Annotated in this window: 70 protein-coding genes, 2 tRNA genes and 2 pseudogenes (1 of these 74 running past the window's edge); 19 read left to right on the top strand and 55 right to left on the bottom strand. The window is 40.4% G+C overall.

From position 1 onward, the window contains the following. From ACWIW0_RS04235 to ACWIW0_RS04225, 3 genes and pseudogenes are all read right to left on the bottom strand, one after another. On the bottom strand, positions 1-989 hold the 5' portion of the coding sequence (locus ACWIW0_RS04235; RefSeq protein ID WP_454452334.1) for a pyridoxal phosphate-dependent aminotransferase. 160 nt of this gene lie to the left of the window's left edge; the window shows 989 of its 1,149 coding nt (coding positions 1-989); it begins with the start codon at positions 987-989; its stop codon lies off the left edge, out of view. A 156-nt stretch (positions 990-1,145) separates the two neighbouring features. Then, positions 1,146-1,764 (bottom strand): annotated as a pseudogene (locus ACWIW0_RS04230) (transposase). Between the two features lie 104 nt (positions 1,765-1,868). After that, on the bottom strand, positions 1,869-2,408 hold the full coding sequence (locus ACWIW0_RS04225; protein ID WP_454452333.1) for a TetR/AcrR family transcriptional regulator: 540 nt from the start codon (positions 2,406-2,408) through the stop codon (positions 1,869-1,871). Between the two features lie 155 nt (positions 2,409-2,563). Here ACWIW0_RS04225 and ACWIW0_RS04220 point away from each other — a divergent pair, with 155 nt between their 5' ends. Next, positions 2,564-3,685, top strand: coding sequence for an NADH-dependent flavin oxidoreductase (locus ACWIW0_RS04220; protein WP_454452354.1), 1,122 nt, complete (start codon positions 2,564-2,566; stop codon positions 3,683-3,685). Between the two features lie 63 nt (positions 3,686-3,748). After that, complete coding sequence (locus ACWIW0_RS04215) at positions 3,749-5,338, top strand: hypothetical protein (protein ID WP_454452332.1); 1,590 nt, start codon at positions 3,749-3,751, stop codon at positions 5,336-5,338. A gap of 92 nt (positions 5,339-5,430) precedes the next feature. On the opposite strand, the gene ACWIW0_RS04210 is transcribed toward ACWIW0_RS04215, so the two are convergent. Then, positions 5,431-5,715 carry a transposase gene (locus ACWIW0_RS04210; RefSeq protein WP_454452331.1) on the bottom strand — a complete coding sequence of 95 codons (285 nt, stop codon included), beginning with the start codon at positions 5,713-5,715 and terminating at the stop codon, positions 5,431-5,433. A 156-nt stretch (positions 5,716-5,871) separates the two neighbouring features. Beyond that, positions 5,872-6,762, bottom strand: a complete 891-nt coding sequence (locus tag ACWIW0_RS04205) for a LysR family transcriptional regulator (RefSeq protein ID WP_454446523.1) — start codon at positions 6,760-6,762, stop codon at positions 5,872-5,874. 156 nt (positions 6,763-6,918) lie between these two features. Here ACWIW0_RS04205 and topA point away from each other — a divergent pair, with 156 nt between their 5' ends. After that, on the top strand, positions 6,919-9,531 hold the full coding sequence (gene topA, locus ACWIW0_RS04200) for a type I DNA topoisomerase (protein ID WP_454452330.1): 2,613 nt from the start codon (positions 6,919-6,921) through the stop codon (positions 9,529-9,531). Between the two features lie 42 nt (positions 9,532-9,573). Here the strand turns inward: topA and ACWIW0_RS04195 are convergent, their stop codons facing one another. Genes ACWIW0_RS04195 through efeO form a run of 3 tightly spaced genes read right to left on the bottom strand, consistent with a single transcriptional unit; the run spans position 9,574 to position 13,273 of the window. After that, entirely contained in the window at positions 9,574-11,295 is a 1,722-nt protein-coding gene (locus ACWIW0_RS04195) for an FTR1 family iron permease (RefSeq protein WP_454452329.1), read from the bottom strand. Further along, the gene (gene efeB / locus ACWIW0_RS04190; RefSeq protein ID WP_454452328.1) at positions 11,252-12,451 is read right to left on the bottom strand and encodes an iron uptake transporter deferrochelatase/peroxidase subunit; all 1,200 of its coding nucleotides are present in this window, start codon (positions 12,449-12,451) and stop codon (positions 11,252-11,254) included. The genes ACWIW0_RS04195 and efeB overlap by 44 nt, the downstream gene beginning before the upstream one ends. A gap of 9 nt (positions 12,452-12,460) precedes the next feature. Beyond that, positions 12,461-13,273, bottom strand: a complete 813-nt coding sequence (gene efeO, locus ACWIW0_RS04185) for an iron uptake system protein EfeO (RefSeq protein WP_454452327.1) — start codon at positions 13,271-13,273, stop codon at positions 12,461-12,463. A 227-nt stretch (positions 13,274-13,500) separates the two neighbouring features. Here efeO and ACWIW0_RS04180 point away from each other — a divergent pair. The 3 genes from ACWIW0_RS04180 to ACWIW0_RS04170 all read left to right on the top strand — a co-directional run bounded on the left by ACWIW0_RS04180 (position 13,501) and on the right by ACWIW0_RS04170 (position 15,049). After that, a tRNA-Gly gene (locus ACWIW0_RS04180) sits at positions 13,501-13,576 on the top strand. 18 nt (positions 13,577-13,594) lie between these two features. Beyond that, positions 13,595-13,668, top strand: a tRNA-Cys gene (locus tag ACWIW0_RS04175). A 175-nt stretch (positions 13,669-13,843) separates the two neighbouring features. After that, on the top strand, positions 13,844-15,049 hold the full coding sequence (locus ACWIW0_RS04170) for a tyrosine-type recombinase/integrase (RefSeq protein WP_454452326.1): 1,206 nt from the start codon (positions 13,844-13,846) through the stop codon (positions 15,047-15,049). Positions 15,050-15,082: 33 nt separating this feature from the next. Here ACWIW0_RS04170 and ACWIW0_RS04165 read toward each other — a convergent pair whose 3' ends face one another. From ACWIW0_RS04165 to ACWIW0_RS04105, 13 genes are all read right to left on the bottom strand, one after another. Beyond that, complete coding sequence (locus ACWIW0_RS04165) at positions 15,083-15,337, bottom strand: helix-turn-helix transcriptional regulator (protein WP_454452325.1); 255 nt, start codon at positions 15,335-15,337, stop codon at positions 15,083-15,085. A gap of 8 nt (positions 15,338-15,345) precedes the next feature. Next, positions 15,346-15,600: a DUF6378 domain-containing protein gene (locus tag ACWIW0_RS04160; protein WP_454452324.1), complete on the bottom strand. Its 255-nt coding sequence runs from the start codon at positions 15,598-15,600 to the stop codon at positions 15,346-15,348. Positions 15,601-15,613: 13 nt separating this feature from the next. Next, a complete protein-coding gene (locus tag ACWIW0_RS04155; protein WP_454452323.1) occupies positions 15,614-15,937 on the bottom strand; it encodes a hypothetical protein in 324 nt (107 codons plus the stop codon). A 40-nt stretch (positions 15,938-15,977) separates the two neighbouring features. Further along, entirely contained in the window at positions 15,978-18,272 is a 2,295-nt protein-coding gene (locus ACWIW0_RS04150) for a replication endonuclease (protein ID WP_454452322.1), read from the bottom strand. Beyond that, the gene (locus ACWIW0_RS04145; protein ID WP_454452321.1) at positions 18,265-18,420 is read right to left on the bottom strand and encodes a hypothetical protein; all 156 of its coding nucleotides are present in this window, start codon (positions 18,418-18,420) and stop codon (positions 18,265-18,267) included. The genes ACWIW0_RS04150 and ACWIW0_RS04145 overlap by 8 nt, the downstream gene beginning before the upstream one ends. A gap of 112 nt (positions 18,421-18,532) precedes the next feature. Next, positions 18,533-18,808, bottom strand: coding sequence for a hypothetical protein (locus tag ACWIW0_RS04140; protein ID WP_454452320.1), 276 nt, complete (start codon positions 18,806-18,808; stop codon positions 18,533-18,535). 9 nt (positions 18,809-18,817) lie between these two features. Then, on the bottom strand, positions 18,818-19,033 hold the full coding sequence (locus tag ACWIW0_RS04135; RefSeq protein ID WP_454444182.1) for a hypothetical protein: 216 nt from the start codon (positions 19,031-19,033) through the stop codon (positions 18,818-18,820). 2 nt (positions 19,034-19,035) lie between these two features. Then, positions 19,036-19,203, bottom strand: coding sequence for a hypothetical protein (locus tag ACWIW0_RS04130; protein ID WP_454452319.1), 168 nt, complete (start codon positions 19,201-19,203; stop codon positions 19,036-19,038). Then, on the bottom strand, positions 19,187-19,627 hold the full coding sequence (locus ACWIW0_RS04125) for a hypothetical protein (RefSeq protein ID WP_454452318.1): 441 nt from the start codon (positions 19,625-19,627) through the stop codon (positions 19,187-19,189). The genes ACWIW0_RS04130 and ACWIW0_RS04125 overlap by 17 nt, the downstream gene beginning before the upstream one ends. Before the next feature lie 11 nt (positions 19,628-19,638). Next, positions 19,639-19,869 carry a hypothetical protein gene (locus tag ACWIW0_RS04120; RefSeq protein ID WP_454452317.1) on the bottom strand — a complete coding sequence of 77 codons (231 nt, stop codon included), beginning with the start codon at positions 19,867-19,869 and terminating at the stop codon, positions 19,639-19,641. A 14-nt stretch (positions 19,870-19,883) separates the two neighbouring features. Next, positions 19,884-20,162 (bottom strand): hypothetical protein, encoded by a 279-nt coding sequence (locus tag ACWIW0_RS04115; protein ID WP_454452316.1) that lies wholly within the window; start codon positions 20,160-20,162, stop codon positions 19,884-19,886. Between the two features lie 74 nt (positions 20,163-20,236). Then, entirely contained in the window at positions 20,237-20,578 is a 342-nt protein-coding gene (locus ACWIW0_RS04110; RefSeq protein WP_454452315.1) for a hypothetical protein, read from the bottom strand. A gap of 88 nt (positions 20,579-20,666) precedes the next feature. Continuing rightward, positions 20,667-20,852, bottom strand: coding sequence for a hypothetical protein (locus ACWIW0_RS04105; RefSeq protein ID WP_454452314.1), 186 nt, complete (start codon positions 20,850-20,852; stop codon positions 20,667-20,669). Between the two features lie 143 nt (positions 20,853-20,995). Between ACWIW0_RS04105 and ACWIW0_RS04100 the strand changes: the two genes are divergently transcribed. From ACWIW0_RS04100 to ACWIW0_RS04080, 5 genes are all read left to right on the top strand, one after another. After that, positions 20,996-21,403: a helix-turn-helix domain-containing protein gene (locus ACWIW0_RS04100; protein ID WP_454452313.1), complete on the top strand. Its 408-nt coding sequence runs from the start codon at positions 20,996-20,998 to the stop codon at positions 21,401-21,403. An 11-nt stretch (positions 21,404-21,414) separates the two neighbouring features. After that, on the top strand, positions 21,415-21,924 hold the full coding sequence (locus ACWIW0_RS04095; protein WP_454452312.1) for a BRCT domain-containing protein: 510 nt from the start codon (positions 21,415-21,417) through the stop codon (positions 21,922-21,924). 99 nt (positions 21,925-22,023) lie between these two features. Continuing rightward, positions 22,024-22,596 carry a hypothetical protein gene (locus tag ACWIW0_RS04090; RefSeq protein ID WP_454452311.1) on the top strand — a complete coding sequence of 191 codons (573 nt, stop codon included), beginning with the start codon at positions 22,024-22,026 and terminating at the stop codon, positions 22,594-22,596. A gap of 39 nt (positions 22,597-22,635) precedes the next feature. Beyond that, positions 22,636-22,788 carry a hypothetical protein gene (locus ACWIW0_RS04085; protein WP_454452310.1) on the top strand — a complete coding sequence of 51 codons (153 nt, stop codon included), beginning with the start codon at positions 22,636-22,638 and terminating at the stop codon, positions 22,786-22,788. Further along, positions 22,760-23,257, top strand: coding sequence for a hypothetical protein (locus ACWIW0_RS04080; RefSeq protein WP_454452309.1), 498 nt, complete (start codon positions 22,760-22,762; stop codon positions 23,255-23,257). Before ACWIW0_RS04085 ends, ACWIW0_RS04080 begins: the two co-directional genes overlap by 29 nt. 7 nt (positions 23,258-23,264) lie before the next feature. Here ACWIW0_RS04080 and ACWIW0_RS04075 read toward each other — a convergent pair whose 3' ends face one another. Beyond that, positions 23,265-24,401 carry a phage late control D family protein gene (locus ACWIW0_RS04075; protein ID WP_454452308.1) on the bottom strand — a complete coding sequence of 379 codons (1,137 nt, stop codon included), beginning with the start codon at positions 24,399-24,401 and terminating at the stop codon, positions 23,265-23,267. A gap of 358 nt (positions 24,402-24,759) precedes the next feature. Between ACWIW0_RS04075 and ACWIW0_RS04070 the strand changes: the two genes are divergently transcribed. After that, the gene (locus ACWIW0_RS04070) at positions 24,760-24,966 is read left to right on the top strand and encodes a ribbon-helix-helix protein, CopG family (RefSeq protein WP_454452307.1); all 207 of its coding nucleotides are present in this window, start codon (positions 24,760-24,762) and stop codon (positions 24,964-24,966) included. On the opposite strand, the gene ACWIW0_RS04065 is transcribed toward ACWIW0_RS04070, so the two are convergent. The 22 genes from ACWIW0_RS04065 to ACWIW0_RS03960 form a co-directional block, all read right to left on the bottom strand. After that, on the bottom strand, positions 24,938-25,375 hold the full coding sequence (locus tag ACWIW0_RS04065; protein ID WP_454452306.1) for a phage tail protein: 438 nt from the start codon (positions 25,373-25,375) through the stop codon (positions 24,938-24,940). The two genes, ACWIW0_RS04070 and ACWIW0_RS04065, sit on opposite strands and share 29 nt — an antisense overlap. A 168-nt stretch (positions 25,376-25,543) precedes the next feature. After that, complete coding sequence (locus tag ACWIW0_RS04060) at positions 25,544-25,657, bottom strand: GpE family phage tail protein (protein ID WP_454452353.1); 114 nt, start codon at positions 25,655-25,657, stop codon at positions 25,544-25,546. Positions 25,658-25,689: 32 nt separating this feature from the next. Continuing rightward, the gene (locus ACWIW0_RS04055; RefSeq protein ID WP_454452305.1) at positions 25,690-25,995 is read right to left on the bottom strand and encodes a phage tail assembly protein; all 306 of its coding nucleotides are present in this window, start codon (positions 25,993-25,995) and stop codon (positions 25,690-25,692) included. A 60-nt stretch (positions 25,996-26,055) separates the two neighbouring features. Next, entirely contained in the window at positions 26,056-26,565 is a 510-nt protein-coding gene (locus tag ACWIW0_RS04050; RefSeq protein ID WP_454452304.1) for a phage major tail tube protein, read from the bottom strand. Positions 26,566-26,624: 59 nt separating this feature from the next. Next, on the bottom strand, positions 26,625-27,800 hold the full coding sequence (locus ACWIW0_RS04045) for a phage tail sheath protein (protein ID WP_454452303.1): 1,176 nt from the start codon (positions 27,798-27,800) through the stop codon (positions 26,625-26,627). Positions 27,801-27,944: 144 nt separating this feature from the next. After that, complete coding sequence (locus tag ACWIW0_RS04040) at positions 27,945-28,520, bottom strand: hypothetical protein (RefSeq protein ID WP_454452302.1); 576 nt, start codon at positions 28,518-28,520, stop codon at positions 27,945-27,947. A gap of 1 nt (position 28,521) precedes the next feature. Beyond that, positions 28,522-28,899: a hypothetical protein gene (locus ACWIW0_RS04035; RefSeq protein WP_454452301.1), complete on the bottom strand. Its 378-nt coding sequence runs from the start codon at positions 28,897-28,899 to the stop codon at positions 28,522-28,524. Positions 28,900-28,908: 9 nt separating this feature from the next. Continuing rightward, positions 28,909-29,067, bottom strand: a complete 159-nt coding sequence (locus ACWIW0_RS04030; RefSeq protein WP_454452300.1) for a hypothetical protein — start codon at positions 29,065-29,067, stop codon at positions 28,909-28,911. Next, positions 29,064-29,417, bottom strand: a complete 354-nt coding sequence (locus ACWIW0_RS04025) for a hypothetical protein (protein WP_454452299.1) — start codon at positions 29,415-29,417, stop codon at positions 29,064-29,066. Before ACWIW0_RS04025 ends, ACWIW0_RS04030 begins: the two co-directional genes overlap by 4 nt. Further along, positions 29,417-29,695, bottom strand: coding sequence for a DNA helicase UvrD (locus ACWIW0_RS04020; RefSeq protein WP_454452298.1), 279 nt, complete (start codon positions 29,693-29,695; stop codon positions 29,417-29,419). Before ACWIW0_RS04020 ends, ACWIW0_RS04025 begins: the two co-directional genes overlap by 1 nt. Further along, positions 29,674-30,378 (bottom strand): hypothetical protein, encoded by a 705-nt coding sequence (locus tag ACWIW0_RS04015; protein ID WP_454452297.1) that lies wholly within the window; start codon positions 30,376-30,378, stop codon positions 29,674-29,676. Before ACWIW0_RS04015 ends, ACWIW0_RS04020 begins: the two co-directional genes overlap by 22 nt. A 9-nt stretch (positions 30,379-30,387) precedes the next feature. Next, complete coding sequence (locus ACWIW0_RS04010; RefSeq protein ID WP_454452296.1) at positions 30,388-32,079, bottom strand: phage tail protein; 1,692 nt, start codon at positions 32,077-32,079, stop codon at positions 30,388-30,390. Between the two features lie 23 nt (positions 32,080-32,102). Continuing rightward, the gene (locus tag ACWIW0_RS04005) at positions 32,103-32,651 is read right to left on the bottom strand and encodes a phage tail protein I (RefSeq protein WP_454452295.1); all 549 of its coding nucleotides are present in this window, start codon (positions 32,649-32,651) and stop codon (positions 32,103-32,105) included. Further along, entirely contained in the window at positions 32,641-33,555 is a 915-nt protein-coding gene (locus ACWIW0_RS04000) for a baseplate assembly protein (RefSeq protein WP_454452294.1), read from the bottom strand. Before ACWIW0_RS04000 ends, ACWIW0_RS04005 begins: the two co-directional genes overlap by 11 nt. Before the next feature lie 12 nt (positions 33,556-33,567). Continuing rightward, positions 33,568-33,906, bottom strand: a complete 339-nt coding sequence (locus ACWIW0_RS03995) for a GPW/gp25 family protein (RefSeq protein WP_454452293.1) — start codon at positions 33,904-33,906, stop codon at positions 33,568-33,570. Beyond that, complete coding sequence (locus ACWIW0_RS03990; protein ID WP_454452292.1) at positions 33,899-34,489, bottom strand: phage baseplate assembly protein V; 591 nt, start codon at positions 34,487-34,489, stop codon at positions 33,899-33,901. The genes ACWIW0_RS03995 and ACWIW0_RS03990 overlap by 8 nt, the downstream gene beginning before the upstream one ends. Positions 34,490-34,788: 299 nt before the next feature. After that, positions 34,789-35,070, bottom strand: coding sequence for a type II toxin-antitoxin system RelE/ParE family toxin (locus ACWIW0_RS03985; protein WP_454452291.1), 282 nt, complete (start codon positions 35,068-35,070; stop codon positions 34,789-34,791). Next, the gene (locus ACWIW0_RS03980; protein ID WP_454452290.1) at positions 35,063-35,242 is read right to left on the bottom strand and encodes a hypothetical protein; all 180 of its coding nucleotides are present in this window, start codon (positions 35,240-35,242) and stop codon (positions 35,063-35,065) included. Before ACWIW0_RS03980 ends, ACWIW0_RS03985 begins: the two co-directional genes overlap by 8 nt. A gap of 65 nt (positions 35,243-35,307) precedes the next feature. Further along, complete coding sequence (locus tag ACWIW0_RS03975; protein WP_454452289.1) at positions 35,308-37,884, bottom strand: tape measure protein; 2,577 nt, start codon at positions 37,882-37,884, stop codon at positions 35,308-35,310. A 539-nt stretch (positions 37,885-38,423) separates the two neighbouring features. After that, a complete protein-coding gene (locus ACWIW0_RS03970) occupies positions 38,424-38,885 on the bottom strand; it encodes a phage virion morphogenesis protein (protein ID WP_454452288.1) in 462 nt (153 codons plus the stop codon). Next, positions 38,885-39,361: a phage tail protein gene (locus ACWIW0_RS03965; protein WP_454452287.1), complete on the bottom strand. Its 477-nt coding sequence runs from the start codon at positions 39,359-39,361 to the stop codon at positions 38,885-38,887. Before ACWIW0_RS03965 ends, ACWIW0_RS03970 begins: the two co-directional genes overlap by 1 nt. After that, positions 39,358-39,576: a TraR/DksA family transcriptional regulator gene (locus ACWIW0_RS03960; protein WP_454452286.1), complete on the bottom strand. Its 219-nt coding sequence runs from the start codon at positions 39,574-39,576 to the stop codon at positions 39,358-39,360. The genes ACWIW0_RS03965 and ACWIW0_RS03960 overlap by 4 nt, the downstream gene beginning before the upstream one ends. 83 nt (positions 39,577-39,659) lie before the next feature. Here ACWIW0_RS03960 and ACWIW0_RS03955 point away from each other — a divergent pair, with 83 nt between their 5' ends. Then, positions 39,660-39,842, top strand: coding sequence for a type II toxin-antitoxin system HicA family toxin (locus ACWIW0_RS03955; protein ID WP_157394227.1), 183 nt, complete (start codon positions 39,660-39,662; stop codon positions 39,840-39,842). Positions 39,843-39,872: 30 nt separating this feature from the next. After that, the gene (locus tag ACWIW0_RS03950; protein ID WP_157394226.1) at positions 39,873-40,319 is read left to right on the top strand and encodes a type II toxin-antitoxin system HicB family antitoxin; all 447 of its coding nucleotides are present in this window, start codon (positions 39,873-39,875) and stop codon (positions 40,317-40,319) included. Between the two features lie 46 nt (positions 40,320-40,365). On the opposite strand, the pseudogene lysC reads toward ACWIW0_RS03950, so the two are convergent. From lysC to ACWIW0_RS03905, 9 genes and pseudogenes are all read right to left on the bottom strand, one after another. Further along, a pseudogene (lysC, locus tag ACWIW0_RS03945) lies at positions 40,366-40,566 on the bottom strand (Rz1-like lysis system protein LysC); the annotation flags it as partial. After that, positions 40,478-40,942, bottom strand: a complete 465-nt coding sequence (locus ACWIW0_RS03940) for a hypothetical protein (RefSeq protein WP_454452285.1) — start codon at positions 40,940-40,942, stop codon at positions 40,478-40,480. The gene ACWIW0_RS03940 and the pseudogene lysC, both read right to left, overlap by 89 nt. Then, positions 40,927-41,454 carry a lysozyme gene (locus tag ACWIW0_RS03935; RefSeq protein ID WP_454452284.1) on the bottom strand — a complete coding sequence of 176 codons (528 nt, stop codon included), beginning with the start codon at positions 41,452-41,454 and terminating at the stop codon, positions 40,927-40,929. The genes ACWIW0_RS03940 and ACWIW0_RS03935 overlap by 16 nt, the downstream gene beginning before the upstream one ends. Next, on the bottom strand, positions 41,438-41,647 hold the full coding sequence (locus tag ACWIW0_RS03930; RefSeq protein WP_157394224.1) for a phage holin: 210 nt from the start codon (positions 41,645-41,647) through the stop codon (positions 41,438-41,440). The genes ACWIW0_RS03935 and ACWIW0_RS03930 overlap by 17 nt, the downstream gene beginning before the upstream one ends. 3 nt (positions 41,648-41,650) lie before the next feature. Next, positions 41,651-41,857 (bottom strand): tail protein X, encoded by a 207-nt coding sequence (locus ACWIW0_RS03925; protein ID WP_157394223.1) that lies wholly within the window; start codon positions 41,855-41,857, stop codon positions 41,651-41,653. Beyond that, the gene (locus ACWIW0_RS03920; protein WP_454452283.1) at positions 41,854-42,339 is read right to left on the bottom strand and encodes a head completion/stabilization protein; all 486 of its coding nucleotides are present in this window, start codon (positions 42,337-42,339) and stop codon (positions 41,854-41,856) included. Before ACWIW0_RS03920 ends, ACWIW0_RS03925 begins: the two co-directional genes overlap by 4 nt. Before the next feature lie 113 nt (positions 42,340-42,452). After that, positions 42,453-43,106, bottom strand: a complete 654-nt coding sequence (locus tag ACWIW0_RS03915; RefSeq protein WP_454452282.1) for a phage terminase small subunit — start codon at positions 43,104-43,106, stop codon at positions 42,453-42,455. Further along, positions 43,106-44,134 carry a phage major capsid protein, P2 family gene (locus ACWIW0_RS03910; protein WP_454452281.1) on the bottom strand — a complete coding sequence of 343 codons (1,029 nt, stop codon included), beginning with the start codon at positions 44,132-44,134 and terminating at the stop codon, positions 43,106-43,108. Before ACWIW0_RS03910 ends, ACWIW0_RS03915 begins: the two co-directional genes overlap by 1 nt. A 13-nt stretch (positions 44,135-44,147) precedes the next feature. Beyond that, the gene (locus ACWIW0_RS03905; protein ID WP_454452280.1) at positions 44,148-44,948 is read right to left on the bottom strand and encodes a GPO family capsid scaffolding protein; all 801 of its coding nucleotides are present in this window, start codon (positions 44,946-44,948) and stop codon (positions 44,148-44,150) included. Positions 44,949-45,122: 174 nt separating this feature from the next. On the opposite strand from ACWIW0_RS03905, the gene ACWIW0_RS03900 reads away from it, so the two are divergent. Together ACWIW0_RS03900 and ACWIW0_RS03895 are read left to right on the top strand one after the other, a co-directional pair. Next, positions 45,123-46,898 carry a terminase large subunit domain-containing protein gene (locus ACWIW0_RS03900; RefSeq protein ID WP_454452279.1) on the top strand — a complete coding sequence of 592 codons (1,776 nt, stop codon included), beginning with the start codon at positions 45,123-45,125 and terminating at the stop codon, positions 46,896-46,898. A gap of 8 nt (positions 46,899-46,906) precedes the next feature. Then, entirely contained in the window at positions 46,907-47,881 is a 975-nt protein-coding gene (locus tag ACWIW0_RS03895; RefSeq protein WP_454452278.1) for a phage portal protein, read from the top strand. Between the two features lie 784 nt (positions 47,882-48,665). On the opposite strand, the gene ACWIW0_RS03890 is transcribed toward ACWIW0_RS03895, so the two are convergent. After that, positions 48,666-50,153, bottom strand: a complete 1,488-nt coding sequence (locus ACWIW0_RS03890; RefSeq protein WP_454452277.1) for a helicase HerA-like domain-containing protein — start codon at positions 50,151-50,153, stop codon at positions 48,666-48,668. Then, a complete protein-coding gene (gene rhlB / locus ACWIW0_RS03885) occupies positions 50,153-51,376 on the bottom strand; it encodes an ATP-dependent RNA helicase RhlB (RefSeq protein WP_454452276.1) in 1,224 nt (407 codons plus the stop codon). The genes ACWIW0_RS03890 and rhlB overlap by 1 nt, the downstream gene beginning before the upstream one ends. A 171-nt stretch (positions 51,377-51,547) precedes the next feature. Here rhlB and argF point away from each other — a divergent pair, with 171 nt between their 5' ends. Genes argF through ACWIW0_RS03870 form a run of 3 tightly spaced genes read left to right on the top strand, consistent with a single transcriptional unit; the run spans position 51,548 to position 53,473 of the window. Further along, on the top strand, positions 51,548-52,564 hold the full coding sequence (gene argF / locus ACWIW0_RS03880; RefSeq protein WP_454452275.1) for an ornithine carbamoyltransferase: 1,017 nt from the start codon (positions 51,548-51,550) through the stop codon (positions 52,562-52,564). Between the two features lie 32 nt (positions 52,565-52,596). Then, positions 52,597-53,355: a transferrin-binding protein-like solute binding protein gene (locus ACWIW0_RS03875; RefSeq protein ID WP_454452274.1), complete on the top strand. Its 759-nt coding sequence runs from the start codon at positions 52,597-52,599 to the stop codon at positions 53,353-53,355. After that, positions 53,327-53,473 (top strand): transferrin-binding protein-like solute binding protein, encoded by a 147-nt coding sequence (locus tag ACWIW0_RS03870; protein ID WP_454452273.1) that lies wholly within the window; start codon positions 53,327-53,329, stop codon positions 53,471-53,473. Before ACWIW0_RS03875 ends, ACWIW0_RS03870 begins: the two co-directional genes overlap by 29 nt. Positions 53,474-53,666: the final 193 nt, after the last annotated feature.

Raw genomic sequence — 53,666 nt, 5'->3', positions numbered from 1 at the left:
TCGCCTTTAATTTGGTGGAAAATAAAATTCGCATTGGAATCCACATATTTTAGACCTAATTCAGTGAGTGCTTTTTGAACTATTTGGCGAGAGGCATTAATAGTTGCTAAACTGAGCTGTTCAAATTGTGGATCTTGTAATGATGCGATAGCGGCAACTGCACCTGCTAAGTTTGTGTTGTCGTAAGACATACAACTTTCTGCTAAGGCAACAACTTCTTCTGTACCTAATAAATAACCAATACGGTAGCCTGCTAACCCATATAACTTAGAAAACGTGCGAGTTACCGCAACATTATTTTTATTGGCTTTAATCAGTTCAATACCGCTCTTAAAATCAGGATTTTGGACTAACTCTGCGTAGGCTTCATCTAAAATAAAGAAGTGGTGAGTAGGTGCTACATTGATCCAATCAAATAAGGTTGTCGCAGGGGTAATCATTGCCGTTGGGTTGTTTGGGTTGCAAAGATAGAAAATGGTTTCTCCCTTAAATTGTTCAGCTGCTTGTTGCAGTTGCTTAATATCAAAAGAGAAATCTGCCATTAACGGTACTTTAACCACAGAAATACCTAATGCTTGTGCATATAACTCAGCATAGTTAAAAGTAGGATCTGGCACGACAAGTTGAATTGGTGTGTTGTTTTTCTGTGCTCGAATAATCAATGCCTGAACAATAGCTTGAATATTTTCAGATGAACCATTTCCCATAGAAATTTGGTTAGTTGCTAAATTAAATTTTTTAGCAATTAAGCCGATTAGTTCTTCACGTTGATCGTCAGGATAACGAAACCCAATGTCTAAACTGTCTGAAATCGCTTTCTTTGCCTTAGCAGACATACCTAATGAGTTTTCATTAAAGTTGAGTTTAATCGGAAGTGAAATGCCTTGTGGCATTGATATCCCTGTTGCTTCTACTTTCTTACTGAATGTTGAAAATGCGGTTGTTAAAGCCGCTGCACCTGCTAATTGAAAAAGTTGTCTGCGTTGCATATAAATCTCCTAAATAATTAAATTATTGAATATAAAACCACAAAAGGTGAATTTATATTCAATATAGATGAGTTTTATAATTTTGCAAGCAGAATTGTGAAAATATGGTGGAATATGTTTAAAAAATAAGAAATAGAGCTGGGGTCTGTTGATAATTCACAACGGAAGCCAAACCAAGCAGCAAGCTAAAAGCACAAAAGCCCGAAAATGTGCTTTTAGCTTGTCATACCTTGTCACTATTCCTTAAAAATGTTTCAAACGGGCAAATGCATTTTCGACTAAATGACGCAATTTATAGAGATACCAATCCATCGTTCCATTCCCTTTTCGGCTGTTCCTCTTTCTTGGTATATTACTTTTTACACCTGCCATCTTAATCATCTCTCGCAGAGCCTCAGCGTCATAACCTTTGTCTGCTGAAATCACCTTTACCTCTTCCAACGGTATCGACCACCAAATGAATTTTAGTCGTATTACCCCCTTTCGTCTTACCGATTCCTTGACCGATAATCCCAGTTCCGTGTTGGTGAACACGGATATGCGAACCATCAATAAACAGCCACTCCCAATCGGGTTTTCACCCAATAACGGAAGTTGCGGTAGAGGGTGTTTGATTTACTAAAGTATTCGGGAATATCACGTCATTGACAGTCAGTTTTAAGACGGAACAGAATGTCTTCAAGCGTTAATTTTAAATTTGATTTGTCATGAAGCCTAAATCAAGCTAAATAGGCTTTAGTTTCGTCCAGTGCTTATCAAGTAGTGTTCGAGGCATTGCGAGGAGTAATTGGTTTGTTTAGCGATAAACATTTTACTCTCTCGCTTCTTTTTTATGAATTATCAACAGACCCTAGGGATTTTTCATTTTTTTGTGTTGTTCTAGTTCATAAAATACGCCGTTAAATCCGCTATGCGTTGGCGTAAAACTTCGGGTTTAGGGTTATCATCACCTTGTCCTGCAACAGCGAAGGCATAAATTTCGCTTTTTGTTTCATCGTGAAAGATCCAATTCGCACAATCTTTTAATTTCATAATAAATTCTTTATGTGCTTGGTCGTTGATGTATTCGCATAAATCTTTCATACCGCTTAAATGGGGAGAATTGGCTGCCCGTTGGTAGTTCGAAATAAAGACCAAATCCATCATGGTTAATAATTTTTCTTTATCAGGCAGCGTTTGTTCAGCAACAGTTTGGGCTTTTTCTATATTGCTTTGCAATAAATAAGCGAAGGCTTGTTCAAAAATTTCTTCTTTGCTGGAGAAAAGCAAATATAACAAAGTGCGGGATAAGCCTGCTTGTTTGGCGATTTCGGTTAGGGACGTTTTGTTTACGCCAAAGTAGAAAAAACAGTCTAAGGCAGCGACCAATACGCTTTGTCGTCTTTCATTTAGTTCTTGTTCGGATAAGGTTTTGCTCATTTTTAAGACACTCTCTTTTTGGTGGTAAATTTATTTTGACAAAAAGTATCAGATATGTCAAAATAAGCCAACTTTGACAAATTATTTATTTTTGTCAAAATTATAATCGCTAACAAATTTGTTAAAATTTCAATATTTTAGGACTTTACAAGATGATGAACCCCAAATTTCAACCGCTTTTTGAGCCATTCACATTCAACAATGGTATCACAATTAAAAATCGTCTCGTGGTTGCACCGATGACCCATTTAGCCTCTTCGCCAACGGGTCAGGTAACAGAACAAGAGTTGGCATTTTTAGACCGCCGTGCAACGGATTTTGGTTTATTTATTACCGCAGCGACGTTGGTAGCACAGGGCGGAAAAGCCTTTCATGGGCAGCCTGAAGCCGTTGGCGAAAAAGATTTGCCTAGCTTGCGTCAAGTGGCTGAAAAAATCCAATCGCAAGGGGCGAAAGCCATTTTGCAAATTCATCACGGTGGCGCACAGTCCATTCCTGAATTGAACAATAATGATGTTGCCGCGCCTAGTGCAAAAGACCATATCCGCGCGATGACCGAGCAAGAAGTGGAAAATTTAGTGCAAGCCTTTGGGCGCGCAACCGAGTTGGCGATAATGGCAGGCTTTGACGGCGTAGAAATTCACGGGGCAAATGGCTATGTTATTCAGCAGTTTTATTCGCCGCAGAGTAATCAACGCACCGACCGTTGGGGTGAGCCGTTGGCTTTTCCATTGGCGGTTGTGGATAGTGTGGTCGCTCAAAAATTAAAACATCAACGCCCTGATTTTGTGATTGGTTATCGTTTTTCGCCCGAAGAGGCTGGCGATAATGGTTTGACGATGAGCGAAACGTTCACGTTGATTGATGCGTTGGTGGAAAAACCGTTGCAATATTTACACGTTTCGTTATGGGGTTTTGAAAATAAAGTTCGCCGTGGGGCGGATACGTCTAAAACCCGCATTGAACTGATTCATCAACGTATTGGCGGCAAACTGCCACTGATTGGCGTGGGCAATTTATTGACCGCAGAAGACGTCTTAAAGGCTTATCAAACGGGCTGGGCGGAATTTATCGCATTGGGGAAAACCGTCATGATTAACCCCACTTTTGCAACACACATTCGTGAAGGCAAAGAAGATGCCATTGAACGGGAAATTGATGTTGATAAACAAGCCTTTTACCAACTGCCCGATACCTTATGGGCGATGACGGCACAAGCCACTTTTCCGTGGCTACCGCCAGTCAAAGGGCGTGAGTGGAAAGGCATGGACATTTAATTAACTTGTAACTTCTTGGTATTGATAAAAAATAGTCTTTTTTTATAACCATTCATAGGAATAATGATGAAACTAAAAAAATTATCCCCAATATTTGGCTTAATCGCTTTTGGTTTAATGGCACTCCCTGCTTTTGCCACGTCATCAGCAGAACAGATTGTATGGCAAACTGCCGAAAGCATGGGTGGCGTAGAAAAAATAAAATCACTAAGCAGCCTGAAACTGCAAGGGTATGGACAATATGAGTATATGTGGGGTGGGGGTGCAATTTCCCCTTCTGTTGAGGCACCTAAAAAGTGGATTGCTGCAAATGATTTAAACCGCCTGTGGGATTTTGAACAAGATACTTTTATTCAAAAAGAAAGAATCAATATGTTGTTCCCATTTGCCGCTAAATTTGGACATGATTTCTCCCCGTCTATCAAAGTGTTAGATGGTCATAATATTGCCTATGATAAGCTGCCTGATGGCAAAACAATACAAGTGGGGTATATGAGCCAAAACCCGCTATTTATTGATGGCGTGCGTGTCAGAAAATTATGGTCGCTGACCAATCCTGCCAGTTTAATCCATGCACTATTGAACAAAAAAGCACGCATTACCCATGTACAAGAAAATACCAAAAGCTATCAGCTCACTGTGCAGGTTGATTCTAAAATTGAATTACAAGTAGCGATAGATAAAAAGTCAATGCTGCCTGAAAATGTGCAGTGGTATGCACCGCAAAATAACTTAGGGGAAGTTTTATTAACCACCAGTTTTACGGGATATATGCCTTTTGATGGTATTCAATTACCCATGGGATATAACACCAAAGTTGATTTTCGTGATGTTGTTTATCTCAAAATTTATGTAGATGGTTACTATGTCAATAAACCCATTGATAAATTAACAACGCCAAAAGCGTTTCAAAATAATCAAAAAATAAATCATGATGTCGCCCCAACAATCGCAGCAGAAAAAATCGCTCAAGGCGTATGGCGTTTAACAGGCGGTACAATGGTTGTTGAATTTTCAGACCACTTGGTTTTATTTGAATTATACGGCAGCCAAGCGATGGGAAAAGCCATTATTGAAAAGGCTAACCAGCTCGTTGTAAATAAAAAAGCCACCAAGTTAATTGTCTCTCATCATCACTTTGACCATACTGACGGTTTTCGTGCAGCAGTAGCAGCCAATTTAGAAATATATAGCCATCAGGAAAATGAAGGTATTTTGCGTGAAATTGCTGAACGAACCACACCACATTTTGATGACGTATTAGAAGGAAAAGCAGATTTTCACTTTGTGCCAATAAATAAACCATTGGTATTAGAAGACCAAACCCAACGTCTTGAAATCTACCCTGTGATTTCAAATAATCACATGGCAAATGCCGTTTTTGCCTATTTGCCAAAAGAAAAGATTTTCTTTGATGCCGATATTGGTACGGCTGCTGATGAATGGCAACTCTGGCCTGATAGCTATCTGGATAATGTAGAACATTATGGATTAACGGTAGAAAAAATCTTATCCGTACACGAAAAAACCATGCAACATGAAGCGTTATTAAAATTTATCCAAGAAGGTTATCAGCGTAGTCGCCAACGAGAAGAAAAACATCGTGCCATAAATGATTTCTTGCCAGGGTACCCAATCTTTAGAACTAGATAATCTTTGCTCAAATACTGGCAAATAATAACTTTTTATTTGCCAGTGTAATTTAAAAATTTTTAAAACCAAGTCTCTTAGGGTCTGTTGATAATTCACAACGGAAGCCAAACCAAGCAACAAGCTAAAAGCACAAAAGCCCGAAAATGTACTTTTAGCTTGTCATACCTTGTCGCTATCGCTCGAAAATGTTTCAAACGGTCAAATGCATTTTCGACTAAATGACACAATTTATAGAGATACCAATCCATCGTCCCATTCCCTTTTCGACTGTTCCTCTTTCTTGGTATATTGCTTTTTACGCCTGCCATCTTAATCATCTCCCGCAGAGCCTCAGCGTCATAACCTTTGTCTGCTGAAATAACCTTTACCTCTTCCAACGGAAAACTTTGTAGGCATTTTGGTTTGTTTAGCGATAAACATTTTACTCTCTCGCTTCTTTTTTATGAATTATCAACAGACCCTAGGCAAGCGGTAACCTTATGCAAAAATTTGCAAATCTAAGAGCATATTACACCGCTTGTATTGGAGATAAATTATAAATACGCCTTTTGCTCTGTCATCAAGATGGTAAAAAACTCAATCGCAACTTTAACTTTCGGCGAAAGATAGCGGCGGTGTGGGTAGAGCAGACTAATATCAAGTTTTTCTTGTTCCAAATGATTTAAGATCGGAATGAGTTCGCCTGATGCTAATTCATCTTTCAACAAGAATTTAGGGATCTGAATAATACCTAAGTTTGCTTTTGCCATTTGTACTAAAGCATAACCATTATTGCTATATACTCGGCTGTGTGGTTTAAATTTAATATGATGTCCGTTCTCATTAAATTGCCAAGTTTGTTGCCCTTCATAGAGTAAACATTGGTGTTGTTGCAATTCTAATGCTGTTATGGGTTCGCCATATTGGGCTAAATACTGAGGAGAGGCGACAATTAAATGTTCTGCTTGTGCAATACGTTTTGCCACAATAGAACTATCTTCTAGCTTGCCAATGCGTAGCACGAGATCGTAGCCCTCAGCCACCACATCAACTCGGCGATCATTAAATTCCAAGTTAAGTTGAAGGTGAGGATAGGTTTCAATAAATTTGCCTAAATGGGGGGCAATAAAGCGAGAGCCGAAATCCATTGGTACGGATATCGTGAGTTTGCCTTGTAATGTGGACGTAATATCGGTTACACAGGCTTCAGCCTCTTTGAGTTCATTTAAAATAGGTAAACAGCGTTGGTAAAACAGTAATCCAGCTTCTGTGGGAGTGATTTTGCGAGTGGTGCGTTGGAGTAGGCGGACATTAAGATGAGCTTCAAGCTGTGCGACTAATTTACTTGCCATTGCGAGCGAAATTTGTTCTTGTTGAGCGGCTTGGGTGAAACTTTGCGTTTCAATTACTCGACAAAATAAGCTAATTGCGTGTAGTTTATCCATTTTATCCCTTTTGATATTGTATTTTGTAGAAAGCCTTGCTATTGTTTTTACCATTTTATTTCAAAAAGCAATAAATATAAACGAATAAGAAACAATAGTTAGACTATTGTATTCATTATTTCTAATTTCGAGAGTATAAACAATTTAGGTGTAACAATGGGAAAATCATTAGTTATTGTTGAGTCGCCAGCCAAAGCTAAAACAATAAATAAATATTTGGGTAGCGATTTTGTGGTGAAATCAAGTGTTGGGCATATCCGAGACTTGCCAACGAGCGGTGCGGAAAAGGAAGAAAAAACCGAAAAAGCCAAACCGATCTCAACCAAAGGTATGAGTGCAGAGCAAAAGGCACTGGTAAAATCTGAAAAGGAACGTACCGCTTTAGTGAAGCGTATGGGAATTGACCCTTATCACGACTGGAAAGCACATTACCAAATTTTACCGGGTAAAGAAAAAGTGGTGGCTGAATTGAAATCACTTGCCAAAAAAGCCGATCATATTTATCTCGCAACCGACTTGGATAGAGAAGGAGAGGCGATTGCGTGGCACTTGCGTGAAGTGATCGGGGGTGATGATGCACGTTTTAGTCGAGTTGTATTTAATGAAATTACTAAAAATGCGATTAAACAAGCCTTTGAAAAGCCAGAACAACTGAATATTGATCGTGTTAATGCACAACAAACTCGCCGTTTTTTAGATCGTGTAGTAGGCTTTATGGTGTCGCCATTACTCTGGAAAAAAGTCGCTCGTGGCTTATCTGCTGGACGAGTACAATCCGTTGCAGTAAAACTCTTGGTTGAGCGTGAGCGAGAAATTAAAGCCTTTCAGCCTGAAGAATTTTGGGATATTGTGGCAAAAACTACCGCCAAAAATGGTGAACTTACCCTTGATTTAACTCACGTTAAAGGAAAAAAATTCTCAGCCAAAAATCAGAAACAGGCGGAACAAGCGGTCAGTTCGTTACAAAATTCTGCATTTATTGTTACAGATATTGAGAAAAAACCGACTTCATCAAAAGCCAAAGCTCCTTTTATTACTTCAACGTTACAGCAAACCGCAAGTACACGTTTGGGCTTTAGCGTGAAAAAAACAATGATGTTAGCTCAACGCTTATATGAAGCAGGCTATATTACTTATATGCGTACAGATTCAACCAATCTCAGCCAAGATGCACTATTGATGGCGAGAGGGTATATTGAGCAAACCTTCGGCAAAGCCTATTTACCAACAAAACCGAATTTCTATGCAAGTAAAGAAAAAGCTCAAGAGGCACACGAGGCTATTCGTCCGTCAGATGTCAATGTAACAATCATTGACTTAAAAGGAATGGAAAAAGATGCAGAGCGTTTATACGATCTAATTTGGCGACAATTCCTAGCTTGCCAAATGACTGCTGCCGAATATGATTCAACGAGTCTTACGGTTACAGCGGGTGAGTATGAATTAAAAACAAAAGGGCGAGTATTGCGTTTTGATGGTTGGACGAAAGTCTTGCCTATTCAAGGTAAAACGGCTGAAGATCAAGAATTACCTGAAGTTGTACTAAATGAAGTTTTAATTCTAAATCAAGTTATTCCTAGCCAACACTTTACTAAACCACCAGCACGTTACTCAGAAGCAGCATTAGTAAAAGAGTTAGAAAAACGGGGCATTGGTCGCCCATCAACTTATGCTGCAATTATCTCAACTATTCAAGAGCGAGGTTATGTGCGAGTTGAAAACCGCCGTTTCTACGCTGAGAAAATGGGGGAGATCGTTACAGATCGCCTGAATGAATCGTTCCAAGATTTAATGAATTACGATTTTACAGCAAATATGGAAGACACATTAGACCAAATTGCTTCAGGAAATAGTAATTGGAAAGAAGAATTAAACCGTTTCTTTAGTGATTTTTCAGAAAAACTGACTACGGCAGAACTGAATGAATTAGAAGGCGGAATGCGTCCGAACAATTTAGTGGAAACGGATATTCATTGCCCAACTTGCCAGCGTCCAATGGCAATTCGTACTGCAAGTACAGGGGTGTTTTTAGGTTGTACTGGTTATGCTTTACCACCAAAAGAGCGTTGTAAAACCACAATCAATTTAATTCCAGAAGCAGAATTACTGAATGTGTTAGATGAAGATTCCGAAACTAACGCATTACTGCAACGTAAACGTTGCCCGAAATGCGATACAGCGATGGATAGCTATGTGATTGATCCTGCTCGTAAAATTCATATCTGCGGTAATAACCCAAATTGTGATGGATATTTAATTGAAGCAGGTACATTCAAAATTAAAGGCTATGATGGACCTATTGTTGAATGTGATAAATGCGGTGCAGATATGCACTTAAAATTGGGGCGTTTTGGTAAATATATGGGTTGTACGCAATGTGATAATACCCGTAAAATTCTGAAAAATGGTGAAGTCGCTCCACCACGAGAAGAACCTGTTGCTTTTCCAGAATTGAAATGTGAAAAATCAGATGCCTACTTTGTACTGCGTGATGGTGCGAGTGGTGTTTTTATGTCTGCACATAATTTCCCAAAATCTCGTGAAAGCAGAGCACCAAAAGTGGTTGAATTAGCTACATATCGTGAACGTTTACCAGAGAAATTGCAGTATCTTGCAGATGCTCCACAAAAAGACCCAGAAGGAAATGAGGCAATTATTCGCTTTAGCCGTAAAGAAAAACGTCAATACGTTACTTCAGAAAAAGAAGGAAAAGCAACCAAATGGATTGTGGATTACCTTGATGGAAAATGGGTAGAACGCAAGAAATAACAGAGTTAAACGGCACAATATCTGTGCCGTTTTTTATTATGGTTAGCTTTTAAAAAGCTTTAAAATTATCGGTATAAGAGCAAGATAGACAATCTGTGCAATAATCCCTTGCCAAGATGCATAAAAACCAATTTCTGGTATGCTACTCAGGTTATCAACAACACTTCTTGGGATAACTTGCGTAAGTTGTAAAGCGTGAATACTTACCCCTAAAATTTTAAAGCCTAATCCGTAGATCAATAATGTCATTACTTTAAATAGATGATGTATCGGCAATTTTTTCGATGAAAACAACATTATCAAGGCAATCATCACTAATAGCACAATGGCGAACAGCAAGCCTAACAGCAGATCTTGCGTGCTAATGAGCGGTAACATTCCTGCATAGAATAAAATGGTTTCGGCTCCTTCTCTGAATACGGATAAGAAGCTAAGAGATAGCATAGAAACTAAGCTACCAGTTGCTAGTGCTTGACTAACCTGTTTATTCACAAAGCGTTGCCAACCTTGCAGAGAAGATTTACGATGTAACCAAGCTCCAACAAACAACATCATCAGTACCGCTACAATGCCCACTGCACCTTCCAAAATTTCTCGGTTTGTACCTGCCGAAATAGCAGGGAAGAGCAGATGTAACGCTAATGCGCCAGCGATACTGGCAATCAATCCTAAGCCTGTACCTGCATATACCCAGCGTTTAGCTGTTGGTTGATTAGCGACATTTAAAGTGGTAAGCAGTGCCATAATGATCAACAAAGCTTCTAATCCTTCGCGTAATAAAATCAGCATTGCATCAATGGCGGTATAATGCTTGGCGGTATCAAGCTGTTTCATCTCTGTGATAAGCTGTTGAAAATGCTGTAAATTATCTGCGGTGTTGCCTTTTACCATAATGACGGGTAAATCGCTTTCAATTTTGCTGTAAAGCAGACTATCTCTTGTGCGAACATCACCTTCAAAAATCGCCCATTGTTGAATAAAGAGCGTAATGTTCGCTTTAGCTTGCTCAACTTGTTGATTTTCAAAGGCTCGATAGCTCTGTTCTAAGAGTTGAATACCTGCCGCTAAGGTTTGTGGGGCATTTTCAGTCTGTGATGTTTGCGGTTGTAGCACATTGCCTTGTTTGAAATCATTTAAGGATTGTCCTAATGCGGTAAGCTGTTTTTCCATTTCCGCAAAATTTGTCGGCTCGGAGAGCATTGCAATACGGAACAAGGTCATTGCGGTTTCAATCTGTCCATAATGCCCTAAACTCGTTTCTCGCACGACTTTCTCATTGGCTGTCCAAGTGCTATTAAAGCGTTTAAATACGGTTTGGGCTTCTGTTAAATCTTGAGCGGATACCGCTTTTGCTAATTGTTGATAAACAGGTAAGACACGTTTCGCAAACTGCTGTCGTTTCTGATTATAATCCACAGGATTTTGCTCTTTTTCAAAGGCATAAAGTGCTTTGGAAAGTTGCTCAAAATTAGCAAGATTTGGTTGGTTAATTGCAATGGAAAGTGTAGAACTGACCGCTTGTCCTGCGGTAGATTGGTGTGTTGGTATGCTCTCAAACTCTTGCTTTAAAGCGGTGAGATAAGGCTGAGATTTTGCAATTTCATCTTGTTTCACTGCTGCCATTGCATCGGACAAATGTACAAAGAGATGGCTGGTTTCTACCTTCGCATAAGCACAAACGCTCAGCGTAATACTGAGCGTAAAAAGTGCAATAAGATGGTTAAATTTGGTCAAATAATGCTTTGCCCAAGTAATCGTTTTCATCTTTTACCCCTGCAAAACAAGCAAATAAACCACTGCCGATATGGGTGATATATTCGTTCATTTTGTCTATATTGCCTAAACTATTTTGGATAGTGATAAATTGTGCAGGATCTTTTTGGAAAGAGATAAACAGTAAGCCTGCATCAAATTGACCTGTTCTAGGGTCAACACCACTCGCGTAAGAGAAAGAACGGCGAAGAATTTGTAACCCTGTTTTTTTCGCAAGATGAAGATGTGAAATTTCAGGAATAACGACATTGCCTTTTTCGTCCGTTTTTTCTAAATCGACACTATCGAACTCTTTTTTAGCCCCTAGTGGTGCACCTGAGTCGCGATGACGGCCAAAGGTTTCTTCTTGCCCATTCAAATTCGTGCGATCCCAAGTTTCTAAGTGCATTTGAATGCGGCGAGCCACTAGATAAGAGCCATTTTTGAGCCAGTCATTTTCATTGCACCAAACAGTTTCATTTAGGGCTTCGCCCTGCGGATTGCCTGTACCGTCTTTAAAGCCAAACAGATTGCGCGGCGTATCGCCATTTTCAAAAGAGTTAAAACCCGACTGGCTCCAACGCATTGTGATTTTAGCACGAGCAACGCGGACTAAATTTCGTACTGCGTGAAAGGCAATTTGTGGATCATCAGCACAGGCTTGAATACAAATATCGCCGCCAGTGTAATGTTCTTTTAATTGATCTCGTGGAAAGTGGGGGAGAGTAGCGAGAGCTTTAGGTTTTAATTTTTCAATGCCTAATTTCTCAAAGAAAGTTGGGCTAACACCAAAGGTTAAGGTTAAGTTGTAGGGATTTAAGCCATCAGCTTCGCCTGTATCAACTGGCGGAACATAAGCATTTTCACCATAAGTTTTAACATTCTTTCCTGAGGTTAAATTGGTGCTATACTCTGTCCAAATTTTAAACATCTCTTTAATTTCTTGAATGTTGTGCGTATGTAAATCCAACACCATAAAATAGATATGTTTTTGAGCAGGGGTAGCAATGCCTTGTTGATGTGTACCAAAAAATGGGTAGCTATTTTTAATTTGTGGGGGAACTCGCTGTTCTAAAGCATAGGCAGTGCCAGCCATTAGGCCAGCACTCATTAAGGTTGCTTGTTTTAAGAAATCTCGGCGAGCATTTTGGTTATGTTGATCGCACATAATAATTCCTTATTTTTCGAGTAATACACCCATTTGAGCAAGAGGTTCGCCCAATTTATTGACCGCTTCTGCAAGAGCTTTAATCTCTTTGTCAGATAGTTTGTCATAACCTACATAATCATAGCTACCTTTAGCTTGATTATGTTTATCTAATAGTGCATTGACTTCAGCAAAACGAGCTGCAATTTCTTTAGAAAGTTTAGCGTCTTTTTTCTCTAATTTTGCTTTGAATAATTCGTAAATCTTCTCAGCACCTTCAATGTTTGCTTTGAAATCATAAAGGTCTGTTTTTGAATAGATTTCTTCTTCACCAGTCACTTTAGTGGTTGAAACTTCATTTAATAAATCCACCGCACCTGTAATCATCAATTCTGGAGTAACTTCCGCTGTTGGAATTTTTGCACGAAGTTCTTTCACATCTTTTAATAATTGATCTGCAGTTTCTTCTGTGCCTTTAGTTGTATTTTTCTCCCAAAGCACCTGTTCAATTTTATGGAAACCAGACCAATCTTTTTCGGTTTTACCTTCTTCAGTTAAGTCTGCTAAACGAGCATCAATGCGAGGATCTAAATCACCAAAGCTTTCTGCAATAGGCTCTGAACGTTCAAAATACATACGAGCAAGCGGGTAGATTTGTTTTGCTTTTTGCACATCACCTACTTTTAAATACCCAACAAATTTTTCGGTATCCGATACCAAATTATCAATTTGTGCGACTACAAAATTTTTGTAGGCTTCCGTTTCTTTCGCTAAATCGGTAGCATTAACCTGAGTAGTTAAGAACAGAGTAGAAATAGCAATTGCTAGAGATTTTAAACGCATAATAGGCTCCTTGAAATAAATCAGATTGAGGTAGATTATACAAATAAGAGTTATTCTTATTCATTGCTAATTATCCGCTTTTTTGTACAATTCGCAACTCCATTTGTCAAAAAAGCAACACAACGAGCTTTTTTTCATCAATCAAATTTTATCATTGCATTTATAATTTGACAGTGCGTTAAAAATTCGTAGAATACGCAACGTCTTAACGACATACCAAATCAAATGCGGGAATAGCTCAGTTGGTAGAGCACGACCTTGCCAAGGTCGGGGTCGCGAGTTCGAGCCTCGTTTCCCGCTCCATTTTATATAACTCTCTCAGGCGTGTTAGCAAAGCGGTTATGCACTGGATTGCAAATCCATGTAGATCGGTTCGACTCCGGTACACGCCTCCACAGTTTTTATAACCCCAAAATCAACCCCGATCAAACGCTAGTAAAATCAATGCTTTAGGCTATTTTTAGGCTTTTGCAGAGATCAAACTAGATCAGGCAAAAACAGACCTATCGGACTAAAAATGTGACCAAAATTCTGCACACCAAACCCGATAGAACAAAGGGGATATAAGCAATGGCTATTATCATCAAACCGCTATCAAACCTAGATATAAAAAATGCCAAAAACGGCAGACTCAGAGACGGTGAAGGGCTTGTATTAGACATCACGCCTAACTCAAAAACCTGGCGACTTATTTACGACAAACCCATCACCAAAAAACGCACATCAATCACACTAGGACATTACCCTACAATGTCTCTCAAACAAGCAAGGGAAAAACGGGCGGAATACAAACAGTTGCTAATTGAAAAAATCGACCCAAAAGAATACCTACTGGGAATCCAACAACGCATTAGCGACAACATAGAACGCACCTTTTACAACGTAGCCCTAAAATGGAAGGCATTCAAAACCACACAGGTTACAGAAAAAACGATGAAACAAGATTGGCGACGGCTAGAAAACCACATCTTCCCAACCTTGGCGAACCTACCTCTTGAACGAATCAACTCAAAATTACTGGTGGATACACTGCAAAAAGTCTATCGCAAACAGCAAACCTCCGTCATCGAGAAAGTATTACGCACTATTGAAGGAATAATGGATCACGCTGAAAACTCGGGCTTAATTGAAATGCATAATTGTCATAAAGCCAAAAAAGCCTTTCATTATAAGCCAGCGGATAACAACCCAACTATCAGTGACGAACAACTGCCAGAGTTCATCTATCGGATGCAAACGGCAAATATCAAGCCACAGACTCGCCATCTGATTTTTTGGAATCTCCTCACAGGCGTTCGCCCTGCCGAAGCCGTATCTGCAGAATGGTCGGAAATTGACTGGGAAAATCGCCTATGGCACATACCAAAAGAAAAAATGAAAGGCTCACGCTACAAAAAACGTGATCATATCGTACCACTCTCGCCCCAAGCGATAAACATTTTACAACAAATGCGAGCTTTCAGCCGTCGCTCAAATTATGTGTTCCCTCATTTCAAAGGCGGTAGCCGACCAATGTGTAGCGAAACAGTGAACAGAGCAATGAAATCTAACGGCTACAAAGGCATCTTTACCTCACACGGTATGCGAGCCTTAATCAGCACCCACCTTAATAGCCAAGGTTTTGACCCTGATGCTATTGAAGCCGTGTTAGCCCATACCATCAAAGGTAACCGAGTGAGAAAAGTCTATAATCGCCACAATTACCTACCAGAGCGAATACCAATAATGAATTACTGGGGTAATTTCATCGAGAAATGCGGTTGGAAATCACAATAACAAAAAGGCTGGGTAAAACTCCCAGCCTTTCTTTTAACTTTCATCAATCATTTTCTGCATATATGCCCGAATTTCCGACCGAACATAAAACGAGAAATTCCCCATTTTGATTTTTTTCGGAAAATCAGGAATATAATACTCCGAATCGGGCCGTTGCCAACGGTCAAATGTCGCACGACTTACCCCAAACAATTTAACCACTTCACCTAACCGAATAAACTCAATATCAGGCTCAGGCATATTTGCAACATTTTTCTCAATTTCAGCCACTTGTTCCACCTTTTCCATATTTCCTCCTATTCGTCCAATTTCCCACCTAACACCGCATAACCTGCAATATCACGCCAATTATCCTCATAATTAGGATCAACCCCCGCACAAATACGAGCCAGTTTCACGCAAATCATCTCAACCGCCTCCTGCTGCACTGCTGAAAGCTGAGTATTGGTATTGTGCAAAACCCCCTTGAGCTGCTGGCTCATTAAAGCCACATCATCAAAACTGCCGTACTGCTTGCCACGTTGGGCGATGGTTTGTTGAATATCTATCATTGATTGCTCCTACCTAAAACAACATTTTCTTAATATCATCTAATTCTTCAGTTACGAATACACAGTCGTCAGAAATACACTCATTACATAAAGAAAGATTAAAAATTTTATTGTTAAAAAACTCCTGCCCCTTTTTGTTTAAAAAAACTCTTGATCCTTCTTGTTTAAATTTTACTTTGCTAATTCCTTCCAAATCAAAATCATCATCAGGAATCAATGCATCAGTAAATCCATCAATAAAATCAATATCTATCATTAAGCAATGTTCTTCGGCAAATCTTTTACCGTCTTTGTCTTTTGAATAAGAAACCGCAGTCAAAGCAATAAATTTTTTCATAAAAATCTCCTAAGTATCAATTAACCCCGATTGTTCACAATCAACTATACCGTTTTTCTTCAATGAGCTGTCCGTTGCTATATGTCACATAAAGCTGAACTTGCTCATTACTGTAAATTTTAAGTGGTTTACCGTTTAATAAATCATCAACTTGATAATCTGTTATCCGTCCACGCTGAATAATTAGCTCATTTTTTATTCTATCCCTTATGGTTGGGTGGATTTGTGTATTTTTTGACCCCGTACAGTTACTGACACGAGTCCAAGGGCGAGCAAGCTCGCCTGTTTCAGCCTCATTCCATTCGGCTGTGTGATTGATACCTTTCTCTTGTTTTTTCTGTGTTGCCATTTCCTCCCAATCTTTACGCTTTCTTTCAATTTTCCACTCTTTTAAGCGAGTGATCGTTACCTTGCCATTTGCACTATTTTTCACACCGTTTACTTTATGGCGTGTTTCCTGATATTTGGTTTCGCCAGCTTCAATATAATTCAGGCGTACTTTCTGATCGGCACGTTTCACAAACACACCGCCTTGGAATTCGGTATAACTTGCAAAGCAACCTGTATCACTAATCGCTCTACCAATATCGACCGTTTCATCTTGCTGTTTCTCACTGCCTAACTTACGCAACTCACGATAGGCACTGATAGAAGCTCCGCCGATTTGCTGGAACTGACGAATACCCCAAACAGTCGCCCACGCCTTTGTGCGTAACGCAGACAAACGAACATCAACGCCTGTTTCATCACTAAACAAGCCGTCCATTGCCTGACCATCAATATTCTTACTGATATACTTCGCAAGATAGCCTGTTGCACTGCCAAGGCTTTTATCAATTTTCTTAAAAGTACAACGGCGGAGTTTTGCCCCTGGTTCGTCACCATCTTCTTCTAACGCATAACGATAAATCGTGCGTTTTAACGCTCGCATATCTTCGGGCTTGGTATAAAGGACAAAGTGAAAATGAGGCGTGCCATCGTGGTGCGGTTCAGCCACACGAAAGCCGTAAGTTTGAATATTTTGACGTTTTAACGATGCACGAATTTTCGCCCATACACCGCATAAATATTTTTGTGTTTGATGTGGAGCAAACCCATTCCACTTCGGATTAACTCCACCTTGATGTAGCATTGCGTGATATTTTGACGGAGCGGTTAACGTAACGAACACACCTTCGTGCTGATAGTAATCCGCAATCTCTTCAAAACCCCGCATACGGTTCATTAGCTCAATACGAGCAATCTTAGGATTTGCACTGCTTTTCAGCCAAATTTCAAGCAAATCGTGTTGCTCTTCTTCATTTAGAATATTGGTGATGACGCAGTTTTTAATAAATTCAAAGTTATTCTTACGTTGCTGTTCATAGGCTTTCAAGCGGTCGTTACTCACATAACCACCTAGCCCTTGATGCACCATTCCAACCGCAATCGCCAAATGCTCCTGCAAACGTGTCGCCATTCGCTCTAATTTACCTAGCCAATACGCAGGATCGGTGATTTTAAGCAAGCCTGAATTGATCTCGTTCACCGAAATTGAGCCTGATTTCACTTTTGACTGATAAGGTGCATCAATGCCAAAAGCGTTAATATCGGCAACTAATTTTCGATAAATCTGATGAAATAATGCTTCGCCTGTCTCGGTATCTGTTACGGTATGGTAGTTCTCATCGCAAATACGGTGCATTTCTTCGCTCATTGATGAAGCGAATAAATTTGCCATTGCCTTTAGCTCATCGGCTCGCATATAGCATAACGGGCGTAAATGCTCACGCTTGAAAATTGTCTCACTTTCAATTAAACGTGATGCAATTGGTTTAAGCAGTTCATTGCACGCCTGTATTTTCTGCTGACATCTTGCCTGATATTCTTCTTCTGTTTCTCGCTCAGGCTGTTGAAAGCAACTAGGCAATTCCACATCATTCAAAAAATCTAAATCTTGGTATGTCATCTTAAACAGCGACAACGCATCACAATATTGCGACATTACCAATTTATAACGCTCATACTGCAGGGCTATTTGTGATTTAAACCAACTGTCGGCATATAACGAACCATAACTGCGAATTCGGCGTTTTAACTGACCTGCTAAGAAATCCGCAATCGGTTTAGGAAAGTGAGATAACGCATCAATACGTTCTTGAAAATGTTCTTCGTCCAAATCGAATAAAGAACGTTGTACGGGAGAGAGAGCATAAAAATCTTGTGGTTTACGCCATTCTGTCGGATCAACAGGTGCTTGATTAAACATAGACGGGATAATTTCAGATGCAATGACTTCAGGCGGAAACATTTCCGCCTGTTCTACATCTGATAAAATCCAATCTTGTTTAATCATCAATCAAGCCCTGATAAGGAAGTTGCAAGCCTTTTTCAATTTTCTTCATCAACCCTTGATATTTAAAGGGTAATTCATCGCCTTTAAAGCCTGTAAAAAATTGCACAATGGCAAGCAGTACAAAATCACTATGAGCATATTGCCCCATCAATTTTCCGTTACGGTATAAATAAAACCGCCGACTGATCTGACGATACTCAACCCGAAACTGCTGTTTTTTTATCGTACAACTAGGATAAAAGGTTCTATAGGGCGAATGGCTAACCATCATAAGCGTGATGTTCCCGAACATAGTTACAAAAGGTTTTAAAGGCTTGTTTGATTTCATTCGCAACATCAAGTAAGGCTTCGGTTTCATCTTTGGAGAAAAGACCAAGATCAGCCATTCCGTCAAACAACTCAAAAGGACTGCTGTAATAACCACTGACCGCTCTTGCTTCCTGCTCCGTAATCACCTGTAAAATGCGGTAGCCATAGACATTCTTTTCAATTTGGAACTGTTCGCCTGATTGGGTATAAAGTATTTTGGTATTCATCGTTAATCCTTATCGAATGCTCATCGTAATTCTGATTTCGGGAACATTAACCCGTTGAAGTGTATGCTGTCGGCTGTCTTTGAAGTCATCAAACATGACTTCCATCACCTTATTTAATGAATTGGCTTTGGCTAACGTGGCGTTGCCTTTATGCAGAAAATAAGCGACTTGATCACATTCCTGCTTTTGTTCAATGAAGTAGCCATCAATCGTAATAATTGCCACTGTTACGCCCCTTTTAACCGCTTAAAGAAAATCCCGTACAAGCGGTGGGTTGCGTAAGATTTTTCCCAATCGGCTCTATTGCCTGTTTGAGCATAAACACAAACCAATCGCTGATATTGCTTTTCTAAAAAAGCCAAGGTTCGCAACTGTTTATTACGATTGCTTGCCATATAAATTCGCAATATTCTTAACCACATCATCATTCCCTCTCTGTTGATGAAATTCCCAAAATTTAAGATTTTTCGGGAAGTCTTGACGTATATCGCCCATTTCTTTTAGGGCTAACGCAATGTATGCACGTTCATCTTGCGTAAACTTATCAAAGGCAAGATAGCCATTGATGCTTACCGTTTTTTCCTGTTCTGCTGCCAATACATTGGCAAACTTAAGCAAACGCACCCGATGCAAATAAGGCATTTGTTGAAACGCCCAAGCCACACGACCTAAAGGGCTATCTTCTGCCTTATTTTGTTCTCTTGCCTCATCATCACAGATTTGAAAAACTGCCGAAAAACCTGTAATTCCCTGCTGTTTTAACGCCTTGATTTTTTCTAAATGAACTTTTTGGCGTTGTTCAATACTGTGATAATCCATAACTCCCCCAATTATTCCTGCCAAGGTGCTTCTAAAAAGCCACGATAGTTTGTTCTGTCTGATTGCCCCTGCTCATTCCAACGACATTCATAGAATTGCCCCTCAAAGACATAACCGCCGAAAAAATGGAAGCCAAAGTGATCACCCCCTTCAATAACCTGACGCAAATCGGCAAAGATTGTGGCTTTGCTACCATCAGCCATACGAAACGATTTACCCACCTCAATAACAACCTTACTCATACTCCCTCCGAACCCTATGGATTACCCTTACTCGACAAAAACGCCTTCACACGAGCCAACAGTCCGACAGGTTGTGTCGTTTTTAATGCCTGATTTTCCGCAATCAACGCTTGCACCTTTGTTTCAAGGGCTTTCATCAAATCGTGGGTGTTTTCCAAATCAAGCACTAACACTTCTTCACGACCTTCCAAATAGCTCACACGCTTCTCCAACAACCACAGATTTATGCGTCTGCGGTTGTTCAATTGTCGGTTCATACGCCAACGTTGATTACGTCTAAATTGTTTATTCATTGTGCAATTTCCTATTTTTAGGGTGCAAAAAACCCGCCCTGATTAAAAAGGCTATTTTTTGTACCGTTTAAAGATTAATATTTGAATTGAGATGAATGTGTATATTCAGGTGCGAACATATCAACAGTTTGTCTATCTAGCTGATTTAACGGCTTATTCGCTAGTCGCCAGCCTTCAGCCTCTCGGTATTCAGGCTCGAAAAACTCCACAATTTCCGTAATCGCTTTTCCAGAGCAGCCGCAGTTATGGCATCTAAAAACTGTGATACAAGTCTGCAAAGTTGGAGTTTCAGACGTTCTTACATTCAACTTTGCACCGCATTTAATACATTTCACATTTACATTCATCTTTGCCCTTTGCCATATTGTTTTACTTTTACCAAATCCACCATTCTGCTCACTGTCCCCACAGCTCACAGCCCAGCCTTAACGTTTTTTACTAACCATTGTTACCCCTAACAAGCGGTTAGATATTGTTGTTTTTTTGCCAATGCCTCCTATTTATTCATACTTCCCCCATCTGCTCTAAGCCTTTCATCACCAACACCCGAATCATTGCTGAAGGCGAGCGGTCGGTTTGCTCGGCAAGTGAGACAATTTTTGCTTTTACCGCAGGATCTACAAAGGTGTACATTTTTTCCTTTAGCTCCTTTTGCTTCGGTTTTTCTTCCGAATTTGTGATCTCTGTCATTGTTTTTCCCTTGAAAAGTAACGGATTTATAGCTATAAATAGCTATCAAGATAATTTACTGATATGTTTTATCAGTTGCGGATATATTACAACCCATTTTGCGACATTGCAACCCATTTTGCAACAAAGCAAGAGATTTTTTTATGAGCCTTTTAAATAGTCGTCTGATTATTGAACGAATGAAATCCGTTCTATCAGCCAATACTGATGATGAATTAGCTCAATCCTTAGGTAAGCCATCATCAACAGTAAGAAACTGGAAAACTAGAAATAACCTACCATTTGACACAGCTGTTGAATTTTCTGAAACACACTCTTTAAGTTTGGATTGGTTAGTTTCAGGTAAAGAATCTGAACAACTTGCCACCGATGAACAAATGGTGCTGTTAGCTTATCGCCAACTTACCCCAGCACAAAAAGCAAATCTGATGATGCAGATGAGTGGGCTGAGTAATGGGGGAAATGGGAGTGTTGTTCAAAATGGCGATGGTGGCAATAATAACCAAGTATTTAACGGCAATGTGCGTGAAGTGACGGGGATTAGGAAATAGGGACTATTAATATGGCTATTTTTGTTTATATGAACGCCCATAAAGAAGTCGGAGCTTATTCAATCTCAAATATCAATGATGATGGCTTTTATTTTCGTGGGTATTGTTCAGAAAGAAGCAGAATAATCACTTTCCGACACGATAGAGTTATTGGCTATTTTGATGATATTCAATTAGCTAAGGATTATTTAGCCAATTTACCTAACGAGGTTTATCTAGAATTTGATGCAAAAATCAATGCTCAACGCCATATTCAACACCATAATAGCTTAAATGATAATATCACTTTTTGTTTTAGTGGGTTTAAGAAAGATAAAAAAGCAGAACTCATTAAATTAGCAGAACAAAAAGAATTAAGAACGGTTATGGATATGTCAAAATCTGTCAATTTTTTGGTAATTGATGAAACATCAAGAACGGTTGGTCCAAGAAAATTAGCAAGGGCGACCGAATATGGCATTCAAATAATCAATGAATCGGAATATCTGCAGATGTTAGAAACTGGGGAAATTCCGAGTTAAAAATCACATAACAAGATAAACTAAGGACTTAAAAAATGAATCTAATACAAAATTATTCCTCGTATTTTGTCGAAAACAAACCTGATGAGGAACAACATTATGGAAAAGGTCAAAGCTCAAGTCCACCTAGAAGAAAATAATACGCAATTTGAAGATGAAAAATTCAATCTGCAGTTTCATCTAGGCAAAAATTTACGGTATCACGCCAAGCGTAGTGCATTTTTTAGTTTTTGGAATAATACACACAAAATTCTAAGCTATATCATAGGTTCAGCAACCATTGTGGCAATTCTTGCCAAACAATATGAACTTTATGCCGTATTGTGTAATGTGATTATTCTTATTCTCTCTGCCTTTGACTCCTTTATTGGCTTTGGCGATAAAGCAAGAGATTACAAGGAGTTTTATCAAGCCTATAAAAAACTTGAAATAAAATGGCGAGATGCAAAAACAGTTGAGGATATTACGCAGCTTTGGAAAGAAGTTGATAATATTGAAATCAACGAGCCAAATACATTAAATGTCTTAATGGAAATATGTTGGAATGAAGAAGCCAGCTACCACAAATATCCTAAAGAAGATTTAAGAAAAATTGCTTGGTGGCAAAAACTGCCTGCACAATATATTGATGTTTGTCCGTTAAGAATTGTGGAGAAGTCAAAAAGCATTTAGGTGATTGCGTTGTGGGCGACTCACATCTAGGAAGGTTATATGCCAAATAACAAAACAAAACGACATCAAACAAACTTCAACAGGCTAAAATGGGCAAGTTGTGAACGTGATGATTTCACTCGTAAACAGCAACCAAACCCAGCCGATAAAGGAAAACAGCCCTATGAAGACAATCAACTTAGCCCAACGTAAACACTCCCTTGAATTTGATCTGAATCGCTCTATTCGCTACAACAGTAAACGGTCAGCATTTTTTCGATGGTGGGATAATTTAACCAATATCACAAATGCGTTACTTGGTTCAGCTTCTGCCGTTGCTATTCTTAACCAAGCTCCACAACTTGCCGTTATTTTAGGTTTTAGTGTGACTTTACTTTCAGTTTTAGCTTTTTGGCTTGCCTTTAGCCAAAAAGCCAATCAGCACCAGAATTTTGTATTAGCCTTTGGACAATTACGCAATCAACTGTTAGAAACGGATTTAACACACGATAAACTTAATCAAATTGAAAAAGCAATGCACCGTTTAGATGATGAAGAAGGAGAACCCTTAAAAAACTTGGAAAAAATCGCTTATAACGAAACCGTTATCGCCTTGGGGTATTCTCCATCAGATTGCCTACCGTTGAAATGGTATCAACGTTTATTTGCACATTATTGGTAATAACCTTTTAATCCTTTCCTGTATCCACCCTCAACTCACACTCAATCGCCGTTGTAAAACCGCTTTCGCTGATTGAGTGTGTTACTTGCGTAATAATCCAATCCGTACTGTCAATCTGTGGCTTAAAACCAACCACTTGCACAGGCAATTCAGGCATCAACTCCGCATTACCCACCGCTAAATTCAGTGAAAAACTGGCAACGCCACGTTGTAAACGACTAAACTCACGCTGACAAGCACGCAAGGCAGATTGTTCAGTTTTGTAAGTATGACGTAGGGTTTTGATATTATCGGCATCACTCTCCACAGGCTCCTTCTGCACCACCACCGTTTTCTTACTTTTGCTCTCCTTACCTTTTTTGGTCTTTTTATTGACTTTTTTCACGTCACTATTTTCATCAATAACCACCTCGCCACGCTTGCCAGTGTCAGTATCGTGCCAGTAGGCTTTAACGGCTTTGTAATTATCGCCCTCTGCAATCGCAAAACGATGACTATCGCCATCTTGTCGGGTAATGTGTATTGTCGGCAATGGCTTGCCACTGGCACTTTTCCCTTGCCCTGCTTGAATAAATAGCAAATTGCCATTTTTTACGGTGGCTATCGCATCGTGTTCTTCTGCTAAACGAGAAAGCAAGTTAATTGAACTCTCATTGGTTTGGTCAATATGTTTAATCACAAAATTCTCAAACACCTTATCAACCAACGGCTTAAGCTGATTTTCTTCGGCAATCTTTTTCACAATCGCCCCAATGGTTTGATTATTAAAAGAGCGTTCATAACGGTTCATCAACGTACCACGCATATCTGCAGAGCGGGCCCGAATCGTCACAATATCAGGTGCACCCGAATGCTCCAACTCATCAACCGTATATTCTCCTTTAAACACCAACGGCTCATCAGCCCAGCCAAACGCCAACGACAAAATCGCCCCACGACTTGGCAAATCTAACAAACCGTCTGCATCATCTAAGGTTAAATCAAGCTGATCCGCTTCAAAGCCCCGACTATCCGTTAAAGTTAAACTCATCAAACGTTGAGAGAGTAGGGTGGTAATATCCTTTTTCTCACTTTTCGGATCAGGTCGAACGCTTAAATGCACCTTCGGCTTGCGGTGGTTGGTTTGGAGCAGTTTTTCAAACATAAGTCATCATCAAATAGAAAAATAAACGCCATATTAAAACCATCTGAAAAAAGAGATAACGTATTGAAAATGTGGAAAAAAAGATAACAAAACACTTGTAATTTAATGTAAGACTCCTTACAATAAACACATCTAGCAAGGGGTTAGATACAAGAAACCCCACCTTGTAGAAAGTGGGGCTAACAATAGGAGTAAGGATATGAAAAAGTCGCTTTTCTTCATTATCCTGATTATCTGTTGTTTAGCTAGTTGCTCTGGAACTGTAATTAGCTAAGATAATCCGAAGGGGGAAGTTACCGCTTCCCCTGACGGCTCCAACTATACAAAAACTTAATTTAAAGATCAATAGGTAATTCAAATGGCAATGACAAGACAAGAAATTAACGCAAAAAGTGATGCGAAACGTGGCATTAAACAAAAATCGCTGAAACTACATATTGATACCATTTCACTACTTGAACAACTCAGTAAAGAAATGGGGATCGGGCAAAATCAGGTGGTAACGCTAGCATTAAAGCAATTCGCAGAGCAAGCAACTACAAATAACTCATCACATCATCAATAATATCACCCAAAATAGAATCATCGGTGCGTTTTAGCGTCATCGAAAAATCTATTTTACGAGGTGTGCCATCGCCAAATAATTCGGTGTTTTGCTGATTGATACTCTCAATCACAAACCAACCTTTAATCATAAAGGTAGCACCGTCAATCAACGGATATGGCACGCCTTTTTCAGCCATCATTTCCAAGGCTAACAAACTCATTCGCCCACCTGTAATTTCAGGCATTAACGTGCCACTTAGGGTAATGGTTTCGCTGGCTTTGCCTGTAAATTGCGTGCGTGGTAATTTCCCCACCACATTATTTGTTGGGTGATTCCACGAGACATCTCGGCTAGTTTCTTGAAAGGGAATGGTTTGTCGCATAAAAACAAAAAATCCCAAACTCATTAGGGCGATATTTTGGAGCATTTAATCTCTCTATGTGTAGTTACATTCTGCCCCCGCTTGCGGGGGAAGTGGCGAGTGAAACGAGCCGAAGGGGGCAATTTGTAAAATTTCGCTAAAAACTCACCGCTTGTCTGCCCCCTACCCCTTGCTTCGCAAGGTACTTCCCCCGTAAACGGGGGCAGATTTTATCTATTCATCTTGACTAACTTCGGCTCGCTCTCGAGCCAACTCACTCCATTGCATCAACTCATCTAAATCCATCTCATCAAAAGCATTCGGTTGCCAGTGAAAAACGGTGGCGATGTCAGCGATGGCATCTTCAACACAAGAAGGAACTAGTCTGACTTTCCCTCATCAGTTTCGCTTTCGCTCTCTTCTTCATTCACGCCCATCACTTCAAACACTGCACCTGTGAGCTTGGTAAAATCGGCAATATCAAGGCGGTCAATATCGGCTTTGGTGAGCATTGGTTGGGTAATGCGTGGCAGTAACGTACTGATTGCATTCACATCAGACTGCATTAAATCCAGCAATTTTAAGCCTTTCAACGCTGGCACATTTGGCTTACGCACCTGAATTTCACTGATCTGCGTTTCACCACGAGTAATAGGTTGTTTTAGGGTAATTGTTTTAGTTGTCATAAATTTTTCCATTTAGATTATTTTGGTAGGGACGGGTCCTGTGCCCGTCCGATATGATTGTTACAATCCGATTGCCGCACGATGTTTCGCATAACGGTCTTTGTCATCTACTTTAAACACCGAGTTAATCAAATCAATTTCGACAATCTCTTTACCGTCCACCGTCAATTTGTAATAAGTCAATGCCGACTTAATACTACTTTCGGTTTTCTCACCTGCCTTGCTATTGCCACCGTCTAATTCCGTATGACGACCACGCATCAACACTTCCACCGCAGCAACATCGCCTGTATCGTCTTTCTGATAAGCACCCGCAAAACGAATAAGCTCGCTGTCAATGGTTTCAGACGCAAAGCCAGTAAATAATTCAGGCACAATGCCAGCGTATTTATGGGTTAGCTCTAGCTTTTCTAAGCCAAGGTTAATTCCCACTTCGCCAATCATTCCGCCTGCTCGATAATCTTCGATTTTCATTGTTAATTTCGGGAGTTCCACTTCTTCAGCAACGCCGAGAAAGCTCACCCCGTTATTAAACACGTTCATCAATTTTAATGTTCTTGGTAATGCCATAATGTTTCCTATTCTTCTGCATTCCCCTCTTTAGATAAAGAGGGGCAAGGGGAGATTTCTTAAGCCGCAGCGACTTTAGCGGCGAAATCCATCAAGTATTTATCGGTAATACGCTGACGAAGATTTAAGTTTTCTAATGACGGCACTGGTGTGTAGTCATAATCAATATAAAACTTACCGTCTTTGATAATATCTTTGGTGTTAATTTCAGGATCGACCCACGCATTGCCATCAACAATATAGCCAAGCGATTTCCAATAACGGAATTTACCGTTAATCATCTCCAACATATCTTTCACAAGACTTGGGGTGAGCGGTTTATCCATCGCCCAATCAAAGGCTTCGCCGAAGGTATCCGCAATAATTTGAGCGGTTCGAGTATATTGCTCAAAGGCAAACAACGTATCGCTGGAGAGCGTACGACCACCCCAAATACGAAAGCCGTTGAATTTAATTGGCACGCTGATGTTTTTCGCATTTAACAAGTTCACATCGGTGCTATCGTCTTGAATATCAAAGCTCATCGGCTTCGTCACGCCCACTACACCATCAATTTCAACGTTTGAAATGTTTTTATGCCAGCCGTACTCTTTATCGCATTTCGCACGCAAACCTAAAGCACGAGCAACGGCATAATCCACATCGTTACGGCTGGTATTCACATCAAACGAGATAAAATCACCGTGGATCATCATCAATTCACGCTGACTAAAATTGCGAGCATACTGAATAGCGGCATCACGAGTTTCTGCTCCATTTGATGAAATATAACCAAAGGCACGCAATTTTTTACAAATACTGGCTAATTCAGTCGCCACTTCCTGCGTATCATATTTCGGCACACCTAAAATGCGTGGTTTAAATCCGCACACCGTATTGGCAATCAACAAGGCTTTTAAACCTGTATATTCGCCTTGCTCTGTTACTGTGCCGATAATGTTTGTGTTCATCGTGCTTTGGTCTTCAGAATGAGCCACACGCACCACAATAGTTGGGGTTTTGACCAAATCGCCAATGGCATCAAGGGTACGGCTTAATGTGCCTTGTTTACCTGCTTTGGCAATCGCAGCGGTTGGGTCGGTAATTAAAACGGGGGTATTTAATGGGAATGTTTGAGCATCGGCATCTTCAGCGGTACACACCACACCAATTACTGCAGTAGCAACGGTGCGAATAATGCGTGTACCTTGATTGATTTCAATCACTCGTACGCCGTGAAGGTATTGATCTGACATTGGTTTTTCCTTAGTTAATTCTGCCCCTGCTTGCGGGGGAAGTACCCGAGCTTGCGAGGGAGTAGGGGGTAAGAACAGTCAAGATTGTGCGTAAAAAAACCGCCCATAGCGAGCGGTTGGGAATGTGGATCAGATATTAACAAACTACCCACGATAACCACTGCTTGATACAGGTCTCTCATCAAGCACCATCACCATCAAATCACTAGCCTTCAAATGCTCTGGTAATCGTTTTTTAATATCAATGCGGTAATCGTGAGTTCCTTCCCAAACTTGTTCTATTCCGTTGGGTTTGATTGCCATAATCTTTATCCGCTTACCATTCATATTGTATAGCTCTCTCGATGCGGCTTGCATTGGGTTAGAAGTTGTTTCTGTATTTTGTTTAATAAATGCTAACTTTCTCACTCCATCAAACAATCGCCAATCAAAAGCCCCTTCTTGCACTTCAATATGCGTAATGTTTTTAAGGTTTTCTCGTCTGCGTTCTAGCTGTTTTTCGGCATTACTAAAATAAGCCATCACTTGCTCATCAGTTGGTAGTGTTGAAGAATTGCCACTCTGCGAATGAGAACGACCTGCAAGCTGTTTGAGCAGTTGATTATTCTCAACCAGCACATTTGCTTGTGCTTCAACAGCTTTGCCAACCTTGCTTAAATTACCGATGTCTTTGCCAATTTCTGTTAGAGCTTCGCTGAGAGTTTCTACAGCACTTGTCATATTAAACTCCTTTTGCTTGTTGATATATCTCCACAAAATTAGTTTCTATTAAGCCATTAAATGCAGTCTCAAGCCCTTCAATTTTCTGCTTTAACTCAGTGAGTTTTTGGGTAATCGCACCAGCTACAGATTCATCGTTTTGCAACTCTTTTAACTTGTCGCCCAACTCTTTAAGCGTGTCTAACTGCTCGTCTAATTCACCGCCCATTAACTCATTTTTAAGAGCAGTAATGGCTTGTTGAATTTGTGCACTTATCGCATTGGATTGTGGTAATTCCGCAAGAGTGGATTGAACTTGGCTAATTAAGCCTTTCAGTTCTTTATAGTCAGTACCGACTGCTTGAGCGAAAGCGGTGAGTTTTTGGTTTGCTGTTGTCATTTTGTTTCCTTATATTTTGGCTAATTGATATAAACTGAGTAGGTCTGGCATTTGGTTAGCTGGCTCGACTCGCTCTGCTTTTTTTAATGTGGCAGTGATTGATTTTGATTTGGTCAATACCGCCCTTAATGTCGTTGGCTTAACGATAACCGCAGTGAGCTTTTTCATTGGCTCACCTGCGTAATATCGTGCGACAGCTCAATCCGCCCTGAAAGGGGAGTTTTGCGTTTGCCATTGCGGTCAATCAACTGCAAATCGTACTCAGCCGTTTGCCATTCGGCGTTTTCGGTTAATTGATGACTAAAATTAAGCAACAATATGCCTGCAGTACGGTCAATAAACTCAATTGAGCCATCTGTGCTTGAGAGCGATAGCACCAGCTTGCCATTAACTTTGGCGTGTAAATCTACTCGCTCAATCTGCGACAAATCAAATGGCGATTCTAAGCTACCATCGCTCTGCACCACATTGACTTGATACTCTTCATCATCACCCCGTTTTAATTTAATTTTTGACATCACTCCTCCTGCCGAAAAGCACTAGGATACTGCTTTCTGCTTAGCTCACTCTCATACGCCATTTGGCAGTGCTTGCCTTTTTCCCAAAAGAACAAGGTTTCAATGGTGCGGTGCATTACTTGCCATTTCCGCTTTGGTTTTTGACTCAATACCGCTCCCCGATAGGTTCGGCTTGAAAGAGTTTCATCAGCTGCACCGCCTAAAATGGCGTTGATAAATTGGTCTAACCCAATTACAACGTGGTACACCCACTTTTTTAAAGATTCACTGGTTGCCATTTCTCAATCTCCTGCTCAATAGCGGTCAGTTCTTCGTTGTTTTTTGCAAGTGAAATGCGGTCTTCAAAGGCTTGGCGTTGCCCGATAATCTGCCCGATAACAACGGCAACTTGGTCAGCCTTTTCAATCACTTTTTCAACTAAAATTTCAAAGGGAACCCCCCGATTTTCAGCAATCGCTGTGAGCATTGGCGTAGGGTAGTGGTTATCTTCCTTCCAGCCTCTCGCCTCACGTTCTTGACGGTAAAAGCTATCAATCTCCGCTTGCGGATAACCAACTAAAATCGCCGATTTCAAGCGGTCGGTTTGGTCGGATAATTTGCTAATTAGTTGCGTACAGCGTCGCTCAAATTGGGCTTCTTGCTGTGCCTGTTGTTGCTGAGTGGTTAGCGTTTTCCACGATTTGGTTTTGCTATCCCAACGGTGTAAATCACTTGGTTTTCGCCCTGAAAAATGCACCTTGCCATTCTCTACCCAAACTTCGCCTTCACCTGTAATGCTAGCAGAGATACCATCAATTTCTTCTTGTGTCTCAATGGTAAACCAGCCGTCACCACTGGTAATATATTGTGGCAATCCTACCGCTTGAGCGGGTGGCTCGGTTAAAATCGGCTCGCCTTTATCGCTAGTAAGCAAAATAGGGTCATCAAAGACTTTGTTTTGCAAATGAAATTGTTTTAGCATTTTTGCTCCTTAGACATTTTTAAAACCCATAACCAATACAGAGCAGTGGGTATCCCAATGCCCACCAACAAAAATGCGATTTCCACCCAAAAACTTGCATCTTTGCACATTCACGCTACCATCCCCTCTATCATTAGCCAATACAATAGCGTGACCGTCATAACTTTCAGGTAATAATAGTTCTCTATTGGCACCCGTAGTATTCATTAAGGTAATCATTAATCCTAAATGACGAATTTTATGCACTTCAGTGCCTGCATAGTGGTTAGGGTACCAACTGCGAATACAATCGCTACGTTTTAAGAAATAATCGTGTAGCCAACCATATTCTTTCGCCCATATCGCCCCATTAGGGTTGATTGTTGCAACGTGATGGCGACGGTCGCTGTTATAATTCTCCCCCTGTGGTGTGGTATGAAAACGAAACTCCGTTGCCCAATTCCCTACATCAATACACTCAATACTGGAGTGTGGGTGTGAACCGTTCCAAATAGAGAAATCAATATAAGCACCAGCACTATTACGACTCTTGAGATGTAATACAGAATTATCATTAATAACACGCAGCCAATTGATTTCATCACCTGTTTTAACGACCTTATCGCGAACATCTTCGTCTAGAGCAAGAGTTCCATTTCTGTTTGGTACAAAAACATCATAACCACCTTCCGTCCAAAATTTCCATCTTTTATCGGGTAATGCTTCAATACGAGAAAGCCAATTTCCGCTACTACCTTGTCGAATCACATCAAAACCTGCAAACTGATTATTTTGAGCTGTAACAGAAAGGTATTGCCCCGTTGCTTTTAGATAAGGCACGACGAGATTGCCTGTCATCGTATCGCCCGATTTCGACACCCTGCCATTTGCATTATTGTTGGCGTTATTGGCAGAAGTTTGAGCATTATCCGCTGCATTCTTCGCTTCCACGCCTTTGTCATAAGCCGTTTTCACCGCACGAGATGAACCAACAGTGGTTTGTGAATTGGAGCTTACGGAATCGCTCACATCGGTTTTATTGACTTTTTGATTGGTAAGATTGAGCATTTTTTGCTCATTTTGTGTGATTTTATCATTCAACACCCTCCCCTGTGCAGCAGTTAAGGCTTGCTCTTGGCTAGTGCTGGTTAGGGTGTTATTGAGCTGCACAATCCCTTTTTGCGTAGTGGAGGCGTGGTCGATGGCGTGAGTGTGACCTGTTTCATCAACACTGTTTGTGCTGGTTGCGGTAATGGTTTTCGGGGTCAGTTGCCCTCGAGTCGCCCAAATGACACTGTCATCAACAGTAAGAGTAACCGCATTTGATGAGCTAACCAGTAGCACCATTCGGATCACCTGAATTTTACCGCTCCCTTCTTCTAACCTTGGTTTAAAGGTTTCAGGGCAGTTTGCATAAGCCACTAGGCGATTTTGTGCATCATAAATGCCAATTTCACGAATCCAAAAGCCACCCACATTTTCAGGAATGGTTAGCTCAAAAATCACTTGTTTGTTATTTCTTGGGTCAGGCGACACCGCACTAATATTGGCTCGATGCACTTCTCTTACCAATGAAGTACGAGCAGAGTCGGGTGTAACCGCTCTGCCATTACCATCACCCACTGCCATTTGGCGAATATTCACCGCTTGGCGATTTGCCATTGCACTGGCAAAAAGCTGTGAGCCGTAAGTGGTCAGTACTGAATAATACGTTTTGCTCATAATCTCTCTTTCTGTCTTTCAAATTAAGGATAAACCGTAATAATTTCGCCCATTTGGCTTGCCATAAACACATTCATTTCACCCACAGGGGTGATCGCAATCGCAAGGGTAAAATGGCGTGAAACAGGTTTTACATCTTCAATTAAGCGAATAAGTTCTTCATTGATTTGCTGATTTAAGCCTGTTTCGCTGACTTCAACGGTGAGTTTAAAAGTACCGGCGGTAGCAGGTGGGCTTTCTTGCCACCATTCTTTTAGCTCCACGATATAGCCGATTGGCTCAACTACTCGGCGAAGTGCGGTAATCGTGCCTTTCTGTTTATGGATTAAAAACGCATTTTTAATCGCAATGCGTTTTGCTCCTTCACTCCAATGCTCGTCCCATTTATCCACCGAAAACGCCCATGCTAAATAGGGTAATAGTGGTTCGGGGCAACGTTCAGGGTTAATTAAATCTGCAATTAAAATTGGGTTTCGCACCGCTTGTTGTAAACATTCTGCAGCTCGCTTTTCCAATGGGCTTGAGCCAGTGGGGAGCAGTGGTGTATGGGGAGCAATCGGGTTAGTAATCATCAGATGCCACCACCTCTAGCTGAATTTGGGTGCAGTAACCTGCCTTATCGTTTGACAAAATAATGTCTCGGCTCGGTTGTATCAGCTCCACTCGTTGTACACCTTCAATATGTAAGGCGGAATAAATCCCCGAAAGGGTAATATCTCGCCCTAAACGTCGTCTTTCTTTTACATATTCTTCTAGGCGTTTTTGGGCTTGTTGTCGAATAGGTTCATATTCAGGGCCACGCAATAGATGTAAACGTGCGTTAATTTGGTAATCTTGCACCGTTGCCGCTTGTACTAGCACTCGGTCAGCAATCGGGCGAATGTTTTCATCATTTAATTTAGTGCGAACAGCGGTGAGTGCCGCTTCGCTTGGAATACCTTTGCCTAAACGAGAAAGTACGGTAACTGTGACGTTTGCAGGAGATGGTGAAACCACCGACACATCAGCCACTTCAGCGTGAGCCGAAAGGGCGTGAAACACATAAGCAGAGCGTGGGCCAGCTACCGATAATCCTTCAAAAGCTAATTGAGCACGCAAACGGAGATCGGTATCACTCTCTAAAATTTCAGGGGTAGGCGGTTGTGTACTAGGGTCATAGGCTTGCACCACAAGGCGTTGTACGTTGTAATTCGCTGCGATGACATCTAAGTCAGAGCCTGTGGCATAGGCGAGCATTGTCGCTTTTGCGGCATCGTTTATCCGTTGCCGTTCAAGCATTTGTAAATAGCAGTTTTCTTGTAACAACTTCACAATCGGTTCAGATTCAAGACTTAAACGCTGTCGCCAAAAGGCTTGTTCGCTTTCAGGATAGAGCGAAATAAACTTTTCCTTACGTTCCGCAAGTAAGGTTTCGTAGTCAATTTGCTCTATCACATCAGGAGCTGGCAATTTTGAAAGGTCGATGAGTTGGCTCATTTTTGTCTCTAGTTATCGTAACGCCAAATCAGCAAAGGCTAATTTGGTCTGATTATTCTTGTTAATGCCGTCTAAATCAGCGGTTACTTGGCTTGGGTAATTCGGGTCGTAGTGAATTTTAAAACGGGTAATTTCAATGCGTGGTTCCCAACGCTTTAACGCCATTACCGATGCCGCTGCAATTTGTAAGGCAAGTGCCATATTTAACGGGCGGTCAATCAATTCAAACAGTTGTGAGCCATATTCTCTTCGCATTACCCGAGAACCAATCGGGGTAAGCAAAATGTCCGCAACCGATTGGCGAATATGGGCGTTTTCATCTAGGAGAGTTAAGCCTGTTTTTTTATCCATTCGGTGTGCCTGTTCGTTTGTTGCCTGATTCCACGCCACTATGTGTATGCGTAGAAAGGTTGATCCCTTTTCCGCTGACTTCGCCTTGTGCAGTCATCGAACCTTGTGTGCTGATTGCCCCTTTCACACTAAGCGAACCTTGAATAACGACATTGCCTGTACAGGTGAAACTCGGGGTATCTGCGGTGATACTGCTTGTGGCTTGAATGTTAGCTGTTTTGCAATTTTTCACCGTTAAATGACCGCTTGCTTGGTTGTATTTCAGCTCCATTCCGTCCGCAAACTTGATGCAATGTTCATCGGGGCTTTGGCTTGGGGCGTTTTGGGTGTATAGCCCGACCAGCACAACCGCAGTCGTCAATTCGCCACTGACGGCAAGCACAAGGCATTGTTCGCCCGTTGTTGGTGGCGACCAGCTTTGCGTTGTGCCAGCTCGAAAGGCAACCCAAGGTAGCCAATCGGTTAAAATATTGCCCGATTGGACTTTCACTAATGCCTTGACGTAATCAACTTCGGCAATCGTGCCAAGTCGGAGCAAATTGTCTAATCGGCGGAGTAGTTCGGTGCGGTTGGGTTCAGTCATTGGAAATATCGGCAGTTAAAAATAGCGATATTGTCGGCACTCTTTAAGCGTAGGGCGAGCGGTGGGCGTTGTGGTTTGGGTTTTAACAGAGAAAGAAAAAGCGACCGCAGTCGCTCAGACTGATGACAAACCCCAATTTGTTGTATCCAATTAACGGACGCCAGCGTGGCGTCCCTACACAACAAAACAAAATCTGTTATTTTTCAATTGGTTATAACTTTCCTTGTAGGGACGCCACGCTGGCGTCCGAATGAAAAAAGACTTTGTCAATAATCTGAAGCGACAAAAGTCGCTTTCAATTATGGGCGTGGGTAAATTCTGCGTGTATGAATAACCGTAATGATGTAAACATTATCACCAAATATTTCATATACAATACGATAGTTTCTGATAAATGTTTCTCGTGTTCCATCATCACGAGCAACACCGATTGTTGGCATAAAAGCGATAATATCTAATTTTTTGAAAATATCTGTATAGAGTTCAATACCGCTTTGCTCATAGCCTGTAAATTCCACCACATTTTCAATAATTTCATCAATATCATTTTCAGCTTGTGGTGTCAAAATGACGTTAGCCATAGATAACATCTCTATGTTGGCTGATTTCCATTTCTCGGGTTTTACGTTCTAATTTCTCTTTGGCTCGCTGTTTAGCAACTTCAAGTGGAATGCCTTGTCCTGCTTTGGCTTGTTCTCTGCCAATCTGAATTTTTTTAGCCAAAAACTCATCATAACCTTTTTCTTTAAACATCATTTACTCCCACAAAAACGGACAATACTTGATCATATTGTCCGCTTTTATGTTTAGGTTGTCAATTAACCCCGATCTCGCAAACTGCTACGGGTTCGGGCTTCGGCACTGCGTTGAGCTTGCTCTAAGGCTTTTTGTACCTGTCGGGCGATTTCTGCTTCGTTTTGGTTTGGGCTTGCGTTAATCGTAATTTGGATATGCTGACTAACCGCTTGGCTAGGTTTAGCGTGTTGGGCTGTCGCAATCGGTGGACGATTATCCACTTGAATTGCAGGCATTGGTTGAGCCATTGCGACCGCTCCTGCCATTGTGGCAATGACTCCCATTCCACCGTAATTTAAGCGGTTGAGATTTGCCACGCCTAAGCGTGCGGTGGCTTCTTTGGTCATTACATATTCGCCTCGATGCACAATACCTGCAGGCTCATATTTACCCCCGTTGCCTGTGTAGCCACCACTTGAAAAGCCAGTATTTGCAGCCATTTTTGCGGTTTCTTCAATTTGTTTAGCGTGAGCAGGTTTAACAATGGTGGTTGCTGCCTTTGCCACACCATCACTAACACCGTTAATCCGAGTTTCTAACCCTAGAAACTCCATCGCACTGTTAAAAGCATTGGTGATGGATTTACCGATACCGTCCCATAATTCTGTGATTTTCTTTTTCAAGCTGTCAAATTTATCACCAATAGACTTAATGACAGTATTAACAACCAAATCCCAGTTGTTTACAGCGAAGATAATGCCTTCGATTGCACGAACAAACCAACTATCTGCAAATTTAGTTTTAAGCCAATCCCACGCTGTGCCAATGGCATTTTTTACCTTATCCCAGTTAAGATAAAGTAAGGTTAAAATACCAAGTACAATAGTAATTGCAGCCCCGATAGGATTTGCTGCAAAAGCAATACCTACCATACGAATACCCGTAATCAGCCCAGAAAATAAGAAACGTCCCACTTTTAATACATTAGAAAAGACACTAGGGATTGCTTTCCACACTCGACTTAATAAATTACCTGCTTTGGCAAATAATCCTGCTTTCTGTGATCCATCTGCTAGGGTTTTGCCAAAGAGTAGGGCTTTGCTGATATTTAAGACTGAACCTAGTTTAGTAAAATATAAAAGTAAACGCCCAATGGGGTACAAAATAAAACTAAGGATAGTGCTAAATCCCCCTAAAATAATGAGAGTACCACCTAATAGTCCCATCCATTTTATTGTACTAGCGATAATACCTTTATTTTCCTTAGCAAATTCAGCGACATTCTTTATCACTGAGAAAATAGCCTCTCCAAATGCCCATAAACCTTGAGCTACTTCCATAATAACAGTACCAAATGCTTCCGCCCACTTTTGCAATTCACCATTCTGTTGCATTGTATCTAGGGTATTTAATACGCCTTGGAGTTTATTTTTAATCCAATCAAAAGCCCCTGTTTGCATTACTTGCATTTGAAAGTTTGTCCACACATCGCCCACTTTAGACCAAATCCCCAATAGGGTTTTTGATTGCTTTTCGGCTGCACCTTTGTATTTTTCATTCCAAATGGCTTGTAGGGTACTTTCAATTTGTTTACGATTGTTTTTATCTACCTTTGCTACTCGTTGCTTACCATCTTTATCGGTATAACTATATTCGATAAAGTTTGTTCCTTTGACGGCAGAGCCTTTAATCCCAAATTCTTTTAAACGTTCATTCTCGCCTGTAACAGCATCTGCAATCGCTTCCACCACCTGCATAACAGGTTTACCCATTGCTGCAGAAGTATCAGATAATGTGTGCATTAAGCCGTTTGTTGGATCTAGACCATAGGCTTTTAACCTAACAAAGGCTTCCATTGCATCATCTAAATTAGCTGGTGTATCTACCGCAAATTGTTTAACCCACTCAAAACTTTTATTGGCTTTTTCACTAGAGCCTTCCACTGTTTCAAGGATCATTTTGAATTGTTCAAACTTTCCTGCTGTTTGTGCCATACTTGCCACTCCCTTACCCATTCCAACAACAGGTGCGGCTAATGCTGTTCCAGTGATAATTGAACGTTGTCCTAAATTTTGAAAACGCTCGCTTTTATCCTTAAGATGTTCTACATTAGCTCTGAATTTTTGATTACTAATTTTGATCGCATTCAGTTTTTCTAATTTAATTTTTTGTATATTAATTTCATCGTTTGTGCTTTTCATACTTCGACGTAAAGCACTCTGCTTATTTGCCATTTCTGAAGCGTTAAAACCATTTTTTACAAATTCAGTACGAACTTCTTTGAGCTTTTTAGTTGTTTTTTCTTGCTCTTGTTTTAAGCCGACGACAGTTTTTTTTGCTTTTTCCAACTTTCTGACAAAGTCCACAGTCGGATTTGCCATTCCTTTCATTGCATTTTCCATACGTCTAACTTCGGCATAGGCTTTTTTAAGTGAGGCATTATTTTCACTTAATTTTGCTTTGAGTGGATTTAGCGTATTCGCATATTTTTTGATTTGAGCTTCGTTTTGCTCATAGGATTTCTTTAACTCAGAGAACACGCCTCGATTATGCTTTAGTGACTGAGATAATTTGCTCACTGCCGATTGAGCATTTCTAAATGGAGCGGTTAATTTATCCATTGCGGATAATTGCACTTGAATTTTTAAATCTTTACTCATATTATGTCCTTAGATGTTAGTGATCCTATAAATACAAAATGGAGAATGTACTAAAATGCTCTTATTGTTTATTGATATTTGTGGTTGGCTCGCTATTGCTGGTGCAATTCTTATGTTTATTGATACTTTGTGGTATTAAACTTCTCAAATCCTAAAAACAGTCAATTTGGCTGCTTGTTTACCTGACAATTTACCCATCGCAGATAATTGCACTTGAATTTTTAAATCTTTACTCATATTATTTCCTTAGATAAGTAATTTAATTAAAGGAGCTGTTATGTGGGCTATTGATAATATTGAAGAGGTAGTAATTTACCTTTGGCTTTTTATTATGACTCCTATAATGTGTTATGCTCTTTACTCATTATCTGAAATCAGCATTATATTTTGGTTGCTTATTTCTGTTGTCAGTGCTTGTGTAATCTCATTGTTCTTTTCTCCTTTCATTATGATTATAATTGCCATACTAGAAGGGACTATTAAATTATTCTCTCGAAGGACAGAAATCTAGTTACAAGCGGTCACTTTCGACCGCTTTTTTACGTCCCATCAGCTAACGCCTTAATCACCAAATCTTCAATCATCTGTATATCTTCATCACTAAAGCCTAATAATTCCCGTTGTTCATATTTTACTTTCCAATCTGCTCGGCGATTAACTCTTGCACGCAAGCCATACTGGTGAACATTGGCAATGTTGGCATCACTTCCGCTATAACCTAATTCAATGCCTTCGGCTGTTCTGCGTAACTTCATAAATCGGGGGGTGGCGATTTTACGGAACATTGCTTGCTGTTTAATGCTCCCTTTTCGGCTTTTTTGTGGTTTGCGTGGGGCGAAGGCAGTGCCGTCTGGGTTTTGTTGTGCTTTAATCCGTCTGCGTTGGCTTCTTGCCAGCTCTCGCCCAATTTGTTGGTAGAGTAAATGACGGCGTGATTTGCTGATATTCTGCAATAATCCATCAAATGCCGCTTTCGCTTGTAACATATCATCGTTTGCCATTATTGCTCCAGTGCTGTTCGCTCATACTCTTTCTCGCCTTTAACAAAAATGGTGATTTTTTCAATCGGTTGCCAGTCTGTCGGCTGTGGTTCGTTGGCGTGGTAAACCTGATATTCCTCGCCTTGTTGTTGCACGATGACACGTTCGGTTAATGGGATTTTGATGTAAATATCGTGAGTGGCGTTGTTGTTTGGGTCAATCTCAAAGCTAATTTTATCTTGGCTATTTGGGTTGTAGATTAGCTCAGATTGTTGCTCTCGCACAAATTCCATTACAGGTACAAACAGTAAATCAGGGTGGTCAGGAAAATCAGTAACGATAATCTCTAACTCGTAATGATACTGATAGCTCAAGGAGTTCGCCCCTGTGGTCTGAATTTTACCGTTGCTGTAAAACAGCTGGAGTTGCTCAGGGTTATTGGCAAAGTAGGGAATACTTTGTGTGAGTAGTTTGCGTAGGCGTTCGGGTTTGATCATTTGCGGTAACCTTTGGCTTTGTGTTCGTAAATTTGTTGGCAGTCGATGCAACGTGTGCAACCCATTGCGTGCTTTCTGCGAGCTTCGGGGATCACTTCGTTACAATCTTGGCAGTGCGTTAAACTGCAAGCGGTCGGTTTATTGCGTAGTTTTGCGAGTGCAAATTCTCGCTCTTTTTCCGCTAATTCATTGGCTTTGTCGATTTGGTCTTGCATTTTTTCTCCGTTTAAATAAATAATACTTGCATTATGTGTAAATGTGTATATAATTAACCTTGATTAAGATAACAGGAGGAAGCATGCACTCACGTGACTTAATCAAGGAGCTTAAAGCTAACGGTTGTTATCTCGTTAGGCAGGGCAAAGGGTCTCATCAGATTTGGTACTCACCAAAAACAGGAAAGACCTTCCCAGTTGCTCATCCGAACGAAGACATCAAAATCGGAACTTTAAAATCCATCAAAAAATCGGCGGGGCTTTAAGCTCCGCCGAGCTTAACAAGGAGCTTACAAATGATTTTTACTGTTGGTGTTGAAACCCCAGATAACGAAAACCAAGCCTATGGAATGATTGTTCCAGCCCTTTGCCAGCTTGATTATGGTTGCTTTAGTGCTGCCGATGAAGTCGAAGACTTACTTCCAATGGTAAGCGAAGCAATCACAATGATGATTGAAAGTATGGCTGAAGATGGTTTCGATCTCACAACACTTAAAGATAAAGGCGTTACTCATTACAAAAACGATCCCGAATATGCCGATTTTGATACTTGGCTATTAGTGGATATTGATGTCACTGAATATCTTGGTTCAAAACAACGTATCAACATCACAATGCCACAACATCTTTTAAGTCGTATTGATCGCCGAGTAGCATCAATGCCTTACTATAAAGACCGTAGCCATTTTCTTGCTACTGCAGCTCATCGAGAGCTATACGCACATTCCAATCAGGAAATGTAGCAATCCCCCTACGCTCAATAGCTCCCCGATTGAGCGTAGTTTTTCTTTATTTCAAATTCCGATTGTACACCTCTACACATTCCGCCCAGCTTTTTAGCTCAATTTGACAAAATTCAATGGTTGTGAGGGCTTTATCTAAAACAATGACAAGATCACCGTTATTTTTTAGCTGGAACTTGGGCATTTGGCACTGTTGGCTTGGTGGGCAAGCCAGTGGGAGCGGTTTGATAGTTCGATAATGTACCGCTTCGTTGGTTGAGCAACCTGCCAATGCCATTAGGGATAGGCTGATCACGCCAGTTTTTAACGTTGTCCAGTTCTTGAATAATTTCATTGGTGCGTTCCTCAGCTTGATTGAGTTTGGCTAATACTTGTTGATGTAGTTTCTCAATCTGTTGTTGGTATTGTTGAATGTGGTTTTGTGCCAGTTCGAGCTGATTGGCTAGATTTTGATTGTCCGATCTCACCAGGGCAATTTCAGTTTGTTTAGCTTGGTTTTGGGCTTGTAGCACTTTGCGTTCGTAGCATAAAAAAGCGTTAATGAGTACACCAATCATCAAAGCGATGCTCATTGCTTTGTTAAAACTAGGGGCGATAAATAATCGGGCTACTTGGCTAAACATAATGCTCTCTCTTTTTCTCGTCTGATGGTTAAGCCTTTCAGCACTTTTCCGCCTGCTTTGTTCCAACGTGGAAACTGTTCGCACATTTCGGGGCTATATTTTGTTTGTGCAAGGCGAAATAGGGTGGATTTTTGCATTGCCCCACAACCGACATTGAAAGTAAGCGACACCATTGCATCAAATGCCCCTTGTGGCATATTTCTGCCGTTGCCGTAGCGATTAACGCACTGTTCTGCAAGGCGAATGTCGTTTGCCCAGCGTTCTGCAATTTCCTGATCGCTATATTTGCGATTTAATTCGATTTTCTGACCGCTTGCTTCGGTTGAGCCGATGCCAACGGTAAGTACATTAGCAGGGCAATAATAAGGTTCTCGTCTGCACCCTTCAGCATTGCCGATAATGGCAAGCCCTTGTTCGCTGGTGCGAATATCGGGCTGTTGTTTAACTAAGGCGATAACACCTGCGATTGAGCAAATTAAGCCTGCTGCACCATATTTAAGGTTTTTGTTCATCATCAAGATCCTTTAGCTGTTTTTGGTAGTATTTTTCTTTGAGCTTGATTTCTCGTTCTTTGTAATACCAGTTCATTAAAATGGTGCTTGCACCAAAGATAATGCCTAAGATAACGCCCCAATCAGACAGGGTTAGGCTGGTAAGAACAGTGATAAACGCTCCAAAGAGTGATGTTGAGTCCTGTTTGTTCATTGGCTAATTCCATAGCTGAATAGTCGCTTTGATTGCCTGCTGAGTTGGGAGTGTGTCAGGCATCTCAATTTCTTGCCCTAAGTTAAGTATGGGTTGATGAGCAAGCTGTGGATTGAGTTTTAGGGCAATTTCCACCAGCTCTGCGGTTCGTCCATATTGGCGATACAGTACGCTGTCGAGTGTGTCGTCTTGATGGGCGATGAGTTTCATATTAGCTCCGATGTCCAACGGTTGATATTGAGTAAATCTCGAATGGCAAAACGAGCATCACGCCTTAAATCATCAACGGAATTTTCATACTCTTGGGCTTTATCTGCTCCTTCTTTGGTGCTATCAAAACTGCGGTAGCGTTCGTAGAGATTTGCCATTGCCAAGCAATAAACCGCTCGTTTGTAGCGATGAATGAGTAGGCTTTCACCTGCAATTTCTTCGCTGTCGATTTCATCTAAAGCGGAAACCTTGGATTTTTGCATTAAAGGTTTTAGCTCTTGATTGACACTCGTAATCGCTTCTATCACTGCATTTTTTAAGCGGTTTTCCGTCACAGTGCCGTCTGCTCGCATTGCGTTGCGAACGTCACTTAGCGAGATGTCAGGGAAAAAACCGTTATTGCGGATATATTCGTTTGTTGGCTCAATGGCTGATTTATCGGCAACCTTGGCTGTTTTAGGAATGGTGATGACATTTTCCATTTGCAAAAATCCTGTGTGATCTCACCGCTTATAAAAAAACGGGGTGGGGACTAATCAAAGGTGAATAAATTCGCTTTTTTCGTCCGCCCCGTTGGCTGCGAGGTTTGCTCGGTTTATGGGGTGTCAGCTTTGTTGAGTTGCTTTCGCAACTTTTTAATGTTGCCTTGCACACCCACATTTAAATTAAGTGTTAATGCTCGTTCTAAATAGTTAAGTGCCGTTTCGGGCTGTGCAGTTTCAAGCAGTAAGCCAATTTCACGATAAAGTCTTGCACGACTTTCATCAGGCATATCTTTCTCTTTGGTGAGTTCATCTACTCGTAATAAGTAGCTCACTTCAAAGGGCTTTTGCACCTTTTGGGCTTTTTTCGCTGCATCGGCAAATTCTTCAGCAAGCATTGAGCAAAGCGAACGGCTGAAACCGTCAGGCAGTGAAAGCTCTTGATGAATAGCATATTCAGCAATTTGTAAGGCGAGATGATATTCCGCACAATCGACCGCCCAGACTTGCCACGTCATCAGGACGTTATCCTGTTTGCCATTTCCTGCACTCAATGCCCCTTCAATCCAGGGTAAATAGTGGTGAAGTATGCTTTTCTTATAGCTGGCTCGCTGTTCCATTGAGGCTATGGCTTTGAGGTCTTTTTTGTGGCGTGCCAGTAGGTAGAGCATTTGTTCGTAGGCGTCCAGTTCTTCCAGTTTTGTTTGCTCTGCCGAGTGAGCAAGCTCGGCAGATTTTTGCAAAAAATGGGCTTTGGTTGGTCGCATTATTCGTCCCCTGCATCCACCATTTTGATGTTTTTCAGCAATGCGACCATTTCATAATTTTCCACCACAAAATCATCGTTAGATGAAGTGTAGTCTTCGTAACGATCACGTTTTGCGTTATCAACCAAGGTGCGACGCATCGCTCCTTCTTGGTAGTAAATGGATAAGTTATCTAAACGAGTAATCAAGATTGTGCCTTTTGGCATAAATGGGGCTTGAATGGCTCGTAATCCACCAACACGTTTTTGGCTAATAATGGTATCGCCTGCTAATTGCTCTGTGGCTTTTGGATCGTTTACTAATGGGAAGTATTTATCCGCAAGTAAATCACGGCTCATAATTGCCACGAGTTTGGTGTCATCTTGGTATTGTGGGGCGATTAAATCGCTCACTGCAGAAAAGACCAACGCATCTAATGTTTTGTAGTCTTTCTCTTTGCCAACTTCAATTTTGCCCGATCCTTTAATTTCGCTCATTACACGTTGTGATGCACTGGTTTCAATTTTGTGTAACCAACCTACTGCAACATCTTGTAATAATGGGTTGCTTGAACGATTTGATGTTGCCGCTCGTGATGTGCCGTTAAAGCCAATCATAATGCGGTCCAACGCAATGCGTTCTGCTTTCAATTCCCCCACTTTTTTCGCAAAGTCTGGGAATTTTGCCCACATATCTAATGTGGCATAGCGTAAATGGGTGTCGTAATTGATTTGTTGGCAGTGGTAGGCAATTTTATTGAGATTATGAATATCTTGCGTTTCACGATCTTGGCTATTAGTGTCCGTAGTGCCAGCAATGGTGCTAACTAAACCTAAGCCTAATGTTTCGCCTTGCTGTTCTGTGACAGGAACAAGGTTAATCATTTTTAGGAAGTCAGAGCTTTCTTGTACGCGTTTTTCTAATTTTTGTTGCACCGTTGGCTCAACGGTAAATTTTTCACCACGAGCCACACCGTCAAATTCAAGTTGGTTGTCGGCGGCTACGCCTGCAAGGTATTGGTTAAACTGTTTTCGGGTTTCTTGTCGCATAATGTGTCCTTAATTAGAAAAATCTGCCGTTTTCATCTTTCACTGCACCTGTAATTTCAGGACGTGGAGTGAAATTTGCTTCAGGTTGGTTGGCGATAAGCTCAACTTGGTTTTGTAAAGCGGTGAGATCAGCCGTCAGTTTTGTGATTTCCGCATTCTTAGCTTCAAGCTGTACAGAATGAGCAGTAATTTCCTGTGCTAATAATTCAATGGTTTTTTGGTGTTCCTTGAATTGTTCTGCGTTATCTGTGCGTTGCTGGCTAAACATTGCCTTGATTCTGGCAAGGAAACTTTCTTTTTCATCGGTAAATTCCAAACTGGTTTCTACCGCTTCGCTGAAAACATTTTCAGGGCGTTCTTTGCGATGATTAAATGGGTTAGATTTAGATTGTTTAGCAAAACTCAGCATTTCTGTGCCAAGGCTGGCAGGGTCGTCTGTAACCGCTAATCCCACTAAATACGCTTCGCCTGTGTCGGCAAAATTCGGATCAACTTCAATCGAAGTGTAAATTTTTTGGCGAGCTTTATTCAACGCAACTAATTCAGGCGTTGGATCAATTTGAGCTAATAGCTGTAATTTGCCGTCTTCACGTTCTTCTGCTTTCACAGCTAACACATCGCCATAACATTTTGAATGGGGTTCGTTTTCACGATAGAACCACGTTTTAATATGTTCTAAATTCACTCTCGCTCCAAAAGTATTTTCAGGGTCGTAGTTTTTTGCCATTTGCTCAATCCACGAGCGATGAATGTTGCGTCCGTCTGTCGTTGCCCCTTCCGTTGCCACAACAAACCATTTTGATTTAGTTGCCATACTGTTTCCTGTTGTAAGGTTATAAACTGGATTTAAAAACGCTGTGATGATGAAAGGATTTTTTATTAGGGGCAAATGATGGGCGTTGTGATGTGTTTTTTAACAGTAGCGAGCGTTGGGCGAGATCTACGGCTATATCTACAATCACACCAAATTTATTGTTAATGCCTTGAAATGACTGAACTTGCAAAAAATTCTGAGAATGTAACCGCTTTAATCAATATCAATACGCAACGAGAAGCCCAACAAAAGTATTGGGCTGGTTATTCTTTAACGGAAATTTCTCGTTTGTTGAATATTCCTGTTTCAACTATTGCCAGTTGGAAAAAACGGCAAAAATGGGACGAAGCCTCTATTTTTGAGCGTGTCAGTGGCAGTTTAGAGAGCCGTTATATTTTACTTTTGCAAAAAGACGTAAAAACAGGCAGTGATTTAAAAGAACTGGATTTTTTAATGCGTCAGATGAAAGATGCCGCACGCATTCAAAAATATAACAGTGGTGGTAATGAAGGCGATCTTAATCCCAAAATTCGCAATCGCAACAAGGGCGAACGCAAGCCAGCGGATAAAAATCCGATTTCACCTGAGCAGGAAGAATTGCTCATCAACGGTTTTATGCAAGGAATGTTTCAGTATCAGCGACATTGGTATCAAGCTGGCGAAAAACACCGTATTCGTAATATTTTAAAAAGTCGTCAAATCGGGGCGACTTATTATTTTGCTCACGAAGCCTTTATTGATGCACTGAAAACAGGGCGAAATCAGATTTTTCTATCAGCCAGTAAAAAACAGGCGTTGATGTTCCGCTCTTACATTACCCAATATGCCCGAAAAACTGCCGATGTGGAGCTGAAAGGCGAAACGATTTTATTACCCAACGGGGCGGAGTTGATTTTCTTGGGAACGAACTCGGCAACGGCTCAATCTTACCACGGTAATTTGTACTTTGATGAAATCTTTTGGGTGCCAAAATTTGATGAGATGCGGAAAGTAGCTTCAGCAATGGCATCACAGAAACAGTATCGTCAAACTTATTTCTCCACCCCGACAACGACTGCCAGTGCAGCTTATGAATTTTGGTCTGGCAAAGCATTCAATCGTGATCGCCCTGAAAATGAGCGTGTGGAAATTGATATTTCTCACGAAAATTTAAAAGGCGGAAAATTCTGTGCCGATCGTCAATGGCGACAAATTGTGAATATTTATGATGCCGAGCAAGGCGGTTGTAATCTGTTTGATATTGAACAACTCAAATTTGAGAACTCATCGGCTGAATTTGAACAGCTCTATATGTGCCAATTTGCTGATGATGATTCAAGCATTTTTAAATTTGATGACCTGCAACGTTGTGCAGTGGATTCCTACGAAGAGTGGAAAGACTTTAAGCCATTTTATGCACGTCCATTTGGCAATCGTGAAGTATGGATTGGCTACGACCCTGCATTTACAGGCGATAAAGCGGCGTTAGTAATTGTTGCCCCACCTCGTGTTGAAGGCGGTGAATATCGGGTGTTACATTATGACACCTTTCACGGCTTGGATTATCAGCAACAAGCCGACAAAATTCGCCATTACACACAATCTTATAATGTGACGAAAATCACCATTGACCGCACAGGAATGGGCGATGGGGTGTTTCAGAATGTGAAGCGATTTTTCCCTCGTGCTGTTGGCTTAACGTATAACGTGGATTTGAAAAATGAGATGGTGATGAAAACGCTCAATCTGATTCAGAAGGGGCGGTTAAAATTCGATGGCAAAGAAATTGCCGTCAGTTTTATGACCATCAAAAAACAATCAACTCGCAGTGGTCGCCAAATGACCTATGTTTCCGACCGCTCCGCAGATGCTAGCCACGGTGATATTGCGTGGGCGATTATGAGCTGTTTGCTCAATGAATCTTACAGTGGCACAAAAGCCACTCGTACCATTATCCCTTTTGATTATTAGGACGAACGATGACAACACAATTTTTTAGCTTAGGCGAGCCGTTACCCGTTTTAGACAGTGCCGATATTCTCAATTATTTAGAATCGGTGTTGATGTTTGAGAAATATTATAATCCACCTGTGGACTTTAGCAGTCTGGCTAAAGCCGTAAAAGCAACAGCTCATCATCAAAGTGCCTTGAGTGTGAAGAAAAACATTCTGATGAGTACTTGCCAAACTTCACCGCTATTTCCTCGTGCTGAACTAGAAAAATTTGTGCAAGATTTTCTCGTATTTGGCAATGCTTATTTGCAGCGTGAACGTAACAAAGCCTTGCAAATTATGCGACTAAACGTACCGCTTGCAAAATATATGCGACGTGGGAAAGAGCAAGGTAAATATTATTTGCTTACTAACGATTTCAACGAGTTTGAATTTAAACAAGGCGAAATCTTTCATTTAAAACAAGCAGACATCAATCAAGAAATCTACGGATTACCCGACTATTTAGGGGCGTTACAATCGGCTTTACTAAACGAAAGTGCCACACTGTTTCGTAGAAAGTATTATCTGAATGGAGCTCACGCAGGTAGTATTATCTATATGACCGACCCGATGGCAAATGAAACGGATGTCGATGTTTTAAAAGAGCAACTGAAACAAGCCAAAGGAAAGGGCAATTTCAAGAACTTATTTTTGTATGCCCCCGATGGTAAAGAAAATGGCATCAAAGTGATTCCTCTGTCTGATGTGGTCGCTAAAGATGAGTTTCTCAACATTAAAAATACGAGCCGAGATGATATTCTTGCAGCCCATCGTGTTCCACCACAACTGATGGGAATTATCCCTAATAACACAGGCGGTTTTGGCGATATAGAGAAAGCAGGTAAGGTCTTTTTCATCAACGAAATCAAGCCACTACAACAACGTCTTAACGAGATCAATGAATGGGTAGGGCAAGAAGTGATTACCTTCACACCTTATGAATTACTCGCAGAAAGTTAAAGCCTCATTCCAACATTCCACCCGCTCATAAGCGGGTATTTTCTTGCTAAAATTTACAGCCTTTCATCTGCCTTTAAATAAATAGCCCTCCCTGAGTTTATTATACAAAACCGATCTTTTAGCAAAAGCAGAAAAATAAAATTTAGACGATTTTTTCACTCATTCTCCCCCCAAAAAATCGCCGTCAAGACCTCGCCTCGCCCGCACACTAAATGTGTATGTTTTTACGCAAATGCAAAAACTCGATCTTTACAAGCCCCACAAAAGCCCAAATGGATCTTCAATTCAGATCTTTTTAACGCAAATTTATGCAGAATTACGCAAAAATCTTATGATTGTTATATCATAATTTGATCGGACTTGAACGAATGGGAAAAACATCGGGGAAATGTCATTTTACATTTATACTGCGATGTAGTTGCAATCTATTTTTGACTTAAAAAATCAAAAATCGGTACACGCCTCCACAGCTTAATCCCGATTAGTCCAATTTAATCTAAAAAACAATCTAAAACTAGTAATTTCAATGTTTTGGCGTAAAATAACAGTCTGAAATAGTTCAATAAAATCCAGTTTAATCTAGTTTTTTAGTGGGTATTTTTGTGGGATGTTTTAAGGAGTTATATTATGCCAAAAGTGATTAAACCTCTAACTGCTACTGAAGTTAAAAACGCTAAATCTGAGAATAGCCCATTACACCTCAAAATTACATACACTGTTTGTCAATAATCTGAGGCATAGTGAGATGAGACACTATGCCTTTATATTGTAAGTTTACTTACTGTTATTTTTTAGTAATCGCCCCTAAAATCCCACGCATAATTTGTTTCGTAACTTGGTTACGAAGATTACGCCCAACAGATTGAGCAACGCTACCAACAACTTGTTCTGCAATAGATTGTTCACTTTTCTTTTTCGTACCAAAAATGCTACCTAAAATGCCATTTAAGAAACTATTTTCTTCTTCCTTAGCTTGTTGTTCTGCTTGCTGCTTGGCCTGAACTTGTTGGTTTAACAACTCAAAGGCAGATTCGTTATCAACAAATTGGCTATAATGCAGATAGAGATCATCTTGCTTAACCAGCGATAAACGCTCTTGTTCTGATATTGGTTTAAGTTGGCTTTGTGGTGGGTAGATATAGGCAATTTCCACAGGTGTTGGCATACCTTTTTCATCTAAAACAGAAACTAATGCTTCTCCCACACCAAGTTGAGTAATAGCTTCAACCACATTGACTGATGGATTTGCTCGGAATGTTTCAGCAGCAGATTTTACCGCTTTTTGATCTTTCGGTGTAAAGGCACGCAATGCGTGTTGAACACGATTACCGAGTTGTCCTAATACAGATTCTGGTAAATCTAATGGGTTCTGTGTTACAAAATAGACACCAACACCTTTAGAGCGGATTAAACGCACAACTTGTTCAATTTTATCAACTAACACTTTCGGTGCACCATCAAAAATTAAATGTGCTTCATCAAAGAATAATACAAATTTAGGTTTATCTGGATCGCCAACTTCAGGAAGCTGTTCAAATAGCTCTGCCATAAACCACAGTAAGAATGCACCATACATTCTTGGTGAATTGATGAGTTTTTCGGAATTGAGTACGTTGATGACTCCACGACCATCACGCGTTTGAATCCAATCATTTAAATCTAATGCAGGTTCACCAAATAGATTGGTTGCACCTTCATTTTCAAGGGTTAGTAATGCTCTTTGAATAGCCCCAACACTTGCAGCAGAAACATTACCATATTCAACTTGGAATACTTTTGCATTTTCTGCTACAAATTTTAGCATTGCACGAAGATCTTTGAGATCAATCAACAGTAACCCTTTGTCATCGGCAACGCGGAAGACTAGATTTAGCAAGCCTTCTTGGGTATCGTTTAGGTTAAGTAAACGTGCTAGGAGCATAGGTCCCATTTCTGAAATAGTGGTACGCAGTGGAATACCACTCTGACCAAAAACATCCCAAAAAGAAACAGGGAAACCTTTTAAGTAATCTTCACCACCCAGTTGGAATTGTTCAATACGTTCTGCAATTTTTCCTTGGAAACTGCCCGCTTGGACTAAACCTGATAGATCGCCTTTTACATCAACAAGAAAGACGGGAACACCGTTATTACTGAATGATTCGGCTAATTTGCGTAAGGTAACTGTTTTACCTGTTCCTGTTGCCCCTGCAATTAAGCCGTGGCGGTTTGCCATTTTGGCAACGAGTGATAACTCTTTGCCTTCTTTAGATTGAGCGATTGGATAATTCATTATTTTCCTTTACGATAAGTTGAATGTGATTTAGTTTTTTCTTTGGTTGGTTTTGGCAATACGAGTAGAGCTTCTTTATCATATTGGCTAACAGGAATACGATGTCCAATATATTCTTCAATTGCAGGTAAATTCATCGCATAGCGTTCACAAGCAAAGCTAATTGATGAGCCACTTTCCCCAGCACGTCCAGTACGCCCAATACGGTGAACATAATCTTCACGATCATCAGGTAAATCGTAATTGAAAACGTGGGTAACATCAGAAATATGTAAGCCTCTTGCTGCCACATCTGTTGCAACTAAAATATCCAAATCACCTTGAGTAAAACTATCAAGTAAAGCAAGGCGTTTTTTCTGTGGAATATCGCCAGTCAATAAGCCAACACGATGCGCATCTGCATTTAAGTAGCTCCAAATTTCTTCGCATTTATGTTTCGTATTAGCAAACACGATGCAACGTTCTGGCCATTCTTCTTCCATCAACGTTAGTAAGAGAGCCATTTTGTCTTCATTAGACGGATAAAATAGTTCTTCTTTAATGCGATGACCTGTACGTTGAAGTGGCTCAATCTCAACATATTCAGCATTATGCATATCTTCAAAAGCTAATTCTCTTACACGATGAGAAAGTGTCGCAGAAAAGAGCATTGTCAGGCGGCTTTCAGGGGAAGGACATTTTCGCATTAGATAGCGAATATCTTTGATAAACCCAAGATCAAACATTCGATCTGCCTCATCAAGAACCACAACTTGTATATAATTCAGGTCAATAATACCTTGTTTTACATAATCAATGACACGCCCAGTCGTTCCGACTAAAATATCAACACCTTTTTCAATCGTTTGAATTTGTTTATCGTAACCATCACCGCCATAGGCAAGAGCAAGTTTAAATTCAGTATGGCTAACCAAAATCTCTGCATCTGATGCAATTTGAACGGCTAATTCGCGTGTAGGAGCTAAAATCAATGCTCGCGGTTGATTAGGTTTTGTTGGAATATATTGAGAAAGTAAGTGATGAAAGGTTGCCACAAGAAACGCTAGGGTTTTTCCTGTTCCTGTTTGTGCTTGCCCTGCAATATCTTGTCCTACTAAGGTATAAGGTAAGGTTTTGGCTTGAATTGGCGTACAAAATTCAAAGCCTTTATCATCAAGTGCTGCAAGCACGCGATCGTGAATAGGGAAATCAATAAAGCGTTGTTCTGTAAGATGTTTAGACATCATATTCTCCCGTTGTGATAAGCGGGTAGATTGATAGAAAATTTCACTAAACTCACCGCTTAAATACACAGATTTTAAGGATAAAAAATTTTTGAGAAGATACCATAAATGCGTTAATTTTAGTAGAATCTTTAATAATTTCTCACACAATTTCAATAATTAGGAGCTTTTATGACAGCAAACACACAACCAAATCTGAAAAACCGCCATTTTTTACGTTTAATGGATTTTACGCCAGATGAAATTCGTTATTTACTTGAGCTTGCCGCAAAACTGAAAGCAGATAAAAAAGCAGGAACAGAAAAACAGACATTAAAAGGTAAGAATATTGCATTAATTTTTGAAAAAAGCTCAACTCGTACTCGTTGTGCTTTTGAAGTTGGGGCTTTTGATCAAGGGGCAAATGTGAGTTATATCGGGCCAAGTGGATCACAAATCGGGCATAAAGAGTCAATGAAAGATACAGCTCGTGTATTAGGTCGAATGTATGATGGTATTCAATATCGTGGCTATGGGCAGGAATTAGTCCAAACATTAGCGGATTATTCGGGTGTACCTGTTTGGAACGGTTTAACCGATGAGTTTCACCCAACCCAAATTTTAGCAGACTTTTTAACAATGCAAGAACATTCAACCAAACCGCTAAATCAGATTAAACTGGCTTATTTAGGCGATGCTCGCAACAATATGGGTAATTCATTTGTAGAAGGTGCAGCACTGATGGGGGTTGATCTTCGTTTAGTTGCACCAAAGCAATTCTTCCCAGAACAAGCGTTACTTGATGAAGTCGCAGAAATGGCAGCAAAAACAGGGGCAAAAATCACTTGTACGGAAGACGTAGCAGAAGGGGTTAAAGATGCCGATTTCGTTTATACCGATGTGTGGGTGTCAATGGGCGAGCCAGAATCGGCGTGGGAAGCTCGTATCAATCTAATGAAACCTTATCAAGTAAATAGTGAATTGATGTTAAAAACAGGTAATCCCGATGTGAAGTTCTTACATTGCTTACCAGCATTCCACGATGATCAAACAACAGTTGGGAAAGAAATCGCCCAAAAATATGGAATGAATGGCTTAGAAGTAACCGATGAAGTTTTTGAATCTGACGCTTCTATTGTGTTTGACGAGGCAGAGAATCGTATGCATACTATCAAGGCGGTGATGGTGGCGACATTAGGCAAAATTTAGTATTAGATTTAATTATATAGAGGAGATTATCTATGAAATTATCAAATATTTCAGCAATGAGTTTGTTATCTATTTTTGTATTAACTGCTTGTGGTGGTGGCGGATCTGGTGGTGAAAATGGAAGTAGTTCAGCTTCATCACCATCTTCTACAAATTCTACAGGTAAAGCTCTTAACAATGCTCCAGAGAATACTAATAAAGCTCCTGAGAATAATCATCAAAATCCAGAAGCTAAACCAAATGATAGTAGTACAACAAAGCCTGAACCTGAAGTAACAGGTAAGAGAGTTGAAGGTTATCGTTTGGACGCAAAACGAGGAGATTCTGGCGATTTTTCTTGGAGTTTAGAAGGTAATGATTTGAATTATTTATCTGTATGGGGTAAGAAGATTCCTTTGATTGAATTAGGTTCAGTTCCTAATGACAATGGCTGGTATAAAGTAGGCTTTAATAAACAAGGGTCAGTAAGTAGCGATCAGCAATTAACCTATACTCGTCACGGTGTTTTTCAACCTGTAACCAGCAATGATGTATACATTTTTGCACAAGGTGAAAAAGCAACAGACGTTCCAACTATGGGTGCTTATAATTATAAAGGTCAGGCAACTATGGTTTATGTGGATAATAACGATGCAAATAAGATATTACGATTGGCTGAATATCCTGCAGAATTTATCGCAGACTTTGGGAAAAAAGAATTGCTGGGAGCTATTTCACTTCTTGATCAACAAAATAACGCCTTACCATTAACTGCAGAAATTAATGGCGATAAATTTAAACATTGGATTTGATGGTGTTTATGTTGAAGGTCAATTCTATGGACCACAAGCGAGTGAACTAGGCGGAATTTACTATAAACGTGATAAGTTTAGTGGAACTTTTGGGGCTAAAAAGCAAGAGAAAGAATAGAGTATCTAACAGCTTATAAAAGATTAAATGACAAAATAATCTTTAATACTCCTTTTATGAGTTATTAGTTTTAAAAGTATATTTTGTCCATTGTCCCCTTTATTTGTTAAGCAAAATCGGTCATTTAGAGCATTGTAAATCTTTCACTCTAAACGACCGCTTCGTTACTTAGATAATAGGCAAAATCAATTGG

Source organism: Ursidibacter sp. B-7004-1, from assembly GCF_053654055.1.
The sequence above is the reverse complement of the archived record's forward strand: the minus strand, read 5'-3'. Positions and strand labels throughout refer to the sequence as shown.

Excerpts from the sequence above, each read along its gene's own strand:
- ACWIW0_RS04040 (WP_454452302.1), bottom strand. The coding sequence starts at position 28,520 with ATGACAAGTGCTGTAGAAACTCTCAGCGAAGCTCTAACAGAAATTGGC.
- ACWIW0_RS03905 (WP_454452280.1), bottom strand. The coding sequence starts at position 44,948 with ATGGCAACTAAATCAAAATGGTTTGTTGTGGCAACGGAAGGGGCAACG.
- ACWIW0_RS04130 (WP_454452319.1), bottom strand. The coding sequence starts at position 19,203 with ATGGCAAGCAATCGTAATAAACAGTTGCGAACCTTGGCTTTTTTAGAA.
- ACWIW0_RS03995 (WP_454452293.1), bottom strand. The coding sequence starts at position 33,906 with ATGGATAAAAAAACAGGCTTAACTCTCCTAGATGAAAACGCCCATATT.
- ACWIW0_RS04140 (WP_454452320.1), bottom strand. The coding sequence starts at position 18,808 with ATGAATACCAAAATACTTTATACCCAATCAGGCGAACAGTTCCAAATT.
- efeB (WP_454452328.1), bottom strand. The coding sequence starts at position 12,451 with ATGTGCGATCAACATAACCAAAATGCTCGCCGAGATTTCTTAAAACAA.
- ACWIW0_RS03965 (WP_454452287.1), bottom strand. The coding sequence starts at position 39,361 with ATGATCAAACCCGAACGCCTACGCAAACTACTCACACAAAGTATTCCC.
- topA (WP_454452330.1), top strand. The coding sequence starts at position 6,919 with ATGGGAAAATCATTAGTTATTGTTGAGTCGCCAGCCAAAGCTAAAACA.
- ACWIW0_RS04195 (WP_454452329.1), bottom strand. The coding sequence starts at position 11,295 with ATGAAAACGATTACTTGGGCAAAGCATTATTTGACCAAATTTAACCAT.
- ACWIW0_RS04045 (WP_454452303.1), bottom strand. The coding sequence starts at position 27,800 with ATGTCAGATCAATACCTTCACGGCGTACGAGTGATTGAAATCAATCAA.
- ACWIW0_RS03925 (WP_157394223.1), bottom strand. The coding sequence starts at position 41,857 with ATGAAACTCATCGCCCATCAAGACGACACACTCGACAGCGTACTGTAT.
- ACWIW0_RS03950 (WP_157394226.1), top strand. The coding sequence starts at position 39,873 with ATGATTTTTACTGTTGGTGTTGAAACCCCAGATAACGAAAACCAAGCC.
- ACWIW0_RS04015 (WP_454452297.1), bottom strand. The coding sequence starts at position 30,378 with ATGCTAAAACAATTTCATTTGCAAAACAAAGTCTTTGATGACCCTATT.
- ACWIW0_RS04145 (WP_454452321.1), bottom strand. The coding sequence starts at position 18,420 with ATGGGGCAATATGCTCATAGTGATTTTGTACTGCTTGCCATTGTGCAA.
- ACWIW0_RS03990 (WP_454452292.1), bottom strand. The coding sequence starts at position 34,489 with ATGACTGAACCCAACCGCACCGAACTACTCCGCCGATTAGACAATTTG.
- ACWIW0_RS04035 (WP_454452301.1), bottom strand. The coding sequence starts at position 28,899 with ATGACAACAGCAAACCAAAAACTCACCGCTTTCGCTCAAGCAGTCGGT.
- ACWIW0_RS04000 (WP_454452294.1), bottom strand. The coding sequence starts at position 33,555 with ATGAGCCAACTCATCGACCTTTCAAAATTGCCAGCTCCTGATGTGATA.
- ACWIW0_RS03900 (WP_454452279.1), top strand. The coding sequence starts at position 45,123 with ATGACTGAACTTGCAAAAAATTCTGAGAATGTAACCGCTTTAATCAAT.
- ACWIW0_RS03975 (WP_454452289.1), bottom strand. The coding sequence starts at position 37,884 with ATGAGTAAAGATTTAAAAATTCAAGTGCAATTATCCGCAATGGATAAA.
- ACWIW0_RS04085 (WP_454452310.1), top strand. The coding sequence starts at position 22,636 with ATGCCAAATAACAAAACAAAACGACATCAAACAAACTTCAACAGGCTA.
- ACWIW0_RS04095 (WP_454452312.1), top strand. The coding sequence starts at position 21,415 with ATGGCTATTTTTGTTTATATGAACGCCCATAAAGAAGTCGGAGCTTAT.
- ACWIW0_RS04065 (WP_454452306.1), bottom strand. The coding sequence starts at position 25,375 with ATGCTCCAAAATATCGCCCTAATGAGTTTGGGATTTTTTGTTTTTATG.
- ACWIW0_RS04020 (WP_454452298.1), bottom strand. The coding sequence starts at position 29,695 with ATGGCAACCAGTGAATCTTTAAAAAAGTGGGTGTACCACGTTGTAATT.
- ACWIW0_RS04220 (WP_454452354.1), top strand. The coding sequence starts at position 2,564 with ATGAACCCCAAATTTCAACCGCTTTTTGAGCCATTCACATTCAACAAT.
- ACWIW0_RS03935 (WP_454452284.1), bottom strand. The coding sequence starts at position 41,454 with ATGAACAAAAACCTTAAATATGGTGCAGCAGGCTTAATTTGCTCAATC.
- ACWIW0_RS04090 (WP_454452311.1), top strand. The coding sequence starts at position 22,024 with ATGGAAAAGGTCAAAGCTCAAGTCCACCTAGAAGAAAATAATACGCAA.
- ACWIW0_RS03920 (WP_454452283.1), bottom strand. The coding sequence starts at position 42,339 with ATGGAAAATGTCATCACCATTCCTAAAACAGCCAAGGTTGCCGATAAA.
- ACWIW0_RS04225 (WP_454452333.1), bottom strand. The coding sequence starts at position 2,408 with ATGAGCAAAACCTTATCCGAACAAGAACTAAATGAAAGACGACAAAGC.
- ACWIW0_RS04115 (WP_454452316.1), bottom strand. The coding sequence starts at position 20,162 with ATGAATAAACAATTTAGACGTAATCAACGTTGGCGTATGAACCGACAA.
- ACWIW0_RS04005 (WP_454452295.1), bottom strand. The coding sequence starts at position 32,651 with ATGATTACTAACCCGATTGCTCCCCATACACCACTGCTCCCCACTGGC.
- ACWIW0_RS03940 (WP_454452285.1), bottom strand. The coding sequence starts at position 40,942 with ATGTTTAGCCAAGTAGCCCGATTATTTATCGCCCCTAGTTTTAACAAA.
- ACWIW0_RS04055 (WP_454452305.1), bottom strand. The coding sequence starts at position 25,995 with ATGACAACTAAAACAATTACCCTAAAACAACCTATTACTCGTGGTGAA.
- ACWIW0_RS04165 (WP_454452325.1), bottom strand. The coding sequence starts at position 15,337 with ATGGAAAAGGTGGAACAAGTGGCTGAAATTGAGAAAAATGTTGCAAAT.
- ACWIW0_RS04205 (WP_454446523.1), bottom strand. The coding sequence starts at position 6,762 with ATGGATAAACTACACGCAATTAGCTTATTTTGTCGAGTAATTGAAACG.
- ACWIW0_RS03930 (WP_157394224.1), bottom strand. The coding sequence starts at position 41,647 with ATGAACAAACAGGACTCAACATCACTCTTTGGAGCGTTTATCACTGTT.
- ACWIW0_RS04030 (WP_454452300.1), bottom strand. The coding sequence starts at position 29,067 with ATGAAAAAGCTCACTGCGGTTATCGTTAAGCCAACGACATTAAGGGCG.
- ACWIW0_RS03980 (WP_454452290.1), bottom strand. The coding sequence starts at position 35,242 with ATGTTTAAAGAAAAAGGTTATGATGAGTTTTTGGCTAAAAAAATTCAG.
- rhlB (WP_454452276.1), bottom strand. The coding sequence starts at position 51,376 with ATGTCTAAACATCTTACAGAACAACGCTTTATTGATTTCCCTATTCAC.
- ACWIW0_RS03890 (WP_454452277.1), bottom strand. The coding sequence starts at position 50,153 with ATGAATTATCCAATCGCTCAATCTAAAGAAGGCAAAGAGTTATCACTC.
- ACWIW0_RS04050 (WP_454452304.1), bottom strand. The coding sequence starts at position 26,565 with ATGGCATTACCAAGAACATTAAAATTGATGAACGTGTTTAATAACGGG.
- ACWIW0_RS03985 (WP_454452291.1), bottom strand. The coding sequence starts at position 35,070 with ATGGCTAACGTCATTTTGACACCACAAGCTGAAAATGATATTGATGAA.
- ACWIW0_RS04150 (WP_454452322.1), bottom strand. The coding sequence starts at position 18,272 with ATGATTAAACAAGATTGGATTTTATCAGATGTAGAACAGGCGGAAATG.
- ACWIW0_RS03875 (WP_454452274.1), top strand. The coding sequence starts at position 52,597 with ATGAAATTATCAAATATTTCAGCAATGAGTTTGTTATCTATTTTTGTA.
- ACWIW0_RS04075 (WP_454452308.1), bottom strand. The coding sequence starts at position 24,401 with ATGTTTGAAAAACTGCTCCAAACCAACCACCGCAAGCCGAAGGTGCAT.
- ACWIW0_RS04070 (WP_454452307.1), top strand. The coding sequence starts at position 24,760 with ATGGCAATGACAAGACAAGAAATTAACGCAAAAAGTGATGCGAAACGT.
- ACWIW0_RS04025 (WP_454452299.1), bottom strand. The coding sequence starts at position 29,417 with ATGTCAAAAATTAAATTAAAACGGGGTGATGATGAAGAGTATCAAGTC.
- ACWIW0_RS04105 (WP_454452314.1), bottom strand. The coding sequence starts at position 20,852 with ATGACAGAGATCACAAATTCGGAAGAAAAACCGAAGCAAAAGGAGCTA.
- ACWIW0_RS04100 (WP_454452313.1), top strand. The coding sequence starts at position 20,996 with ATGAGCCTTTTAAATAGTCGTCTGATTATTGAACGAATGAAATCCGTT.
- ACWIW0_RS03910 (WP_454452281.1), bottom strand. The coding sequence starts at position 44,134 with ATGCGACAAGAAACCCGAAAACAGTTTAACCAATACCTTGCAGGCGTA.
- argF (WP_454452275.1), top strand. The coding sequence starts at position 51,548 with ATGACAGCAAACACACAACCAAATCTGAAAAACCGCCATTTTTTACGT.
- ACWIW0_RS04120 (WP_454452317.1), bottom strand. The coding sequence starts at position 19,869 with ATGAGTAAGGTTGTTATTGAGGTGGGTAAATCGTTTCGTATGGCTGAT.
- efeO (WP_454452327.1), bottom strand. The coding sequence starts at position 13,273 with ATGCGTTTAAAATCTCTAGCAATTGCTATTTCTACTCTGTTCTTAACT.
- ACWIW0_RS04170 (WP_454452326.1), top strand. The coding sequence starts at position 13,844 with ATGGCTATTATCATCAAACCGCTATCAAACCTAGATATAAAAAATGCC.
- ACWIW0_RS03955 (WP_157394227.1), top strand. The coding sequence starts at position 39,660 with ATGCACTCACGTGACTTAATCAAGGAGCTTAAAGCTAACGGTTGTTAT.
- ACWIW0_RS04080 (WP_454452309.1), top strand. The coding sequence starts at position 22,760 with ATGAAGACAATCAACTTAGCCCAACGTAAACACTCCCTTGAATTTGAT.
- ACWIW0_RS03960 (WP_454452286.1), bottom strand. The coding sequence starts at position 39,576 with ATGCAAGACCAAATCGACAAAGCCAATGAATTAGCGGAAAAAGAGCGA.
- ACWIW0_RS03870 (WP_454452273.1), top strand. The coding sequence starts at position 53,327 with ATGGCGATAAATTTAAACATTGGATTTGATGGTGTTTATGTTGAAGGT.
- ACWIW0_RS03895 (WP_454452278.1), top strand. The coding sequence starts at position 46,907 with ATGACAACACAATTTTTTAGCTTAGGCGAGCCGTTACCCGTTTTAGAC.
- ACWIW0_RS03915 (WP_454452282.1), bottom strand. The coding sequence starts at position 43,106 with ATGCGACCAACCAAAGCCCATTTTTTGCAAAAATCTGCCGAGCTTGCT.
- ACWIW0_RS04215 (WP_454452332.1), top strand. The coding sequence starts at position 3,749 with ATGATGAAACTAAAAAAATTATCCCCAATATTTGGCTTAATCGCTTTT.
- ACWIW0_RS03970 (WP_454452288.1), bottom strand. The coding sequence starts at position 38,885 with ATGGCAAACGATGATATGTTACAAGCGAAAGCGGCATTTGATGGATTA.
- ACWIW0_RS04155 (WP_454452323.1), bottom strand. The coding sequence starts at position 15,937 with ATGAAAAAATTTATTGCTTTGACTGCGGTTTCTTATTCAAAAGACAAA.
- ACWIW0_RS04010 (WP_454452296.1), bottom strand. The coding sequence starts at position 32,079 with ATGAGCAAAACGTATTATTCAGTACTGACCACTTACGGCTCACAGCTT.
- ACWIW0_RS04160 (WP_454452324.1), bottom strand. The coding sequence starts at position 15,600 with ATGATAGATATTCAACAAACCATCGCCCAACGTGGCAAGCAGTACGGC.
- ACWIW0_RS04125 (WP_454452318.1), bottom strand. The coding sequence starts at position 19,627 with ATGGATTATCACAGTATTGAACAACGCCAAAAAGTTCATTTAGAAAAA.